This is a genomic window from Rhodococcus sp. UYP9 (genome assembly GCF_040547235.1).
Lineage (GTDB): Bacteria > Actinomycetota > Actinomycetes > Mycobacteriales > Mycobacteriaceae > Rhodococcoides.
Map to the genome: position 1 here is coordinate 230,687 of NZ_JBEPPH010000004.1, position 56,883 is coordinate 287,569.

55 protein-coding genes and 2 tRNA genes (2 of these 57 only partly in view) are annotated in these 56,883 nt (G+C 62.1%); 31 read left to right on the plus strand and 26 right to left on the minus strand.

The annotated features are described in order from the left end of the window. Both ABIB36_RS13835 and ABIB36_RS13840 read left to right on the plus strand, forming a co-directional pair. On the plus strand, positions 1–342 hold the end of the coding sequence (locus ABIB36_RS13835) for an isoprenyl transferase (RefSeq protein WP_084344776.1). It extends 477 nt beyond the left edge of the window; 342 of the gene's 819 nt are visible here — the last part of the coding sequence; its start codon lies off the left edge, out of view; its stop codon occupies positions 340–342. Beyond that, complete coding sequence (locus tag ABIB36_RS13840) at positions 335–730, plus strand: hypothetical protein (RefSeq protein WP_084344778.1); 396 nt, start codon at positions 335–337, stop codon at positions 728–730. Before ABIB36_RS13835 ends, ABIB36_RS13840 begins: the two co-directional genes overlap by 8 nt. Before the next feature lie 22 nt (positions 731–752). Here ABIB36_RS13840 and ABIB36_RS13845 read toward each other — a convergent pair whose 3' ends face one another. Both ABIB36_RS13845 and ABIB36_RS13850 read right to left on the minus strand, forming a co-directional pair. Beyond that, positions 753–1,193 carry a Fur family transcriptional regulator gene (locus ABIB36_RS13845; protein WP_084344780.1) on the minus strand — a complete coding sequence of 147 codons (441 nt, stop codon included), beginning with the start codon at positions 1,191–1,193 and terminating at the stop codon, positions 753–755. 8 nt (positions 1,194–1,201) lie between these two features. Next, on the minus strand, positions 1,202–1,597 hold the full coding sequence (locus ABIB36_RS13850) for an ArsR/SmtB family transcription factor (RefSeq protein WP_084344782.1): 396 nt from the start codon (positions 1,595–1,597) through the stop codon (positions 1,202–1,204). Between the two features lie 218 nt (positions 1,598–1,815). Between ABIB36_RS13850 and ABIB36_RS13855 the strand changes: the two genes are divergently transcribed. Beyond that, positions 1,816–3,201, plus strand: coding sequence for a glycine--tRNA ligase (locus tag ABIB36_RS13855; RefSeq protein WP_186628254.1), 1,386 nt, complete (start codon positions 1,816–1,818; stop codon positions 3,199–3,201). Between the two features lie 87 nt (positions 3,202–3,288). Here the strand turns inward: ABIB36_RS13855 and ABIB36_RS13860 are convergent, their stop codons facing one another. After that, positions 3,289–5,307: a TPM domain-containing protein gene (locus ABIB36_RS13860; RefSeq protein ID WP_354561868.1), complete on the minus strand. Its 2,019-nt coding sequence runs from the start codon at positions 5,305–5,307 to the stop codon at positions 3,289–3,291. Positions 5,308–5,409: 102 nt separating this feature from the next. On the opposite strand from ABIB36_RS13860, the gene ABIB36_RS13865 reads away from it, so the two are divergent. The 7 genes from ABIB36_RS13865 (at position 5,410) to dnaG (ending at position 12,921) form a co-directional block, all read left to right on the plus strand. After that, on the plus strand, positions 5,410–6,321 hold the full coding sequence (locus ABIB36_RS13865; RefSeq protein ID WP_354561870.1) for an ABC transporter ATP-binding protein: 912 nt from the start codon (positions 5,410–5,412) through the stop codon (positions 6,319–6,321). Continuing rightward, positions 6,318–7,106 carry an ABC transporter permease gene (locus ABIB36_RS13870; RefSeq protein ID WP_354561872.1) on the plus strand — a complete coding sequence of 263 codons (789 nt, stop codon included), beginning with the start codon at positions 6,318–6,320 and terminating at the stop codon, positions 7,104–7,106. Before ABIB36_RS13865 ends, ABIB36_RS13870 begins: the two co-directional genes overlap by 4 nt. A 43-nt stretch (positions 7,107–7,149) precedes the next feature. Next, positions 7,150–8,271 carry a sensor histidine kinase gene (locus ABIB36_RS13875; RefSeq protein WP_354561874.1) on the plus strand — a complete coding sequence of 374 codons (1,122 nt, stop codon included), beginning with the start codon at positions 7,150–7,152 and terminating at the stop codon, positions 8,269–8,271. Further along, positions 8,268–8,876 (plus strand): response regulator, encoded by a 609-nt coding sequence (locus ABIB36_RS13880; RefSeq protein ID WP_354561877.1) that lies wholly within the window; start codon positions 8,268–8,270, stop codon positions 8,874–8,876. The genes ABIB36_RS13875 and ABIB36_RS13880 overlap by 4 nt, the downstream gene beginning before the upstream one ends. A 65-nt stretch (positions 8,877–8,941) precedes the next feature. After that, a complete protein-coding gene (locus tag ABIB36_RS13885; RefSeq protein ID WP_354561879.1) occupies positions 8,942–9,673 on the plus strand; it encodes a YdcF family protein in 732 nt (243 codons plus the stop codon). Continuing rightward, positions 9,670–10,947 (plus strand): deoxyguanosinetriphosphate triphosphohydrolase, encoded by a 1,278-nt coding sequence (locus ABIB36_RS13890; RefSeq protein ID WP_354561953.1) that lies wholly within the window; start codon positions 9,670–9,672, stop codon positions 10,945–10,947. Before ABIB36_RS13885 ends, ABIB36_RS13890 begins: the two co-directional genes overlap by 4 nt. A 42-nt stretch (positions 10,948–10,989) precedes the next feature. Continuing rightward, complete coding sequence (gene dnaG / locus ABIB36_RS13895; RefSeq protein ID WP_354561882.1) at positions 10,990–12,921, plus strand: DNA primase; 1,932 nt, start codon at positions 10,990–10,992, stop codon at positions 12,919–12,921. Here the strand turns inward: dnaG and ABIB36_RS13900 are convergent, their stop codons facing one another. After that, positions 12,922–13,170 carry a hypothetical protein gene (locus tag ABIB36_RS13900; protein ID WP_088944798.1) on the minus strand — a complete coding sequence of 83 codons (249 nt, stop codon included), beginning with the start codon at positions 13,168–13,170 and terminating at the stop codon, positions 12,922–12,924. A gap of 189 nt (positions 13,171–13,359) precedes the next feature. On the opposite strand from ABIB36_RS13900, the gene ABIB36_RS13905 reads away from it, so the two are divergent. The 3 genes from ABIB36_RS13905 to ABIB36_RS13915 all read left to right on the plus strand — a co-directional run bounded on the left by ABIB36_RS13905 (position 13,360) and on the right by ABIB36_RS13915 (position 16,861). Then, positions 13,360–13,432 (plus strand) — tRNA-Asn (locus tag ABIB36_RS13905). 393 nt (positions 13,433–13,825) lie between these two features. Continuing rightward, positions 13,826–15,001 carry a site-specific integrase gene (locus ABIB36_RS13910; protein ID WP_354561887.1) on the plus strand — a complete coding sequence of 392 codons (1,176 nt, stop codon included), beginning with the start codon at positions 13,826–13,828 and terminating at the stop codon, positions 14,999–15,001. A 141-nt stretch (positions 15,002–15,142) separates the two neighbouring features. Beyond that, positions 15,143–16,861 (plus strand): hypothetical protein, encoded by a 1,719-nt coding sequence (locus ABIB36_RS13915; protein ID WP_354561890.1) that lies wholly within the window; start codon positions 15,143–15,145, stop codon positions 16,859–16,861. Positions 16,862–17,102: 241 nt separating this feature from the next. Here the strand turns inward: ABIB36_RS13915 and ABIB36_RS13920 are convergent, their stop codons facing one another. Together ABIB36_RS13920 and ABIB36_RS13925 are read right to left on the minus strand one after the other, a co-directional pair. Beyond that, positions 17,103–17,300 carry a hypothetical protein gene (locus ABIB36_RS13920; RefSeq protein ID WP_354561892.1) on the minus strand — a complete coding sequence of 66 codons (198 nt, stop codon included), beginning with the start codon at positions 17,298–17,300 and terminating at the stop codon, positions 17,103–17,105. A gap of 546 nt (positions 17,301–17,846) precedes the next feature. Next, positions 17,847–18,041 (minus strand): hypothetical protein, encoded by a 195-nt coding sequence (locus ABIB36_RS13925; protein ID WP_354561895.1) that lies wholly within the window; start codon positions 18,039–18,041, stop codon positions 17,847–17,849. Between the two features lie 84 nt (positions 18,042–18,125). Between ABIB36_RS13925 and ABIB36_RS13930 the strand changes: the two genes are divergently transcribed. Both ABIB36_RS13930 and ABIB36_RS13935 read left to right on the plus strand, forming a co-directional pair. Further along, positions 18,126–19,763: a tetratricopeptide repeat-containing protein gene (locus tag ABIB36_RS13930; RefSeq protein WP_354561897.1), complete on the plus strand. Its 1,638-nt coding sequence runs from the start codon at positions 18,126–18,128 to the stop codon at positions 19,761–19,763. Between the two features lie 426 nt (positions 19,764–20,189). After that, positions 20,190–20,684 carry a hypothetical protein gene (locus ABIB36_RS13935; protein ID WP_354561899.1) on the plus strand — a complete coding sequence of 165 codons (495 nt, stop codon included), beginning with the start codon at positions 20,190–20,192 and terminating at the stop codon, positions 20,682–20,684. A gap of 78 nt (positions 20,685–20,762) precedes the next feature. Here the strand turns inward: ABIB36_RS13935 and ABIB36_RS13940 are convergent, their stop codons facing one another. From ABIB36_RS13940 to ABIB36_RS13960, 5 genes are all read right to left on the minus strand, one after another. Then, entirely contained in the window at positions 20,763–22,049 is a 1,287-nt protein-coding gene (locus tag ABIB36_RS13940) for a competence/damage-inducible protein A (protein WP_354561901.1), read from the minus strand. Positions 22,050–22,143: 94 nt separating this feature from the next. Further along, positions 22,144–23,205, minus strand: coding sequence for an ABC transporter permease (locus ABIB36_RS13945; protein ID WP_084346727.1), 1,062 nt, complete (start codon positions 23,203–23,205; stop codon positions 22,144–22,146). Beyond that, on the minus strand, positions 23,202–24,254 hold the full coding sequence (locus ABIB36_RS13950) for an ABC-2 membrane transporter-related protein (RefSeq protein WP_084346726.1): 1,053 nt from the start codon (positions 24,252–24,254) through the stop codon (positions 23,202–23,204). The genes ABIB36_RS13945 and ABIB36_RS13950 overlap by 4 nt, the downstream gene beginning before the upstream one ends. Next, positions 24,251–25,108 (minus strand): ABC transporter ATP-binding protein, encoded by an 858-nt coding sequence (locus tag ABIB36_RS13955; protein WP_084346725.1) that lies wholly within the window; start codon positions 25,106–25,108, stop codon positions 24,251–24,253. The genes ABIB36_RS13950 and ABIB36_RS13955 overlap by 4 nt, the downstream gene beginning before the upstream one ends. Then, entirely contained in the window at positions 25,108–25,503 is a 396-nt protein-coding gene (locus tag ABIB36_RS13960) for a GntR family transcriptional regulator (RefSeq protein ID WP_084346724.1), read from the minus strand. The genes ABIB36_RS13955 and ABIB36_RS13960 overlap by 1 nt, the downstream gene beginning before the upstream one ends. A gap of 129 nt (positions 25,504–25,632) precedes the next feature. On the opposite strand from ABIB36_RS13960, the gene ABIB36_RS13965 reads away from it, so the two are divergent. Together ABIB36_RS13965 and ABIB36_RS13970 are read left to right on the plus strand one after the other, a co-directional pair. Next, positions 25,633–26,091 carry an ArsR/SmtB family transcription factor gene (locus ABIB36_RS13965; protein ID WP_084346800.1) on the plus strand — a complete coding sequence of 153 codons (459 nt, stop codon included), beginning with the start codon at positions 25,633–25,635 and terminating at the stop codon, positions 26,089–26,091. Between the two features lie 29 nt (positions 26,092–26,120). Then, complete coding sequence (locus ABIB36_RS13970; RefSeq protein ID WP_084346799.1) at positions 26,121–27,158, plus strand: cation diffusion facilitator family transporter; 1,038 nt, start codon at positions 26,121–26,123, stop codon at positions 27,156–27,158. A gap of 186 nt (positions 27,159–27,344) precedes the next feature. Here the strand turns inward: ABIB36_RS13970 and ABIB36_RS13975 are convergent, their stop codons facing one another. From ABIB36_RS13975 to ABIB36_RS13995, 5 genes are all read right to left on the minus strand, one after another. Then, positions 27,345–28,496, minus strand: a complete 1,152-nt coding sequence (locus ABIB36_RS13975) for an MFS transporter (RefSeq protein WP_256895593.1) — start codon at positions 28,494–28,496, stop codon at positions 27,345–27,347. Continuing rightward, on the minus strand, positions 28,493–29,071 hold the full coding sequence (locus ABIB36_RS13980; RefSeq protein ID WP_136171933.1) for a Chromate resistance protein ChrB: 579 nt from the start codon (positions 29,069–29,071) through the stop codon (positions 28,493–28,495). Before ABIB36_RS13980 ends, ABIB36_RS13975 begins: the two co-directional genes overlap by 4 nt. Positions 29,072–29,370: 299 nt before the next feature. Beyond that, on the minus strand, positions 29,371–29,706 hold the full coding sequence (locus ABIB36_RS13985) for a heavy-metal-associated domain-containing protein (protein ID WP_084346722.1): 336 nt from the start codon (positions 29,704–29,706) through the stop codon (positions 29,371–29,373). Positions 29,707–29,844: 138 nt separating this feature from the next. Continuing rightward, positions 29,845–30,096: an SHOCT domain-containing protein gene (locus ABIB36_RS13990; protein WP_084346721.1), complete on the minus strand. Its 252-nt coding sequence runs from the start codon at positions 30,094–30,096 to the stop codon at positions 29,845–29,847. Between the two features lie 292 nt (positions 30,097–30,388). Continuing rightward, the gene (locus ABIB36_RS13995) at positions 30,389–31,069 is read right to left on the minus strand and encodes an SDR family NAD(P)-dependent oxidoreductase (protein ID WP_084346720.1); all 681 of its coding nucleotides are present in this window, start codon (positions 31,067–31,069) and stop codon (positions 30,389–30,391) included. A 134-nt stretch (positions 31,070–31,203) separates the two neighbouring features. On the opposite strand from ABIB36_RS13995, the gene ABIB36_RS14000 reads away from it, so the two are divergent. The 4 genes from ABIB36_RS14000 (at position 31,204) to ABIB36_RS14015 (ending at position 35,702) form a co-directional block, all read left to right on the plus strand. Then, the gene (locus ABIB36_RS14000; protein ID WP_084346797.1) at positions 31,204–31,863 is read left to right on the plus strand and encodes a response regulator transcription factor; all 660 of its coding nucleotides are present in this window, start codon (positions 31,204–31,206) and stop codon (positions 31,861–31,863) included. Position 31,864: 1 nt separating this feature from the next. Next, positions 31,865–33,256: a sensor histidine kinase gene (locus ABIB36_RS14005; protein WP_354561910.1), complete on the plus strand. Its 1,392-nt coding sequence runs from the start codon at positions 31,865–31,867 to the stop codon at positions 33,254–33,256. 114 nt (positions 33,257–33,370) lie between these two features. Further along, complete coding sequence (locus ABIB36_RS14010) at positions 33,371–34,735, plus strand: MFS transporter (protein WP_354561912.1); 1,365 nt, start codon at positions 33,371–33,373, stop codon at positions 34,733–34,735. Between the two features lie 25 nt (positions 34,736–34,760). Beyond that, the gene (locus tag ABIB36_RS14015) at positions 34,761–35,702 is read left to right on the plus strand and encodes a TAXI family TRAP transporter solute-binding subunit (protein ID WP_354561915.1); all 942 of its coding nucleotides are present in this window, start codon (positions 34,761–34,763) and stop codon (positions 35,700–35,702) included. 18 nt (positions 35,703–35,720) lie between these two features. Here the strand turns inward: ABIB36_RS14015 and ABIB36_RS14020 are convergent, their stop codons facing one another. Next, entirely contained in the window at positions 35,721–36,830 is a 1,110-nt protein-coding gene (locus ABIB36_RS14020; protein WP_354561957.1) for a methyltransferase, read from the minus strand. Between the two features lie 241 nt (positions 36,831–37,071). Here ABIB36_RS14020 and dapA point away from each other — a divergent pair, with 241 nt between their 5' ends. Continuing rightward, entirely contained in the window at positions 37,072–37,914 is an 843-nt protein-coding gene (dapA, locus tag ABIB36_RS14025) for a 4-hydroxy-tetrahydrodipicolinate synthase (protein ID WP_502944933.1), read from the plus strand. Positions 37,915–38,003: 89 nt separating this feature from the next. Next, positions 38,004–38,597: an isochorismatase family protein gene (locus ABIB36_RS14030; protein WP_354561920.1), complete on the plus strand. Its 594-nt coding sequence runs from the start codon at positions 38,004–38,006 to the stop codon at positions 38,595–38,597. Between the two features lie 17 nt (positions 38,598–38,614). Here ABIB36_RS14030 and ABIB36_RS14035 read toward each other — a convergent pair whose 3' ends face one another. Beyond that, positions 38,615–39,163: an isochorismatase family protein gene (locus ABIB36_RS14035; RefSeq protein WP_354561922.1), complete on the minus strand. Its 549-nt coding sequence runs from the start codon at positions 39,161–39,163 to the stop codon at positions 38,615–38,617. 14 nt (positions 39,164–39,177) lie between these two features. Continuing rightward, on the minus strand, positions 39,178–43,326 hold the full coding sequence (locus ABIB36_RS14040) for a bifunctional nitrate reductase/sulfite reductase flavoprotein subunit alpha (RefSeq protein WP_354561960.1): 4,149 nt from the start codon (positions 43,324–43,326) through the stop codon (positions 39,178–39,180). A 158-nt stretch (positions 43,327–43,484) separates the two neighbouring features. Between ABIB36_RS14040 and ABIB36_RS14045 the strand changes: the two genes are divergently transcribed. Both ABIB36_RS14045 and ABIB36_RS14050 read left to right on the plus strand, forming a co-directional pair. Then, positions 43,485–44,060, plus strand: a complete 576-nt coding sequence (locus tag ABIB36_RS14045) for a PadR family transcriptional regulator (protein WP_256895592.1) — start codon at positions 43,485–43,487, stop codon at positions 44,058–44,060. 20 nt (positions 44,061–44,080) lie between these two features. Continuing rightward, on the plus strand, positions 44,081–45,568 hold the full coding sequence (locus tag ABIB36_RS14050) for an MFS transporter (RefSeq protein ID WP_354561924.1): 1,488 nt from the start codon (positions 44,081–44,083) through the stop codon (positions 45,566–45,568). Positions 45,569–45,629: 61 nt separating this feature from the next. On the opposite strand, the gene ABIB36_RS14055 is transcribed toward ABIB36_RS14050, so the two are convergent. Together ABIB36_RS14055 and ABIB36_RS14060 are read right to left on the minus strand one after the other, a co-directional pair. Next, the gene (locus ABIB36_RS14055) at positions 45,630–46,355 is read right to left on the minus strand and encodes a GAF and ANTAR domain-containing protein (protein ID WP_084346714.1); all 726 of its coding nucleotides are present in this window, start codon (positions 46,353–46,355) and stop codon (positions 45,630–45,632) included. Between the two features lie 112 nt (positions 46,356–46,467). Continuing rightward, positions 46,468–46,920, minus strand: a complete 453-nt coding sequence (locus ABIB36_RS14060; RefSeq protein ID WP_084346713.1) for a cupin domain-containing protein — start codon at positions 46,918–46,920, stop codon at positions 46,468–46,470. A gap of 113 nt (positions 46,921–47,033) precedes the next feature. Between ABIB36_RS14060 and ABIB36_RS14065 the strand changes: the two genes are divergently transcribed. Beyond that, entirely contained in the window at positions 47,034–47,507 is a 474-nt protein-coding gene (locus tag ABIB36_RS14065; RefSeq protein ID WP_354561928.1) for a universal stress protein, read from the plus strand. A 101-nt stretch (positions 47,508–47,608) separates the two neighbouring features. Here the strand turns inward: ABIB36_RS14065 and ABIB36_RS14070 are convergent, their stop codons facing one another. The 3 genes from ABIB36_RS14070 to ABIB36_RS14080 all read right to left on the minus strand — a co-directional run bounded on the left by ABIB36_RS14070 (position 47,609) and on the right by ABIB36_RS14080 (position 50,534). Beyond that, positions 47,609–48,139: a DUF4760 domain-containing protein gene (locus tag ABIB36_RS14070; protein WP_143542105.1), complete on the minus strand. Its 531-nt coding sequence runs from the start codon at positions 48,137–48,139 to the stop codon at positions 47,609–47,611. A gap of 114 nt (positions 48,140–48,253) precedes the next feature. Then, a tRNA-Ile gene (locus ABIB36_RS14075) sits at positions 48,254–48,327 on the minus strand. A gap of 68 nt (positions 48,328–48,395) precedes the next feature. Further along, positions 48,396–50,534: a molybdopterin-dependent oxidoreductase gene (locus ABIB36_RS14080; protein WP_354561932.1), complete on the minus strand. Its 2,139-nt coding sequence runs from the start codon at positions 50,532–50,534 to the stop codon at positions 48,396–48,398. 217 nt (positions 50,535–50,751) lie between these two features. Here ABIB36_RS14080 and ABIB36_RS14085 point away from each other — a divergent pair, with 217 nt between their 5' ends. The 5 genes from ABIB36_RS14085 to ABIB36_RS14105 all read left to right on the plus strand — a co-directional run bounded on the left by ABIB36_RS14085 (position 50,752) and on the right by ABIB36_RS14105 (position 54,716). Beyond that, positions 50,752–51,093, plus strand: a complete 342-nt coding sequence (locus ABIB36_RS14085; protein ID WP_256895589.1) for a hemophore-related protein — start codon at positions 50,752–50,754, stop codon at positions 51,091–51,093. A 107-nt stretch (positions 51,094–51,200) separates the two neighbouring features. Next, positions 51,201–52,328, plus strand: a complete 1,128-nt coding sequence (locus ABIB36_RS14090) for an NDMA-dependent alcohol dehydrogenase (RefSeq protein WP_084346708.1) — start codon at positions 51,201–51,203, stop codon at positions 52,326–52,328. 368 nt (positions 52,329–52,696) lie between these two features. Continuing rightward, on the plus strand, positions 52,697–53,509 hold the full coding sequence (locus ABIB36_RS14095) for a serine hydrolase domain-containing protein (RefSeq protein WP_354561966.1): 813 nt from the start codon (positions 52,697–52,699) through the stop codon (positions 53,507–53,509). Positions 53,510–53,675: 166 nt separating this feature from the next. Beyond that, the gene (locus ABIB36_RS14100) at positions 53,676–54,188 is read left to right on the plus strand and encodes a DUF3145 domain-containing protein (protein ID WP_084346706.1); all 513 of its coding nucleotides are present in this window, start codon (positions 53,676–53,678) and stop codon (positions 54,186–54,188) included. A 90-nt stretch (positions 54,189–54,278) separates the two neighbouring features. Beyond that, entirely contained in the window at positions 54,279–54,716 is a 438-nt protein-coding gene (locus ABIB36_RS14105; protein ID WP_084346705.1) for a cold shock domain-containing protein, read from the plus strand. Positions 54,717–54,790: 74 nt separating this feature from the next. Here ABIB36_RS14105 and ABIB36_RS14110 read toward each other — a convergent pair whose 3' ends face one another. Together ABIB36_RS14110 and ABIB36_RS14115 are read right to left on the minus strand one after the other, a co-directional pair. Beyond that, the gene (locus ABIB36_RS14110) at positions 54,791–56,224 is read right to left on the minus strand and encodes an acyl-CoA carboxylase subunit beta (protein ID WP_084346704.1); all 1,434 of its coding nucleotides are present in this window, start codon (positions 56,222–56,224) and stop codon (positions 54,791–54,793) included. 113 nt (positions 56,225–56,337) lie between these two features. Continuing rightward, positions 56,338–56,883, minus strand: partial view of a KasA/KasB family beta-ketoacyl-ACP synthase gene (locus ABIB36_RS14115; protein ID WP_084346703.1) — the 3' end only. 705 nt of this gene lie beyond the right edge of the window; only the last 546 of its 1,251 coding nucleotides appear in the window; the start codon falls outside the window, past its right edge; the stop codon is at positions 56,338–56,340.

A 56,883-nucleotide genomic window follows, 5' to 3' on the forward strand; every position in this document is an offset into this window, starting at 1 on the left:
ATGACGCTGACGATGTGTGTCAACTATGGCGGACGGGCCGAAATCGCCGACGCAACAAAGGAAATAGCGCGGCTGGTGGCGCAGGGAAAACTCGATCCGGAGAAGATCACCGAAGCGACTGTCGCGAAGTATCTCGACGAGCCCGACATGCCCGACGTCGACCTTTTTCTGCGTCCGTCCGGTGAGCAACGCACATCCAACTTCCTGCTGTGGCAATCGGCCTACGCGGAGTTCGTATTTCAAAAGAAGCTGTTCCCGGACTTCGACCGCCGGGATCTGTGGGCGGCATGCGTCGAATTCGCTTCCAGAGACCGCAGATTCGGTGGAGTCAAGTATGAGTGAACAGTTGACCCTGCAATCCCGCGCCCAGATTGCGCTGGCCCAGTTCGCGACCGTCACAGTGGCGGAGGAGGGGTCGCTGGGGTTCGATTATGCCGGGGCCTTGTGCTCGTTGCGTTCGCTCGTGCTGTCGCCGGGTCTCGAAGTGCTTTCTCTGACAGCGGTTCTGGCGTGGGATCGCCCGGTGAAGGCCTCGCTGCACAAGAAGGTCGCAGACCGCAATGCCGAGTCGCAGTTCGGCTCGATCTCGGTCAATGTCAACGGAAAGATGGCCGACGTACTGCTGCGGTACACGTTCCCGGCCAGTGGACTCGACGACGAACCGCTGATGACGATGCTGGTTCTCGTGCTCGCAGGCGTCGAGAAGGCACGTGTAGGACTCTTGCCCTGACGCCTGCTCGCGGAGGGCCGAGCTAGGAGCCTGCTCGGCACTCGCTGCAGATACCGAAAATTTCGACCGTGTGGCTGACGTCGCTGAAGCCGTTGTCCTCGGCGACGTCCTGCGACCATTTCTCCACGTCTGCGCCCTCGACCTCGACGGTGTAGCCACAGAGGCGGCACACCAGATGGTGGTGATGCCCGGACGAGCATCGCCGGTACACCGATTCGCCGGTGTCGATGCGAAGAACGTCCACGGTGCCTGCGTCGGCGAGGGTCTGCAATGTGCGGTAGACGGTGGTGAGGCCGATGCCTTCTCCACGCTTGCGGAGTTCGTCGTGCAGATCCTGCGCGGATCGGAACTCCTCGATGCTGTCCAGAAGGTCGGAGATCGCGCTCCGTTGTTTGGTGGCCCGCACCCCGGCTACGACGGGCTTTCGGGGGCGGGCAGTATCGGTCGACGAACTGTCGGTCATGGGTGTTTTCAGCCTTCCTCGGCATGTGCGACGGCGTCGACGACGATGTGAGACAGATGGTCGTCGACGAGACGATAGAGAACTTCGCGGCCGTTGCGCTCACCGCGGACGACCCCGGCAGCCTTGAGAACGCGCAGGTGTTGGCTGATCAACGGCTGTGTGACGCCGAGGGCGCCGACCAGCTCGTGTACGCAGCGCTCCGATTCGCGTAGTTGAAGCACGATCGCTATACGTACCGGTGCCGCGAGAGCGCGCAGGATGTCGCCTGCGGCTGCGAGTGTTTCCTTGGGTGGGATGGGTGCCGGGGGAGCAGATGCGAACGGGTCGCGGGAATGGTCGTCGAGAGCCTGAGATGGGGGATCTTCGGCAGCACCACCGCTCCGGTGGGAGGGGTTCGTCTCCATCGTTGCCAAGAGGATCTCCCTACTTTTCGAACGTCGTTCTTCGGTGTCAGGCTCACGCACTTGGTGTTAATGCAAACCACTTCCATTTTGATATGCAGGAGTATGCATGTCAAACCAAATGGGGACCGTTCGGAGATACGCCGCCCGACCGATAGGCTGGCGCGAGGCCAAGCGCCTGCAACTACCCCCTCGAACACCGAAGATGGAGAGCTCCGCCAGTGGCACCCAAGTCCAAAGTCGACACCGTCGCCAACCTCGCCAAGCGTCGAGGTCTCGTATACCCCTGCGGCGAGATCTACGGCGGCACCAAGTCTGCCTGGGACTACGGCCCGCTGGGCGTCGAGCTCAAAGAGAACATCAAGAAGCAGTGGTGGCGGAACATGGTCACCAGCCGCGAAGACACCGTCGGCCTCGACTCATCGGTCATTCTGCCGCGTCAGGTCTGGGAAGCGTCGGGTCACGTCGAAACCTTCAGTGATCCGCTCGTCGAATCTCTGATCACCCACAAGCGTTACCGCGCCGATCATCTTCTCGAAGCGTACGAGGAGAAGCACGGGCATCCGCCGGAGAACGGCCTCGCCGATATCCGCGATCCCGAGACCGGAGACCCGGGCCAGTGGACCGAACCGCGCGCGTTCTCAGGCCTGCTCAAGACGTTCCTCGGACCGGTCGACAACGAGGAAGGGCTGCACTATCTGCGGCCCGAGACCGCTCAAGGCATCTTCGTGAACTTCGCCAACGTGCTGACGACGTCGCGCAAGAAGCCGCCGTTCGGCATCGGCCAGATCGGTAAGAGCTTCCGCAACGAAATCACCCCCGGAAACTTCATCTTCCGCACTCGCGAGTTCGAGCAGATGGAGATGGAATTCTTCGTCAAGCCCGGCGAGGACGAAGAGTGGCACGAGTACTGGATCGACTACCGCATGAAGTGGTACACCGACCTCGGTATCGACCCGGAGAACCTGCGCCTGTACGAGCATGCCAAGGAGAAGCTCTCGCACTACTCCAAGCGCACCGTCGACATCGAGTACCGCTTCGGCTTCCAGGGAAGCGCCTGGGGTGAGCTCGAGGGCGTTGCCAACCGCACCGACTACGACCTCTCGGTGCACTCGAAGGCATCCGGTCAGGACCTGAGCTACTACGAGCAGGCCACCGATACCCGCTACACGCCGTACGTCATCGAGCCTGCGGCCGGTCTGACTCGTTCGCTGATGGCATTCCTCGTCGACGCGTACTCCGAGGACGAGGCACCCAACGCCAAGGGCGGCGTCGACAAGCGCGTCGTACTCAAGCTCGACCGCCGCCTCGCGCCGGTCAAGGTTGCCGTCCTGCCGCTCTCGCGTAACGCCGATCTGACGCCGAAGGCGAAGGACCTGGCACAGCAATTGCGTCAGTACTGGAACGTGGAATTCGACGACGCCGGAGCCATCGGCCGTCGATACCGTCGTCAGGACGAGATCGGTACGCCGTTCTGCATCACCGTCGACTTCGACACCCTCGACGACCATGCCGTCACCATCCGCGAGCGCGACACGATGGCGCAGGAGCGGGTCGCTCTCGATCAGGTCGAGGGCTACCTCGCGCAGCGGTTGCTCGGAGCCTAGAACCCCGAAGTCGAGGTGACCGAACGTCGTGTTCGGTCACCTCGACACAGGTTCGAATTTCCTCACCGACCGGAGGCGCACACCCGCTCAGAACCGGCCACCGCCGCCACCGAAACCGCCGCCGCCGCCCCCGCCGAAGCCACCTCCACCGAAGCCACCTCCACCGAAGCCGCCGCCACCGCCGCGTAGGACGCTGTTGATGAGGATTCCGCCGAGGACCGCGCCGGCCATGTTCCCCCCGCCACCGCCGCCACGTGGGCGATTGCGATCCTCCCAGTCTCGGACGTCGGCCTGCGCGCTTCGAGATGCCTGCGTGGCCAACTGTGCTGCGGCCTGAGCATGCTGGAGCGCCTTCGCCGGGTCCGAGGACTCCAGCTGGCGAGCAGCCTCGAAATGCCGTTCCGCCTCGGCGAGGCGGGTTCGCGCTTCGGCTCCGACGCCGCCGCGCCTGGTCGATATGTAATCCTTCGCGGCGGTGATCTGCGACTGAGCCCCGCCGATGTCACGCGCGAGCCGGGCGCGCAGAAGCTCCTCCTGCTCCTTCACCTCGGTTGCGTCTTCGATCGTTGCGTCCAGTTGTTGATCGGCAGCAACGAGTTGGTTGTAGCTTCCGAGCGGATCCGACGCCTGCGACGCCTCGGCGTTGCGCAGTGCCTGTTCGGCCGCTGCGCGCGCCTTGTCCAAATCGGGCCCACCGTGCCGACTGAGCGTTGCGGCGTCGGCGATGTCTTTGCGCACCTCTTCGATGGCGGCCGGAAGTGTCGCTATCGCATTACGGATATCGCTCTGCGCGTGGTCGACTGCGTCGAGCAATGCCCGTGCGTGTTCGGCGGCTTTTTCTGCGGTTCGGACGGCAGAGACCAGTTCGCCTTGTTTGCCTGCGGGTCGTGCAGCTGCCTCTCGGCCGACGGCGATGTTCGCTTCGGCGAGTTCGATTGCCTCGCGAGCCATATCGACGTTGGCTTCGATAGATGCGAGCGCTGCCGGCGCAAATTCGGTGCGGAGTTGTTCGAGAATCTGCTGTGATTCGGGGATTCGGACAGTCAAGCCGACGACGGTCTGCGTGAGCGAATCCAACTTCGAACCGGCGTTGATGAGCAGGTCTCGCATCGATTCGAATTCCGCTACGCGAGAGTCGAGTTCGTGATCGGCTCGGCCGCACGAGGAGATGATGTGAATGAGCATGGAGCGTCGTTGATCCGGCGTTTCCGGAATGGCGTCGTCGAGACGCTGACGCATTTCGAACGCGGAAGCGAGTGCTTTCTTTGCTTCCGCGTATGCACTGATGAAGGGTGCTGCAGTTCGATCTCCGAACTCCGATCGCGCGATGGTCAACTCTTCCTCGCTTGCGCGCACGGCGTTGTCCGTCTCCACGAGCATCGAATGGGCGCGAGCATCGAGTACATCGAGCGGAAGCGCGCTGAGTGCCGCAGTATCGGTCGGATCGATGGTGTGCGCTGCTTCGATGCTCGCCTTGTGTAGCTTCTTGTTTCGCCGAGAGGAGTAGGCGACAGCTCCGCCACCGGCGACGAGTACCGCGCCCGCACCGATCAGCCACGGTGTACCGGACCCGTCCGAGCCGGAGGAGGTGTAGGCCTCGTCGAGGCTTCCTGCGGTGGAGATGGCCGCACCGGACCAATCTCGCTGTGCCAACGCCGGCTCGATCTGATCGACGCGGATCGACTCTTGCTCCGCCGCGGTGATCTCCGTCAAGGACTTGTCGACGCCGAGGTAGTACGCCCGGCCGTCCGTCGCCACTGCAAGAAGTACGTCGCGCTGCCCGAAATCGCTCGCGGTGTACGTCTGTTCTGCCCAGCTCTCGGAGGACAAGTTGTCGAAATCGGAGACGAAAGTAACCCAGAGCCGGATACGGCTGTTGTTGTAGAGATCGTCGATCGCGGCCTGAATATCTCCGGTGCTCTGCTCGTCGAGCACCTGCACTTCGTCGGTGATCTGCGTGTCGAGGCGCGACGGAGGCTCGGCCGAGGCGGTCCCCGCGGCGCCGAGCAAAGCGGTGAATCCCAGGACGGTGGTGAGTGCGCTGTATGCGAGAACTCTCCGGACCGCAACGAAAGCGGGCCGGTGCTCTGCCTGATCGACTGCCATAGGTACCGAACTTACCGGGAGGCCAATCCATGACACATGTCATGCCGAGAACATGACGCACGGAAGAGGCTCGACGCCCTCGACGCGAGCAGTGTTGTTCTCATGACAACGACACCTTCGGTGCATCTGGACCACCTGAGTAAATCTTTCGGAAATGTTCGAGCCGTCGCGGATGTGAGTCTGCGGATCGAACCGGGGGAAGTGGTGGCCTTCCTCGGCCCCAACGGGGCGGGGAAGACGACCACCATCGACATGATGCTCGGTCTGGTGCGACCGGACGCCGGGACGGTGAGCATCTTCGGTGAGACACCCGCAGACGCGATCAGCGCGGGGCGAGTCTCGGCCGTGATGCAGTCCGGCGGTCTGCTCAGAGACCTCACGGTGCGCGAAACGGTCCGGCTCACCGCTGCATTGTTTCCGCGGACACAACCGGTCGACGAGGTCATCGAACGCGCCGGAATCACCGCCATCGCCGACCGACGTGTCGCGAAGTGCTCGGGCGGTGAGCAGCAACGCCTGCGGTTCGCATTGGCACTTCTGCCCGAACCCGATCTGCTCGTCCTCGACGAGCCGACGACCGGAATGGATGTGGAGGGGCGGCGTGATTTCTGGAACGCCATTCGCACCGACGCGAGAAGCGGGCGCACCGTACTCTTCGCTACCCACTATCTCGACGAGGCCGATGCCTACGCAGATCGCATCGTGCTGCTTCGCCACGGGCGGATCGTCGCCGACGGCAGCGCCGCGGAGGTCAAGAACCTGGCATCGGGCCGCACCGTGTCTGCCACGGCCATCGACGTCGATCAGCGAGCACTCCTGGCACTTCCGGGGGTCGACCGGGTGGAAACGCGGGGAGATCGAGTGATCATCCACGGACAGGACTCCGACGCCGTCGCGCGCTACCTGCTCGGCATCGACGCCGTCGACCTCGAAATTGTTTCGCGGGGACTCGAAGATGCATTTCTCGCACTGACCACCGACCATCCATCAGATCTCGCAGGGAGTTCGATATGACTGCAGCACACACGACTTCGCGTCCGACCCTGAAGCTCGGTGGATTCAGCCCCACCTTCCTCGGCCTGGAGATCAAGAGATTGATTCGCAACCGTCGGACGGTGCTGTTCACCCTCGTCATGCCGCCGGTGTTCTTCGTCATCTTCGGGACTGCGTCGGATTACTCGTCGAACTACGCGTTCGCACACGGCAACGTCACCGCGTTCATCGCCATCAGCATGGCGGTCTACGGGGCAATGCTCGCCGCTACCAGCGGGGGCGCAATGGTTTCCGTCGAACGCGCACAGGGATGGAGTCGGCAACTTCGGTTGACCCCGTTGAAGCCGGTCGCCTATATCGTCACCAAGATGGCAGTGGCGATGACCATGGGACTGGCCTCGATCGTCGTGGTGTTCGCGGTGGCTTCCGTCTTCGGCGCCGATATGCCGATCTGGGTGTGGATCTCGACGGGCGTCATCGCATGGCTCGGTAGTTCGGTCTTCGCAGCCTTCGGATTGTTCATGGGATATCTTCTGCCGTCCGAGAACGTCATGCAGGTACTCGGCCCAGTTCTCGCCGTTCTCGCGTTCGCAGGCGGGCTGTTCGTGCCTTTGGCCGACAGCGGCTGGTTCCCTTTCGTCTCCAAGTTCACCCCGCTCTACGGGCTCGCCACAGTGGCACGCGCTCCCTTCACCGATCCCAGCGCCGCCACCCTCGCGGTCGCCGTCCTCAATCTCGTGGTGTGGGCAGGCGTATTCATCGTCGGTGCGGCTGTGCTGTTCCGACGCGATACCCAACGTGTCTGATTCTTCGCTCACTCGTGCTGCCGACACCGATAACGTAGGCAGCATGAGTGAGCGGATCGATCCACCGGCGCAGGAGGGTGGCGACCGCTTCTGGCGGTTCGGGCCGATCTTCGCTGCAGCATGGTTGATCTACCTGGCCTATCCGATCGGTGAGGTACTCGCCAAGCCCTCGTGGTTCGCGCGGGTCGCCGGTCTGACACTCGTGATCGGATTCGCGCTGCTCTTTCTCGGTACGTTCTGGGCATTTCGCCGAGGACACCGCCACGATCGGCCGATGTCCTCGGCGCTGGCATGGGGTTCGCTCACCGCGATGCTCGCGATCACGGCCCTGCTCTCGCTGATGCTGGGGACGACCGCATTCGGTCTGACCATCTACATCGCAGTTATCGCCGTGATGATCCTGCCTTCGGTGCAGTCCGTCACGCTCGTTGCTGCGATGCTCGCATCCGTCGAACTCCTTCCGCGATTCGTGCCGGACTGGGAACCGGACAGCTTCTTCGGATTCCAACTCATCGTCAGTGCCCTTGCCGCCTGGGGTATTACGCAGATCTTCCGGCGAAATCACGAACTCGCCGAAGCCCGACAACAATTGGCGGACCTCGCCGTCGTTGCCGAACGCGAACGCATGGGACGCGATGTCCACGACATCCTCGGACACTCACTCACCGTGATCACGGTCAAAGCCGAACTGGCCGGACGTCTGATCGACCTCGACCCTGCGCGAGCCGCCGTCGAGATCGCACAGGTCGAAGCACTTGCCCGGGAAGCGCTCGGCGACGTACGCAGCACGGTCAGCGGTGCTCGCCGCGTGGACATCGCGGTGGAGCTCGGTAATGCACGATCGGCGCTCGACGCCGCGGGGATCGGAGCGGACCTGCCTGCCGACGCCGACGACGTCCCTCTGCGCAACCGTGAACTGTTCGGCTGGGCATTGCGTGAGGGCGTCACCAACGTCATCAGGCACAGCGGTGCGCAACAATGTTCGGTCGCGCTCGATCCGACGTCGATCGTCGTGTCCGACGACGGCCGCGGGATGGCTACCGATGCGACCGCCGGGGGCAATGGTCTTCGTGGACTCGGTGAACGAGTGAAAGCTGCCAACGGCACACTCGTGCTCGGCAGCGGAGAATCCGGTGGCTTTCGCGTGGAAGTGATGTCGCAATGACAATTCGACTGTTGCTCGCCGACGATCAAGCGTTGGTGCGCGGAGCTCTGGCGGCCCTACTCGAGCTCGAATCCGACCTCGAGGTGGTGGCCGAAGTCGGCCACGGCGATCAGGTCGTTGCCGCGGCCTTGGAACACATGCCCGACGTCGCGCTCCTCGATGTGGAAATGCCGGGTATCGACGGGATCGCTGCCACCGCGGAACTACGCACCCACGTGCCCTCGTGTCGAGTGTTGATCGTCACAACCTTCGGCCGCCCCGGCTATCTGCGACGCGCCCTCGACGCAGGCGCCGACGGATTCGTGGTCAAGGACACCCCGGCCCGGCAGCTCGCCGACGCGGTCCGTCGCGTGAACATGGGCCTCCGAGTCGTCGATCCGACGCTGGCCACGGAGACACTGACCGCCGGGGTATCGCCGTTGACTTCGCGTGAGCAGCAGGTTCTCCGGGCAGCAGTAGCAGGTGGCACGGCTGGGCGGATGGCGGCGACGCTTCATCTGTCCGAGGGAACGGTACGCAATCATCTGTCCGCGGCCATCGGCAAGACCGGCACCACCACACGTGCCGAAGCGATTCGGATTGCCCTGGATCGCGGTTGGCTCTGATCACCGACGCCGAGTTCCCGCGCGCCCATACGACCGCGATCGCGCGCGACTGGCAAACTCGGGGAGTGAACTCGACTCTCGACCGCAATCCGTACGGCGAACCCGATGGGGATTCGTACGGTCGACCGCTGGATCCGAGCCCATCCGGCCCCGATCGGCTCGGATTTCTCGGCACGCTCGGCCGGTGGACGACGCGACTCATCCTGGGCGTCGTGCTGATGGGTCTCCTCGTCGTCGGCGGTACGGCCATTCGAGTCTGGCAAGTGGCGCGGATCGACGACAACTCCCCGGCAGAGGCGATCGTGGTTCTCGGTGCGGCCCAGTATTCGGGTACACCGTCGACTGTGTTCGAGGCACGCCTCGATCAGGCCGCCGCCCTGTACGAACAGGGCGTGGCACCCGAGATCGTCACCGTCGGCGGCAAGCAGGAAGGTGACCTGTTCACCGAGGCAGCGTCGGGGCGCAACTATCTGATCGAGCAAGGCGTGCCCGCGGACAAGATCACCGCCGTCGAGGAGGGTTCGGACACTCTCGAAAGCATCGAGGCGGTCAGCGACACCTTGCGCGAGCAGGGAAGATCGTCTGTGGTGCTGGTCAGCGACCCGTGGCATTCGTTGCGCACTCGCACAATGGCCAGGGATGCAGGCCTCGACGCATGGACGTCGCCGACCAGGACAGGCCCCGCGGTGTACACCAGGGAATCGCAGGCTCATGGAATTGCTCGCGAGACCGGGGCGCTGCTGTGGTATCAGCTCACCCACTTCACCGCCGACTTCTCCTACACGGCAGGGCAATAGCGGTGAGTGGCTACACCGATCACGACCTCGAACGGTTCGTCGCGGAACCGCGTAAAACGGCAGGGCTCGATGGCGCGCAGGAGAACGCATCCCACCGCAGCGCGTTCGCGCGCGACCGAGCACGCGTACTGCACAGTGCGGCGCTGCGGAGGTTGGCCGACAAGACTCAGGTCACCGGACCGCGTGACGGAGATACCCCGCGCACTCGATTGACACATTCGCTCGAGGTGGCGCAGATCGGGCGCAGCATTGCCGAAGGACTCGGCGCCGATCCGGACCTGGTGGACCTGGCAGGGCTCGCACACGACATCGGTCACCCGCCGTACGGGCACAACGGGGAGAGGGCACTCGACGAGGTCGCCGAGAATTGCGGCGGATTCGAGGGCAATGCGCAGAACCTACGAATCCTCACCGGCCTGGAACCGAAGACTCTCGACGCCGACGGCACCAGCGTCGGACTCAATCTCACCCGCGCATCCCTCGATGCCGCGATCAAATATCCGTGGCTGCGGCCCTCGCCCGGAGCAAAGTTCGGCGCGTACGAGGACGACGGCCGGATCCTCGATTGGGTTCGCGATGGGGCACCGAACCGACGCAAGTGCCTGGAGGCACAGTCCATGGACTGGGCCGATGACGTCGCGTACTCGGTCCACGACGTAGAAGACGGTGTGATCGGCGCCAGAATCGACCTCAGAGCACTCGGCGATCGTTCGGAGCAGCGCGCATTGGCCGAACTCGGAATCAGGGAATTCCGTGGTCTCGACGTAAACGAGCTGATCGAGGCTGCAGAGCGACTCTCACGCATGCCGGTTGTCGTGACGGCTGGTCGGTTCGACGGGACACTCGAAGCGTCGGTGGAGCTCAAGCACCTCACGAGCGAGCTGGTCGGGCGATTCGCGACCGCTGCGATCAACGGCACCCGCGACAAGTGGGGCACAGGTTCACTGTCGCGGTACGACGCCGATCTGGTCATCCCGGCGGTCGTCGCCTCCGAGGTGGCACTCCTGAAGACGATGGCGTTGCGGTACGTGATGTCCGATGCCGGACACAAGATGCGTCAGGAGCGGCAGCGGGAACGAATCCACCGCGTCGCGCAATGGTTGTTGCGCTCGGCGCCGGGGGAGTTGGACCCGATTTTCGTGCCGGCATGGAACCGCGCCGAGGACGACGCGCAGCGCACTCGGGTGGTCGTCGATCAGATTGCGTCGTACACCGAAAGTCGGCTCGAGCGGATCGACAAGCGCAGCCTGGGCGCTCAGGCCAGTTGGGGCTGATCTGATTCTTCGCAGCCGGTGCGCGGTACTAGACTGCCCGGTGTGGCCGGCCGAATTCCTGAACGAGACATAGCCGCCATCCGCGAACGCACTCGAATCGAGGACGTGGTCGGTGACTATGTCTCGCTCAAGCGCGCGGGCGGCGATTCCATGAAGGGGCTGTGCCCGTTCCACGACGAGAAGTCTCCGTCGTTCCACGTGCGCCCCAACCATGGGCACTATCACTGCTTCGGCTGCGGCGAGGGCGGTGACGCCTACTCGTTCCTGCAGAAGATCGAGCACATTTCGTTCGTGGAAGCCGTCGAGCAGCTCGCAGACCGGCTGAACTACTCCATCACCTACGAAGGTGGCGGGCCGTCGGTTCAGCGGGATCGCGGCACACGCGCGCGGCTGATCGCGGCCAACGCTGCCGCTCAGGAGTTCTACGCTGCACGGCTCCGCGAGCCCGACGCGCAGGCGGCGCAGGACTACCTCACCGAACGCGACTTCGACGGGCAAGCCGCACTCACCTATGGGTGTGGATACGCCCCCGACGGCTGGGACACCCTCACCAAGCATCTGCTGAGCAAAGGTTTCGAGGCCAAAGAAATCATCGATGCCGGGCTGGCCACGGCGGGCAAGCGCGGCACCCCGATCGACCGATTCCGTCGCCGCCTGGTGTGGCCGATCCGCAGTCAAAGCGGCGACGTCATCGGCTTCGGCGCGCGAAAACTCTTCGACGACGACACCATGCCCGGCAAGTACATCAACACCCCGGAAACCATGCTGTACAAGAAGTCTCAGGTGCTGTTCGGTCTGGACATGGCACGCAAAGACATCGCCAAGTCGCACCAAGCCGTCATCGTCGAGGGCTACACCGACGTCATGGCCATGCACCTGGCCGGTGTCAAGACCGCTGTCGCATCGTGCGGCACTGCATTCGGTGAAGACCACCTGGCAATGCTGCGTCGACTCATGATGGACGACAGCTACTTTCGTGGCGAGGTCATCTACACCTTCGACGGCGACGCGGCAGGAAAAGCAGCCGCGATGAAAGCATTCGAAGGTGACCAGAAGATCGCCGGGCAAACATTCGTCGCCATCGCCCCCGACGGGATGGATCCCTGCGAGTTACGCCAGAAATCCGGTGATCCTGCAGTGCGCGATCTGGTGGCGCGTCGGACACCGATGTTTGCGTTCGTCGTCAAATCGCTGCTGAGCGAACATGATCTGGACACCCCCGAGGGCCGCGTCGAAGCTCTGAAGCGGACGGTTCCCGTTGTCGCCCGAATCAAGGACGGCTCGTTGCGTGACGAGTACGCCCGCCAGCTCGCCGGGTGGACCGGCTGGGACGACACTGCGATGGTGCTCGCCAGAGTGCGCGACGAAGCCAAGAGGATCGCTCGGGGCGGCGGAGATGCCAACAGCAAGCGTGTGCCGTTCGAGAAGCGTCAGGAGCCGAAGCCGGAAACACCGGCCGGCCCACCGCGACCGCAACCGCGAGATCCCGCGCTGTGGCCGCAGCGCGAAGCCCTCAAGTCGGCGCTGCAGAACCCGTCGATCGCCGGGTCCGTGTTCGATTCTTTGCCCCCGGAGACATTCACACATCCCGCCTACGCGGCCGTCAGTGCGGCCGTCACAGCCGCGGGCGGCACCGCTGCGGGGCTCGGCGGAGGAGAATGGGTCGACGCCGTCGCCAAACGCGCCGAGGGACCTGTCATTCAGTCACTCGTCATGGAGTTGGCCGTCGAACACATACCCGTCGCCGACATCGCGCTGACCCGCTACACCAACGGTGTGATGGCGCGCTTGCAAGAAGTATGGGTCGGTGAGCAGGTCGCCGAACTCAAATCCAAGATGCAGCGCATGTCCCCGCAAGAGAACCCGGACGAGTACTACGCGCTGCTCGGCGACGTCATCGCCCTCGAACAGTACCGGCGAAGCCTGCTCGAGCAGGCCATCGGCAACGTGGAGGACGATTCAGCCGCCGGCTAGCTACTTCCTGCGGAGCTGATCCTGCGGAATGTACAGCTGCGACTCGTCGTCGATCGTCTTCATGGGCTCGAGCTTCGGCTGCGTATTCAACGAGTCCGACAGCTTCTGCCTGCTCACATCGAGAACCTTCTTCGTAGCCGGACTGCCGGCGACGGCCGCAGCAGTCTTACGGATCTGCTCGTAGCGACCACGACCAGCCTTGGCTCCGAGTACGTACGCCGCTCCAGCAGCCAGAACCAAACGGATCATCAAAGTCCTCCCAGAGTGTTGCTGGTCATCAGTGTTTGGCGGTCATCGAGGTAGGCGCCACTCCACCTACCTCTACGCGCGTCCCACCATCCTGCCTGACTCGGCTCCACCAGGGCGATTTGGTACTCCCATGGGGGTGTGCGCTATGGTTTCTCTCGGCGCACACGAGAGTGTGATGCCACGAAGTAATCCCCTGTAGCTCAATTGGCAGAGCTTCCGACTGTTAATCGGACGGTTGCTGGTTCGAGTCCAGCCGGGGGAGCAGTGATAGGCCCTCTGACCTGCGCTTTTGGCCGCACGGTCGGAGGGCCTTTCTTTGTCCTAGGTCTCGTTGTCACGGATTGTCACAATTTGTCACGAACGCTTGGTGCTTCCCGTTACGTCGGTGGGTGTGGATGGGACCACCGACGTTTGGAGCGTAGGTTCGGCTAGTCGGACGGTCGAAGTCCACGAACGTATTTCGGCGCTGAAGTGCCTATCGGACAACCTTCATCTGATGCCGAGCTACGGCGCCAGTGCGGCGGTGCAGCACGACTCGCGGTGTCTCGCTTCGATGGCGACATAAATTGCATTTTCCGCATCGTCTACTCGAAACTGCCAGCTCAGCACAGTTTCACGCTGCCGATGTGTCAGTGGCCTGCGCTAGGCTGCGTGTATGGACTTTCGACCAGCCCGGACACCTGCGGTGGGCACTGCCCCGGGCATCCTCGGAAACGGTCTGTCGGTGGCTGTCGAGCCGGAGATCCCGCCGGCCGTCGCGAAGCGGATCGCGAGCGCCGTTCAGTCTTCCCGTTCCGAAGGAACGCGCAAGACCTACTCCACCGCATGGAGACGCTTCTCCACGTGGTGCGAGACGAACGGTCACGTGACGTTGCCGGCACATCCGGTCACCGTCGCCGCGTACCTCGTCGACGCCGCTGACACTTGCACCGAGCAAGGGGAGCGGGCTTACGCCGTGGCCACCTTCGGCACCTGGATTGCGGCGATTAATTATCAGCACCGGATCACCGGGCATCTGTCACCGTCTGCACACGAACTCGTGACCGCCACGTTGTCCGGGATCCGGCGGGAGTATGCCGCCGCGGGGGACCGTCCCCGCAACCCGCGAGACCCGTTGCTGGTGGATGACATCAAACTTCTCGTACGGACTGCGCGCGAGCAGTGCCGAGGGTGGGCTGACGAGGTGCTGGAGCGACGCGATTCGGCGATTCTGTTGCTCGGGTTTGCCGGTGCCTTCCGCCGCAGTGAACTCTCCGACCTAGTCTGCGGGGACGTCAGCGTGCACCGGCATGACGGGTTGCATATCCGGCTACGGAAGTCGAAGACTGATCAGGAGGGTAGGGGAGCGGTGAAAGCACTGCCGTACACCGAATTCCACCAGACCTGCCCACCCTGCGCGTATGTCCGCTGGGCCCAGGTCATCGCAGCATTCGACGCTCGCGGCCGCCCCTCTGTTATCCGGCTGCTGAGCAAGGGTGAACCGTTCGAGGCACATGTGTGCCGCGGGGGAGTCCCGCGCACCGCCGCCCTAGCACCGATGTTTCGCGCTATCGCGAAGAACGGAAACCTTGGAGTCACTCCGTTGTCCGGAGCTGCGATTCACCAGACCATCCGCCGCCGTGCTGGCCACGCAGGCTTCGATCCCACCGCGCTGACCAAACTGGGTGGGCATTCCCTGCGTGCTGGTTTCGTCACCCAAGGAACTCGCAACGGTGCCGACGGGTCCGCTATCGCCCGGCAGACGGGCCACGCGAGCCTCGACTCGGTCGAGGTGTACCGCCGCGAGCATGCGCCCCTCGTTGGAAATGCTGTCACCGACATTGGTCTCTGAGCAACCCCGCCATCGTTACCGACAGTGTTCCGACATCCAGGACGCGAGCTGCGGCTCCGCATTTGGTCGCTCGGCTTTAGCCATTACGAAGTGTCAAACGCCCGTACCGCAGATCGAACTTCCGCAGGAGAGGCGTTAATCGTGCAGGTCGACTGGGCCACGCTTGGCCGCAACAAGTTCGAGTCCACAGTCGAACTGTTGATTCGCCGCCAGTGGGACGGACACGCCAACGTAATCGTTCCTGATGGGCGCGGTGGCGACGACGGCATCGACATCGACGTCGAGAAATCGAACGCCCACAAGCGTATTTATCAACTCAAGTACTACCCGGATGGGTTCTCTGGCGACCGCAAGACCACCCGCCAGAAACAGATCCGCAAGTCGTACATCACAGCGGCCAAGTACCAACCAGACGAGTGGCTACTCGTCGTGCCAACCAAACTGACTCCTGGTGAGCGTATGTTCGTTGAAGGCCTGGCTGAACTACGAGGACCGAAAATCTCAATCGTAGATCAGGTCGAGCTCGACATCTTGATGATCAACCTCCCCGACGTTTACAACTACCTCGAACGCGATCAAATGCGTGCGAATGCAGTCTTGTTCGGCCAAGAAGCCGCAAATCTGTTTGGCGGCGTGAAAGATGTCGTGGATCGGGTGCGGTCATTGGGTCAGCTCGCGGACACGATGGACCCGCACTGGGCTCTTGATTTCGTGAGGTACGGCGACAGCGTGACGTATTCACTGCGCCCGAAGACCTCTGATGCTCACATCAAAAGCCCGGTCAAACTTACAGTCGACGGGGTATTAGGTCCCCAACATTCCGAGCTCGCGAAGGCCATGAGAGGGACATTTGGTTTCGGTGCCTCCGACCCAGTTCTGTTGCCTGCCGAAGTCGTCCAACGTCTTACAATCAGCGGACCGGCGTTCATTGCCGGAGCGCATCAGAACATCGACATGCAGTTCAACCCCATCAGCCGCAACCCTCATGTGGGCGCGACCGCGCAAATCTCATTCGAAACACCCGACGGCGATCACCTCGGACAGTTTGAAGGCGAGGTCACGCACATCGGCCAAGGACCCGAAGGTGGTGCGCTAGAGCTCGCCTTCTACAACAAACACCTGGAGATGCGTGTTCTCTTTCCGCTGCAAGAATTTTCAGAAGAACCCATCAACGTGCGGATCGGTTACAACCTGCAGAAGATTGCAGTGCGTGACGCGATCGAGGTTCTTGAGATCAGCACGCTTCTACGCTCCCACGCCCTTCTGCTGAAGGTGCACCTCGAAGATCAGCACCTGATGACAGTCCATCAAGGGAACGCTGAGAACATACCTCCACTGGATCCCGACGTTGCGATCATCAGATCAATCGCGGAAGACCTAAGTGTTGTCCAGGCTCACTGCAAACAGTCGTTCCAACTGCCGCTCACCGTGACCCAGAGGGAGAGGATCGATCTGCGCATCGCTCGACTGCTGATCGAAGGTCACGCAGTAGAAACGCCAGATGCCTCATCGATCACTGCCACTCTTTCGGGAGAGGACTCACCTGAACTTCGAGCAATCATGATCGACGGCGGTAGCCTACGTTTCGAGGGCCCCGACTACGTCGTTAAGATTGGAAAGAAGACGATGACAGTCGGGCCGGCGTACATTGGCGACCCAGAGTCGTATGTCGAACACGCGGATGTTGCGCTACACCGCCTCGATAACGGGACCGCAGAGGGTTACCAAGTCAAGTTTCTACCTGGTACAACAACTTACTTTCGGTCGGTACTTGTTGAATCCGCAGAACCTCGCCACTTCGCTGACCCACCAACACCTTGGCGAATTTCCGGGATCGAACAACCTACGAAACAGTCGTGACTCATTGTCTCGACTGGGGTCCTCCACGAGCCAGTAGGCAATATGAACGCGCCTACTCGCTTCAGAACATCGCTGTGCAGACATCCTGAGAGTCCGCGAGACGAAGTCTCAACTCCTGATTTACATAAGAGATCGGTGAACAATGACTCCTGGCGGCGGCACGATCGCAGCATTTGGCCTCAAGTACCAGTACATGGCTACCGTGGAGCACTTTCTGCAACACCTGCGGGACAACATAGCGCTAATTCCACAAACCACGTTGGTTGTCGAACCTGTTGTGGTGGACTCTCATGGGCAAGACGACGACATCGTCGACTTCGGCTTCCTCACAGACGGCATGCCGACACATCACATCCAGGTGAAGTCTTCGATCGACCCGTCCAACCATCCGCTTCAACCAGCGTCCGCCCGAGCGGTACTCGAACGTCTCATCACTCACGATGCGACCACCTCTGCCCTTTACACCAACAAACCGCTCTCGCCCACCCTTCTTAGTGACGTTGAAGTCGACGCACGGGCCATAGCCCGGTTTGGCACCGTCTCGTACGTTTGGCCGAACGGCCCAGGTGGACAACACAGTACACAGCGGGATCGGCCTCGAATCACGGTTGACGGGCGGTCTCATCACCTAGTTCGAGATTCAATCGCGGATCTAGTTGGCGGATTTCGCAAGGAACGCGGGCGGAACCACACCGCAACAACTTGCAGTCTCTTGGTTCCGATTCTTCTTGATCGGGTATTCAGTGCTGCGGCGGGAACCGACGCGAGCCGTCTGGAGGCATTGGACTTTTTGGAGCTCGTTGCGATGCCCGACTCTCGCATCGCGCAGGTTGCGGGAGGGTTCGACTGGGGCCTCCCCGTCGCAGGCATACCGAACTACGTCTCGACATTTCCACGGTTGGACTACCTCAGCAAAATCAAGGACTCGTTCCCTGCCGAGGCAGCCGTTGCCCCACCTAGAGTCGCTCTGGTAGGTCATACGGGCTCAGGAAAGTCTGTAATCGCCTCGGACTACTGCCATCTCGATGCAATCAACTACCAATTCATGTGTTGGATCGATTGCCGAGACGCAGACTTTATCGACGCGCAGGTTGTCAACCATGTCGAACAGCTGACGAAAGGCGCCCTCAGCCCCGAACAAGACGCCGTTGCCGTTTTCACCGGGATTCTCGGTCGCCACAGCGGCCCATGGCTCTTGATACTCGACGGCGTTGTGCAACGATCCGACATAGATCGAGTCATTCCGACACGAGGCCACGGGGTAGTGCTCGTCACGAGCACCAACCGCCTGAACTGGTGGCCAGACACTGCAGTCATTGAAGTTGGCGAGTTCACCACCGAGGAGGCGGTCGGCTGCTTTGCCTCGTACGCCGGTCTAGACCGCGAGCAGGAAGAAGAACACCACACAGTACTGACGGAAATCGTTTACATGCTCGGGCATGTGCCACTGGCTGTGAGCATGGCAGGCGTATACTTTCGCAACGCGGACGGGACTCCAAGCGAGCTAGCCACCCATTACTTCGAAGACCTAGAGGCGCTCGACGACATCCTTTCGATCCCAGCGGGGTTCAACAAAACTGCGTTCAAGGCAATCCAGCATGCAGTCGCGTCCCTCGGGAAGCACGACGCAAGCGGGCACGGCCTTACGGCCCGGGCAGTACTGGAGTTGGGTTCGTTAATAGCCCCCGAACAAATTCCGCTCAATCTCATGGTGCCACTCGCAGCTGAACCTGAACACTCGCTAGACGTCGCTGAGGTTCCACACCCCGAGGTGGTCGAGCCCAAGCTGCGGCGGGGTGTCATTGCCGCCCTCAGAAGTCAATCGATTGCTCGCCGTATCGTCTCTGAAACTGCCGGCCCGACCAGCGAAACCATCAACCTCCATCCGCTTGTCCATCAGATCCTGCGGATGTCCCGGCTGGCCGCATTGCCACCGGGCCAGCTCGAGAGCGACGCATTCCTACTGATGCACTTTCTACGCGGCTGGCTCGGCGCATCGAGATCGAACGGCGACTATTTCGCAACCGAACTGCTTCGAATGCACTCAGAAACTCTATTAGCTGTAATCAAACAGCACGAACCGCTCGCGTCCTACTCCGATCAGAGTCGCCGCTGCTACCTGTACACAAAGGCGCTGCTCGAAGGAGAGCTGAGCACCTGTCACGCCAGCCGTCGACGATTCGACCTCTCACTGAGGTTAGGGCAAGCTGCTGGTTCGACGATGACGGCCCTGTCCGAAGAACCCACTGCCCGCGCACTGACAGCCATAGTCGCGGTCAATATGATCACCGATCTTTCTTTCGCCAAAGCGCCCGCAGCAGTCCTTGCAGCAATCACCGCTGCTACATTGCCTGCGATCACCGTAGGCGTTGCGGATGATAAAGAGTCCATCCGAGAAGCTTCATATACCGCCGCCGGAGAACTAAGAACGATGCTGAACCGCACGCCCGAGTATCAGGTGGCCCCGGAACTCGAAGACGTTCGATCTCGCATCGATGCCCTGGTCGAAAGCGATCCACACCCGGATGCGCGTCCATCAACGGTCAACAACAGAATCAACGAGCTCTACTCAGCAGGGGACTACGAAGCGCTCGAACGTTTGCTCCCCCCACTACGGCAGAACGCATCGCCAGATGATTCGGTGGGGCTGGATGCACTGCATATCGTCGTACGGTTGCATCTCGGAACTCTTGACGAAGTGCAGAGTGGTCTCGAAGAGCTCGTCGCCATCGACCCGCACGCTGGCTATCTCAGCAACTCTCTCGTCGAGGCTCTGACAAAAGTAGGGCGCGAGGTAGAGCAATGTGCACAGAACAATCCTGCCGACAGACGACGACTGCTTCTGATGCGGGCCGCCATCGAAACGAGATTGGTGCAGCTCATCGGCTCCGCCCAGCCCTGAGCGGTCGATCTTGTGCACAGCCACTGCCGAGAGCATCGGCGAGTCAGGATTCCTTGACGGTGCGGTAACTGTCGTTCACGCAGCGTCCGCGTCGACCGAGGCCGTCAGTTGTTCGAATGACTCTAGCCGACCACATACCTACCGTTTGAATTGCGTTTACAGGAGAACTCCGCGTAAGCGACCAGTTCCGTCCATCGTTCCTGTTCGAGTCGTGCGGCGGGCTAAAGAATGTAGCTGCTCAAAAGAACGGTTGCAGCACAAGCGAAATGAACTGAGACCCGTTGTCCATCTGCGTTACGTTCGTCCTGTCAAGAGGTAGGGCGAGCGGTTCCATTGGGTCGGGAGTTATGCGCGTCGATGTCGCCGGGGGTGTTGCTGATCCGCGGGGTCGAGGTTCTGTCGGTGGTGCTGACTAGATTGTCCGCCATGGCAGACTCCACCGACAGCGGCACTGGACCAGACGAGACGATGACGGCTATCGCCGTAGCGATGCGGACCGCGGGAGTGGCCGAGCGGCGCGAAAGGCTGCAGGCGCTGTGGGAGCGCGTCGGTGCCGGCGGAGATCCATTGCATCGATGCACGATCAGCCACTATTTGGCCGACGTGTGCGACGATGCGGCGGAGGCGCTGACCTGGGATATCCGTGCGTTGGACGCTGCGGACACGTTGACCGACGACCGCGTCAAGGCACACCATGCGTCGTTGAACGTCGCCGGGTTCTATCCCTCTCTGCACCTCAGTTTGGCCGACAACTATCGCCGGCTCAGTTCGTTGGCCGCTGCTGCGCGGCACTTGGACGAAGCGAATCGTCGGCTGCGAGCGCTTTCCGACGACGGCTACGGGCGGATCGTCAGGGATGGTATCGACCATGTCACTGTTGCCTTGGCCGCTGGCTCGACCGAACGGTTACCGAGTCACTGAATGCGTTGAGCATCACAGTGATTCGCATAGTTCGTAGCCTACGTTTCCGCTCACCGCGCCGCGCGTGAACGATGGCGGTCAATTCACAGGCGCCAACGCGTCGGCGAGCATGTGAATCGCCGCTGTCGTGGAAAGCGCACGCACGCTTGCGCGGTCACCGGGGAGCCGGAGTGTGCGGGTCATGGTCGGTCGGTCGGCGGAGGCAATTGCGAAGCAGACAGTGCCGACCGGTTTGAGGTCGGTGCCGCCGCCCGGTCCCGCGACGCCACTGGTCGATACCGCGATGTCGACGCCGAGTCTGCTCCGTGCGCCCTCCGCCATCTGAGCCGCCACTTCTTCACTGACAGCGCCGTGTTCTTCGATCATCTCGGCGGGGACGTCGAGGAGACCGGTCTTCGCCTCGTTGGCGTAGGACACGACCGCGCCGACGACGTAGGCCGAGGAACCCGCGCGATCGGTGAGACGGGCGGCGATCATGCCACCGGTGCACGATTCTGCGGTGGCAATTCGATGGCCGGCCAGCCGGTTCGCGACGATGTCGTCGATGGTGGATCCGTCGATCGAAAAGACTTGCGCGCCATGATGTTTGTCGATGAGACCAGCAAGATCCGCGTATGCGGCTGCGGCAGGCTCTGCATAGCGGGTCACCATCTCGAGCTCGCCGAGCTGCAGGCAAGTGGTGATCTCGAGATCGCCGAATCCCGTGATCTGGCGCTCCGCCGTCCGTAGCGTTGCAGCGAGGTCGGCTTCGGACAGCCCGTACGCACGAATGGTGTTCTGACGGATTTGAGTGCTTCGGGCCAGGACCTCGACGACCGGCGCGGTATCGAGTGCCTCTGGCCACATCGCCTGCAGTTCGCGAGGTGGGCCAGGCAATATCAGGACAGCGGGCAGTGCCCCGGAGTCTCCGGCAGGTATCGCTACACCGGGGGCGGTTCCGGTCGGTGGAATGGAATACGCACCGTGCGGAACCATTGCCTGCTTGCGAATACCTGCCAGCAACGGCTCTGAGTCGGTTGCAGAACTCAACCGGCTTCGCCATCGCTGCACGATTGCGTGGATGCGCTGTTCGAGTTCGTCGTCGAGGTGCAATTCGCGGTCGTACAGAGCGGCAACGGTCTCCACGGTGAGATCGTCAGCGGTCGGGCCCAAGCCTCCGGTGGTGACGATCAAGTCGACACGCTGATCCGCGAGAAACTGCAGTTGCGCCGTCAGGTCCTCGGGGCGGTCACCGCAGATCGTGATGTGTGCAACGTCCACTCCCATCTCCAAGAGTTGCTGAGCTACCCACGGGCCGTTCCTGTCGGTGACCCGTCCGGCCAGAACTTCGTTTCCTGTAACCACTACACCCGCGCGCACCGTCATTCCTCGACCATACTGGCGACCGTCATATCTACGCGGATAGCCGCCTCCGGTGTAACGACGACCGATGTCCTCAGTAGGACCGGTCGCCTCGAGTTCAGCTGAGACGGCGGACCTGTAACAGTCCGATAGCACCTATGGCGACGCTGAAGGTAAGCATCAGCCCAGTTTCAATGGCTTGGAACCGCCAGAAGTCGTCCTCGGTGTAGTAGCGAATGTCGAAGCCATCGACGCCTTGGTCCTTTAGACACGCATCGAATCGATCGGCACGGTTCGTTCTGTCGAGTCGCGCCCGCTCCGCGCGCTGTTCGTCCGACTCATCGGCACGCTTTTCTCCGGATCCATCCTGGTACTGCGGCCGACAGCGTGTGGTTTCGGGCCTTACAGTTGCACCACTCGCATCGACGTAGCCGGCGTCGATGACCCAGGTTCCGTCCGTGGTGTAGTACGGGTTCGGAGGGTATTCGGATTCGCGGTACAGACCGTCTATCGCCTCGCTTCGGACCGTGGGTGTTCCGTAGTGCTCACGTGCGATCCACGTGAAAGCGACAGGGACGAAAAGGAATACGAACAGCGTGGCGAGCATGGCCATGATCCCGCTACGGAACACGAGTGCCAGAGTGCTACCGATGAGCAATACGACGAGTGTGTACGCGCCGAGAACGACACCGGCGGTTTCGAAGTGCGGAAAATCGAACAACGAGAACTTGACGGACGGCTTGCCACTCGTGCTCATTGAATCTCGTGATGGACCCGCGGCCCAGTGCAATGCCAACCCGAGACACAACATTGCACCCGAGATCGGCAAGAAGACCACAACAATGCGTGCGAAGTACCACTGAACCCTGCTTGTCGATTGCGTCAGCGACAATACGTGCATTTGGGAATCCACTTCACGGGCGAACGTGGGGACACCGACGAACATGCCGAACAGTAACGGCAGCAGCACCGCGAACAGCGTCGACAACGTCAACGCTGTTTCTGGCCTGCACGGCCCTACATCGTTCCAGCGCGAACAAATGCCCCCGAAGGACCATGTCCAATTCGGATAGTTCGGAATGTATATCCCCGCCGTCAACGCTGCCACGATCAGGATCACGATGAATGTCAGCGAGACCAGCAGAGGCGCCCGGTTCAAACGCCATGCCGACCAGATCACGGTCGCAACCGTCGAACCGCCAGCGTCGAACCTCCGGCAAGGAGGGCCGAAAGAAGAAGACACAGGGCAGTTTCGGTGAACTGGAACCGCCACAACATCCGGTCCTCGAACAGCAAGTGCTCGTAGTGGTCGGCGCCCAGCTCGGTCAGACATGCGACGCGCGCCTCTGAACGGACGGTCAAGAACGCGTCCACTCGGTCGTTGTAGTCCGCGGTGGTCTCGTCCTCGCGCGGATCAGGCCAGATGTCGTCCTCGCTCGAACACGCGTCGTACGGCAGATCGATGCGCCTCCCTGCGACGTCGGCGTAATAGGAGTCGACCATCCAGCTCGCACGCTGCACATCGGATGGGGCCACCTCGTACGCGACGCTTCGACCGGATTCGCTCATCTCGAGGGTGAGGCGGTCCACCTCGGGCGTCGCGTAGTGCTCTCGAACCAGACTCGGAAAAGCAATGATGACAGCGACGGTCGCAACCATAGTGACAACCATTGCGCCGATAGTGTTGCGTAGCAAAAGCGCTGCCGTGCTACCGATGACCAATCCGAGTGCGGTGTAACCGGCGGGAACGACGCCTATGGTACCGAAGGTAGGGAATTCCAGGCGCGAATAGAACGCGTCGACGAAGCTGGACCCGAATGGACTTGTCCCGAACCGGGACCACAGCACCACATAACCCAGAACCACCATCGCCAAGACGATCGGCGTGAATACGACGAGCACGCGCGTCCAATACCACCGCATGCGCCCGACTGCCTGGGTCAAACCCAGTACGTGAGTTCGGCGTTCGATGTCGCGTGAGAAAGCCGTCACGCCCACGAACACACCGAGGACGACGGGCAGGGCAATGGTTGCCAAGCTTGCAAGAGTAAGCGAGGACTCCGTCAGGCACGTCGTGGTCGACAGACCGAAGCATCGGAACAACACATAATTCGACCCGAGGCGGTCCGCAAGGAAAGTTAATACCGCGATGGCAGTCGCCAGCAACAGCGGTGCCAAGACTCCCAGCAGGATAGTCCCGCGGAACTGCCTCCACGTCACCCAGATCACGACGCACTCCTGACTGTGAGGTGTGCAAGCACGACGTCGTCGAGTGAGGCGTCGTCGACCTGCCACCCAGGTGCCGCGGAGGGCCGAGGGCCTCGCACTACGAACGCAGTGCCGTCGGAACCTTTGACCTCGGCAATTACCGAGCCGAGATTCGCGACGGCTGCAGGATCACCTGACCCGACCAGCACGTAATGGTCGTCGGTGACATCGTCGATTGCTCCGGCAAGTCGAATTCGGTTGTCGCGCAGCAGTAATAGTTGGTCTGCGACGTCGACGAGTTCGGAGAGAACATGCGAGGACAGGATGATGGTGGTGCCGTGCTCGGCGGCGTCACGCATCAAGGTCCGCGCGACGTCGCGTCGGGCAACGGGGTCGAGGTCTGCGAGGGGTTCGTCGAGCAGAAGCACTTCTGGTCGACGTCCGAGAGCGAGCGCGAGTGCGACGCGCGTTCGATGTCCTGGCGATAGAGATTTAACCTGCGCAGACAGCGGGACTTCAGCTGCCTCGACCAGTTCGGAGGCGTAGTCCTGGTCCCAGGAAGGATTGGTACTTCGTCCGAAGCGGAGAATTTCTTTGACCGTGAACCGCGGATACAGTGGCTTGTGTTGAGCGAGGTAGGACAATCCGGGAGTGATCCCGCGTTGCCCGACGCGCTGACCCAGCACGGTGACGTCTCCTCGGTCAGGGGCGAGCAGCCCGACTGCGAGCGACATGATCGTCGACTTACCGGCTCCGTTCGGCCCCACAAGTGCTGTGACGGTGCCACGTTCGACCGAGAACGTGCAGTCGTTCAGGACAGTTGTGCGGCGAAACGATTTGTCGACGCCCGCCATGGACAGAACCGTGTCGGTCATTACTGCTCTCCTTCATTTTGGTAGCGGGAGTCGAGCGCAGAGGCAACCAGAGCTTCGAAGTCGGCTCTGTCCAAGCCAGCCGAGATGCCACGGTCCAACCATCGGTTCAGCTCTCGTTGCAGAGCGGTCTTCTCGGCCATGCCAGGTTTTGCGAGAGTGGCAACGACGAAGGTCCCGACCCCGGGGTGCGGCTCGACCAACCCCTCGCGTTCGAGCTCCCGGTAAGCCTTCAGAACGGTATTGGGATTGATCGTGAGTGCGCCGACTACGTCCTTTGCGGTGGGGAGTTGATCTCCGACGGCCAGCTCGCCACGGCGAAGTGCTTGTTTGGTCTGCAGGACGAGTTGCACATACGTGGGGATACCGGAACGCCGGTCGATCCGGTAGACGATCATGAGCCTCACATTCCACTAGTCTGTTAGTGGAATAAGTATGGCACACGCTGTCGAACCGGAATATGTACTTCGGCAACGAGTACCTGCATCTCGAAACGGCCCACGCGGCGCGTGCGCTACTATCTGCGTATGAATGCAGATAGTCCAGGATGTAGACGCCGCTTACTCGATGACGAGGTCGGACTTGTTGTCGAGGTGTTCCGCATGCTGGCCGACGCGACACGGGTCCAGATCTTGTGGGCGCTGGTCGATCGAGAGTTGTCGGTCAACGACCTTGCCGATCGCGTCGGAAAACCGGCCCCTTCCGTGTCGCAGCATCTGTCGAAACTACGGATGGCGCGTCTGGTCCGCACACGGCGCGAGGGCACGCAGGTGATCTATCGCCTCGAGAACGAGCATGTCCAGCAGCTGGTCACCGATGCTGTGTTCAATGCCGAACATGCCGGCCCCGGCATCCCCGGACACCACCGCGCAACGGCAGGCTTGCGCGAGCTGCACCCACACAATGCGGTCGAACCAGCCGCCAGTTCAGCATCTTCGCTCAATCATGCGGTCGTCGAACGTCATTCAGTGGAGGAGGGGCGATGACACATACTCCCAGGGGCGACGAAGTCCAGATGAACGGCGAGGAGCCCAGCCACGGGCACGGGCACGGGCATGGGCATTGGCATGGGCACGGTCATGCCCGTGCGGGGAAGGTTCATTCGGTAATGCTTGAGATCTTCGCACCACACAGCCACGATGCCGCCGACAGTATCGACGACGTCCTCGAATCCAGCCGAATCGGCATCCGTGCCGTCAAAATCAGTTTGATTGCGCTGGGAGTGACCGCTATTGCGCAGGTCATCATCGTCGCGGTATCTGGATCGGTAGCATTGCTCGCCGATACCATCCACAACTTTTCCGACGCGTTGACGGCGATCCCGCTGTGGATTGCCTTCGCCCTGGGACGCAGAGCGGCGACGCGGCGCTATACCTATGGTTACGGACGCGCCGAAGACCTCGCCGGCTTGTTCGTTGTCGCGATGATTGCGTTGTCCGCTCTGATCGCCGGCATCGAAGCCGTGCGTCGCCTGATCGATCCGGTCCCCATCGAACACCTCGGCTGGGTGGCCACTGCCGGTATCGTCGGGTTCGTCGGCAACGAACTCGTCGCGCTCTACCGAATCCGGGTCGGTCGCCAAATCGGCTCTGCCGCACTGGTTGCCGATGGGTTGCACGCTCGTACTGATGGTTTTACCTCGCTGGCAGTGGTGATCGGTGCCGGCGGTGTGGCGCTGGGATTTCCCCTGGCCGACCCGATCGTGGGTCTGGTCATTACCGCCGCAATTCTCGCTGTACTGCGCTCGGCAGCGCGCGATGTTTTTCGGCGGCTCATGGATGGTGTCGAGCCGGACTTCGTCGAGGCAGCTGAGACAGCGTTGACGCAGGAGAGCGGTGTCCTTGCTGTGCGCAGCGTCAAGATGCGGTGGATAGGGCATCGATTGCACGCTGACGCCGAACTCGATATCGACCCTTCCACCAGTCTCGTCGACGCGCATCGGCTAGCCCACCGCGCAGAGCACACCCTGACCCACACCGTTCCGAAGCTCACGACTGCTCTTATTCATGCGTACCCCGCCCACGAGTCCGAGACGCCTGGCAGACACCTGTGAGAAGCATGTAGCTCCGTTCCCGCAGAGCAGGCAAGTCGCGATTCTTGCTGCAGGAGTGGAGAGTCGATCGTCGGTGGACTGCCGCCTCCAGGTCGCAGTATGCGTACCGTGCTCGCTGGTTCCGTTCAGTTTCGCGCGGTGCTCCGCGGAGTTCCGTTGCTAGTGTTTGGGATCGGATATGGATACTCACCGCCGTGCGGTTGCAACGCCGATGAGCAGCACCAGGGCAGCGAGCGCGCCGAAACCTGCGGTGAGCGTCGCGGCGGCCGCTACCCCGGCGACGAGGAGTGGGCCGCCGGCGTCGCCGAGTTCACGGCCGAGTTCAGCGGCACCCATGGTCTGGCCCATGCGTTCTTCGGGGGTCGAGGCAGCGAGCGAGGCGAACGCTAGGGGAGTGATGATGCCGGTACCGATTCCAATGGCGATGCCGGCACCTAGGAGACCGGCCAGTCCGGGAAGCATCGCGGCGGCAAGGCCTAGAGCAGTCAGACCCAGCCCGGCGGCCATACCTGCCGTAGCGGAGATCGTGCCGCTATCGAGGGCGCGGCCGGCGCGTGGTTGCGTCAATGCAGCGCATAACGCCAGCACTGACACCGCTGCTCCTGTCTCGATGGACCCCAGGCCGGCGGCTGCGCCAGAGACCGGGAGGAATCCGACTCCGACAGACAAAGCTGCGGTTGCAGCAGCGAGCGCAATGGTGGGCCGCAGGAAGTGTGAGTCGCTCAGACGGCGGGCGAGATCGACCACTGTTTGGCGTTGACGAGGAAGTGCAGGCACTGCCGACACGACTGCTCGAGCCCAGATTGCAACAACGCCTGCGAGGACGGTGGTCACAGCGAACAGTAGTGTTAGATCGCCGATCCACACTATTACGCCGCCCAGTAGTGGGCCGGCGGTGTAGCCGAGGCTCTTGTAGAAGCCGTAGGTTCCGAAACCTTTTCCGCGCTTGGCTTTCGGGTTCAGGCGCGCTACCAGGGAGCTTGCTGCGGGGGAGAATGCCGACGCTGCGGCACCTTGCCCCAGGCGCGCGAGCCATAACCAGTTCGTGTCGGCGACGAGGACGAACAGGAGTGAGGCTGCGGCGAACCCGATCAAACCGCCGAGGAGGACGGGTTTTGCTCCGACCTTGTCGGCGAGTGTCCCGAAGACTGGCTTCAGGAGTACTTCGGCGCCGTCGTAGAGGGCCAGGAGTAGGCCGAGGTAGAGAAGAGAGTCGGCGAGATTGTCGAGGTCGAACACGAGGTTCGCTGCGACGGCATGGGCGCCGAATGCCGTGGTGAAACCTGCCGCGTACAGGGGCCACATGCGCCAGCGTTCCACGGCGGTTTCATTGTTCATGCGTGGTGGTTGTTGTCGATGGATTCGGGATCGTGCAGGGCGGCGATCACGCGTTCGGAGTAGTCCTCGAATCGCTGCCCACATTCTTGTAATTCTTCTGTGGCGCGTTCGGAGTTGTTCGCGCCAAATACATCCCGTGCTTTCAGATCACGATGCCAGCGGCGTAGTCGGTCGAGGCTCTGATCCTCTTCTTCGAGTTCGGCCAAGGTGAACTTGCGGATCCTGATTTCCTTGTCGAGTTCAGCTTTGTATTTGGCGCAGTCGGAGAGGAATTCGGTCCAGTCATCCTCGCGTGCAGCGGTGAACATCGCTTCGAACCGGGAACCGTCCTCGGTGGTGGCACCGCTCGCGTGGAGGAAGATGATCTCACCTCCGGCACGTTTTACCAGGGCGCGGGCGCGGTCGATTCCGGTGGAGAACGCAGGCACATTCGGTACGGCCCAGGTGCCTTGGCCGATCGACAATGCGCCGATCTTGCGAAGTTCGCGCCATACCGCAACACGGTGTCGTGATGGTTCGGCCGGGATCTGGGTCAAGATTATTCGCCAGTGGGTAGAGGCTTCTTCGTCGTACACCAGGTAAATGTATCAGCGGCTACATTTGAAAGGAGTGCTCCGGTTACTTTTTACTCTTTCTCTAACGGATGGCGATCGATGATGGCAACTGTGAGGTGGCTGAGCACGCTGTGATCGAACTGGTGGTCCCGCGCCACGTCGGCGGGGAACCACCAGAGTCGAGCGATCTCCGTGGGCGGTCGACTGCGCTCGCATTGGGCAGTGCATATTTCGCGCCGACGCCGGCCGAGGAAAGACTTCAGAACGCCCCAGACTCAGAACGCCTCATATGTGCCTTCATGTCTGGGTTCCCGGCTCGATCAGTCGGAGGTCAAATGGTAGTCACCGGCCTCGTCGAGCGCGGCGGCAACTTGGCTCCGGCTGAGAAGCGACGCGGAGTCGATCGATACCGTCGAAACACCGCCGGCGACGAGTACGACGGTGACATGGCGGACACCCTCGATAGCTTCGACTTCGGTGGTGACTGCCCGCGCGCAGTGCCCACAGGTGAGCCCGGTGACGGCAAACTGCTGACCGGTTGGGCTCGGAGGAACTTTAGTAGCCGTCGAGGGATGCGATGAACCGCAACCACAACCGCAGCCGTTGTTCGGTGAGAGGTCGGTCAAAGTGAGATCCGAGTTGGAGGTGGTGTTCATTGGTCTCCGATCGCGTGCGCGCATACCCATGGGGGGTACCTAATCAGCCGACTATACCCCCCATGGGTATGTAGGTGTCAATGTTGCGAGCAGCCACAACTGGCAGGGCAGCACCAATTTCGGGTGCGTTGGACTTGTTTACTGTTGGCGCAGAGTGGTGAGTCGTGCGCGGTAGTCGTCCGCGTCGATCTCACCACGGGCGTACCGCTCAGCCAGCAACTGCTCAGCGGTGTACAGCACGGGGGGATGCGTCGGCTGGGATCCACGAGCCCCCTGCGATCGGAGTAGCAGAAGCACTCCGGTTATCAGTACACCCCAGAACACCACCATCCCGATGATCATCAACGCATAACTCCACCCACTGGGATCGTTGCCATGCCAATACATCATTTTGTCTGCTCCTCGGACTGTCGGTGGATCGACCAACGGCTGACCTGAATGCCACCGGTGTGCCAACTCGGAAGTCGGTAGTTTTCAGTATCGGTGCACGTCAGGGCGTAAAAATAGGGCCCTTCGTCCTATTTCTCAGAACGTTTGGGCATCGGCCGAGCTATCTGTTGGAGGATTCGATAACTGATTGTGTGGCTCGGTTGGTAGTCGAGACCGAGCGGCGCGGGCCTCATTCCGCAGAGATCTGCACTGCACTCGACACGCCGAACCCGGCGGTTCCCCCGGCGTCGACTCAGCTGAAATCGGTGCTGGCCACTTCGCGGTCGGTACCGACGATCGCCGCGAGGACACGGTCGGCGACCACCTCGGGGCTCAGGCCTGTGGGCATTTTCGGCGCGTTACCTGCGATCGCGCGACCGGCCAGGCCGGTCTCAGTGTGCGGTGGCCGGACGTCGACCACGCGAATCTTGCTACGTCGCGCCTCTTTCGCTGCCGCGATGAACAACGTCGATGCCGCAGCCTTCACAGCGGAGTAGGTCGCCATACCGGCGACCGGTTGCTCGGCCAGCACTGCGCTGATCCCGACGATCACCCCGCCCTCTTCCACGACGTGCAGCGCTGCCCGTAGTAGCCGCAGCGGGGCAAGGAAGTCGATGAGCACCAGGTCGTCCACGGTGTCGTCGTCGATCTCGGCAATCGGACCGAATGCAGCGACGCCGGCCGAGATGACCACGCCGTCGATGCGACCATGGTGGTCTTTCGCCTCCGCAATCACTGACCGCGCCGCATCGGGTTCACGCAAGTCTGCCGTGACTTTGTGCGCGCTCTCGATCCCGAGCGCGTCGAGTCCCTCGCCGGACCGCCCGCTGATGGTGAGCGACGCACCCTGTTGGGCGAGCAGTTTCGCGATGCGAGAACCCAGTGCGCCGGTGGCACCGATGACGACGAACACCTTGCCGGACAGATCAGTCATCACTCCATAGTGCACTTCGCCGGAAGGTCAACGCCGAAGAACTGCGTGCTCCGAACGTGATCTGGCGAGTGCATCTTCACCACGTCGAGGAGGCGCAGTTCAAACCCTTGCCACGCTGGCCTATGTTGGCGTGGATGCGTATAGCGGTGGTGGAGGACGACGACGGGGTCGGTGACGCGCTGTTCGACGCGCTGACCGAGGTGGGACATGCGCCTGTCCGCATGCGCCGCGGCGCCGATTTGTTGCTGAGGTACCACGACATGGATGTCGTACTGCTCGATCTCGGTCTGCCGGATATGGACGGCCTGGAGGTTCTCCGCAAGCTTCGGACGTTGAGTTCGGTCCCGGTGGTGGTGCTGACTGCGCGCGACGACGAACGCTCGGTGGTCCGGGCCCTTCGCGGCGGGGCGGACGATTATGTGGTCAAACCCGCTCGGTTGGGGGAGCTGCACGCGCGACTCGAGGTGGCGGCGCGGCGTCGAATCGCGTCGAGCGAACCTGCCATCGGCGGTCTGGTTCTCGGCGACATCGTCGTCGATCTCATCGGCCGCAGTGCGCAAGTCGACGGACGCGACATTGCGCTGACGACCAAGGAGTTCGAACTCCTCGCTCATCTCGTGACGCGACGCGGTGAAGCGGTCAGCCGGGAACAGCTGATGGACGCCATCTGGGGTGACGCCTACGTCGCGATCTCACGGACACTCGACGTGCACATGACGGCGTTGCGTTCCAAGCTCGCGCGACCCGGCACCATCGTCACCATCCGCGGCTTCGGCTACCGCTGGGACACGTGAGATGCGGCGCCGTGTCCTGGTGGTGCTGATGATCTACTCCACCGTCGTCGTCCTCGCACTATCGGTGCCCCTTGGGTTGCTGGTCGGCCGCGAACGCGCCCAACGATTCGGCGAGAACCGGGCCGCTGCAGCAACCTTTTTCGCCGAACTCAGTTCACGAGAAGGCGAATCCGGTGTACCTCGACTCCGAGAGTCCGTGCAGCGATACAACAGTCTGTACGACGAGGGGATCGTCATCGTCGATCGGACCGGATCGCCGCGTGCGCTGGCAGGGCTGGACATCGAGCGAGCCGACGTGCAGCAGGCGATAGCAGGAGCGCTGCGGAACCAACGTGGGCACCTCCCGTCGAGTGTGACGCCATGGTCGCAGTCCTCGGTGTTGATCGCGGCCCCGGTCGGCGGGGGCACGCAGGTCGACGGCGCCGTGGTGATCGCTGCGTCCACTGATGCCGTCCGCAGGGACGTCGCGGTGGTATGGCTGGTCATCGCTGTTGGGGCCCTGCTGATTCTTGCTACCGTCGCGGTGATCGCTGCTGCCCTGTCGCGCTGGGTCGTTCGTCCACTGACCGCACTGTCCTCGCGTGTCCGTTCGTTCGGCGACAAGTTCCACGATCAGCTGCCGAGTGCTGGTTCCCACATGTCGAAGCCCGCGGAGTACGTGGGGCCGCCGGAAGTTCGAGAACTGTCCAGTGCGTTCGACGCCATGGCCGACGACGTCGAAGCAGCGACGGCTGCGCAGCGCCGACTGGTGGCGGACACCGCCCACGCCCTTCGTAACCCTTTGGCGGCACTGAGAATCCGCATGGATGTGCTGGGCATGAAGGTGCCCGATTCGGCAGCCGACGCACATCTCAAGACCACACTCGAAGTCGACCGTCTGACTACCGTCGTCGAAGATCTACTCGTTCTCGCCGCCGCCGAGACGCCTTTCACGAAGCAGACAACCGGGTGCGACGTAGGAGCGGCGATCGCCGCTCGTGTCGAATTCTGGTCGAGCACAATGACAATGGCGGGGATCGGTGTGCACGTAGAAAGCCCCGAGGAGAACACCCTTGCCGCGATATCGGAGGACGACCTGATTCGAATTCTCGACGCCTTACTCAGCAACGCGACGAAATATGCAGACGCCGGTGCAGACGTCGAAATCGGCCACCGAACAAGCGAAGGCCACGTCACCGTATGGGTGTCCGACAGCGGGCCGGGTGTGCCCGCCGACGAACTCCCGAAAATCGTCGATCGGTTCTATCGGGCATCGAGCGCCCACGGTGAAGGCACCGGTCTCGGCTTGTCGATCGTCCACGCGCTGACCGAGCGGGCCGGCGGAACTATCGAAGTGAGTGCGCGTCGACCCTCGGGTTTGAAAATTAAGCTCACTTTCCTAAGGGAGTGTTAGGAAAGTCGGAACAGCTTGGTTTTGGGCTGTGCCTGCGGTCACAGTATGGGGACTCCGGTTGCCGCTTCGCTCCATGGCAATCCGCCCAACAGCACTCTGTGGAAGGACCAGCCCATGGCCAACGAGGCCACCTCGATCGCCGATCCGTCGCGCCCGACCCCGACTGTCTCCTCTCCCGCTGCCACCCGTCGCGCCGTCTACAACACGTTGCGGGGATCGTCGGGCAATCTCGTCGAGTGGTACGACGTGTACGTCTACACCGTCTTTGCGACGTACTTCGAGAATCAGTTCTTCGATTCGGCGGACAAGAACTCGACCCTCTACGTGTACGCGATCTTCGCGGTCACCTTCCTGATGCGACCGGTCGGCTCGTGGTTCTTCGGCCGCTACGCGGACAGGAACGGTCGACGCGCTGCACTCACGTTCAGTGTCTCGTTGATGGCCGCGTGCTCGCTGGTCATCTCACTCACCCCGGGACGGGAGAGCATCGGAGTATGGGCGGCGATCATCCTCATTCTGAGCCGTCTGGTCCAGGGCTTCGCCACCGGCGGTGAGTACGGTGCGTCGGCGACCTACATGTCCGAGGCAGCCACCCGTGAGCGTCGTGGCTTCTTCTCCTCGTTCCAGTACGTGACGCTGGTCGGCGGGCATGTTCTCGCGCAGGTGACCCTGTTGATCATGCAGGTGTTTCTCGATCGCGGGCAGATGGAGGAATTCGGCTGGCGCATCGCGTTTTTCATCGGCGGTGTCGCGGCCGTGGTCGTCTTCTGGCTGCGGCGCAGCATGGACGAATCGCTGACGAAGGATCAGCTCGCCGCCGTTCGCAGCGGAGTTGATCGAGCCTCCGGTTCGATGAGGGAGCTTCTCAGCAACCATTGGCGCGCACTTCTCGTCTGCTTCTTGGTGACGGCCGGTGGCACCATCGCGTTCTACACCTACAGCGTCAACGCGCCCTCGATGATCAGGACCGCATACGAGGACCGGGGGATGACCGGAACGTGGATCAACCTATTCGGCCTGGTCTTCCTCATGCTTCTGCAGCCCATCGGCGGGATGATCAGCGACAAGGTGGGTCGCAAACCGCTCCTGATCTTCTTCGGAATCGGCGGCGTGCTGTACACCTACTTCCTCATCACGTATCTTCCGACGGCGACGTCCGTCTTCGCATCGGTCACCCTGGTGTGCGTGGGTTACGTCATCTTGACCGGCTACACCTCGATCAACGCGATCGTCAAGGCCGAGTTGTTCCCCTCCCACGTGCGCGCACTCGGCGTCGGTCTCGGCTACGCGCTCGCGAACTCTGCGTTCGGCGGCACCGCCCCGCTGATCTACCAGGCGGCGAAGAACAGCGGACAGGTCACCTGGTTCATCGTCTACGTGACGGTGGTGATCGCAGTATCGCTACTGGTCTACATCTTCGTTCTGCGGAACAAGTCCGAGACCGTTCTCGACCGTGAGCAGGGTCGAGCGTTCGAGTGATCTGCCACGCCTTACAGTGACGAACATGGTCCCGCCCGCAGCGTTGCTCTCCCGCAGAGCCGCGCTGCGGGCGGGACTGCTGGCTGTGAGCGCCGCCGCGGTGGGCACTGCCTGCGCGTCGGATCCGCCACCGCAACTCCGTCTCGCATCAGGTGAGATCGGCGGCTTCTTCTGGGAGTTCTCGGGCCTGCTCGCCGACGCGGCCACCGCGACGGCTACGGCGGAGGTCGTTCCGCTGACCACGGCGGGCTCCCTCGACAACCTGAAGGCCTTGGACTCCCGACGTGCCGAGCTGGCACTTACGTTAGCCGACGCCGCCTACAGCCATCCGAGTCGAGATTTGGTGGCGGTGGGATGCGTGTACGAGAACTACTTCCAGGTCGCCGTGCGTGCCGACTCGGGCATCGAGACGGTGAGTGATCTGCGGGGACGGCCGGTGAGTGTCGGCGCCCCGGGATCCGGTGCCACCCTGGTGTCCCAGCGCATCTTCGACGCTACGGGCCTGTCCGGGCCGGGTGCGGTCCGCGAAGTCCAGATGTCGATGAGTTCGGCGGCACATGCGTTGTCCGACAACGAGATCGACGCCGTGATGTGGGCTGGGGGATTGCCGACCCCGGCGTTCGCGGACCCGCCGATGGCGATCCGGTTACTCGATCTGGGCGCCGTGGTCGCGGACTTGAGGCGCGAGTTCGGGACCGCGTACGAATCGGTCCTGGTACCGGCGGACGTGTACGGCGAACATCCGGAAGTGACGACCGTCGGAATCCCGAACCTGCTGCTGGCCCATCCGGACGTGCCGGACCGGACTGTGGCGGAATTGGTGAGCCTGCTGCTCGATCAGTCGTCGTCGCTGGTTCCCCGACAGGCGATCGGTAGCCAATTCCTCGACTCCCGGTCGCTCGTCATGACCGGCGCTATCCCTCTTCATCCCGGGGCCGAAGCGGAGTACCGCAGGCGGCACGGGTGAGATGACCGGGTCGGTCGGTCAGCGTGCAGCCAGTCGCCACAGGGACGTCGTCTCGCGTGACCGCGCGGCGTGAAAGAGATCGTCGGTGTCGCGCGCACGAGAATGCGTCGGCGCGGTGTCCGTTCTGCCGAGTACTTCCAAGCCGGCGCGGTCGATAGCCGAGAGGAGATCCTCGCGGGTCGCGAGACCGAGGAGTTCGGCCAGATCGGAGATCACCAGCCAGGCCTCGCCGCCGGGTTCGAGATGCTTGGGCAGCCGATCGAGGAAAGCCCGCAGCATGCGGCTTCCCGGGTCGTAGATCGCGTGCTCGATACCAGAGGTCGGTTTCGTGGGAATCCACGGCGGATTGCACACCACCAGGGATGCACGTCCGGCAGGAAAGATGTCCGTGAGCCGCACGTCGACGCTTTCGGCGAAACCCAGTCGCTCGAGATTGGAGGTGGCACACGCAACCGCCCGGGGATCACGATCCGTCGCGACGATGTCGGCGACACCGCGTCGCGCCAGAATAGCAGCCAAAACACCTGTGCCGGTACCGATGTCGAAGGCCGTGGTCGTTCCGTCGGGTAGGGGAGTGTTCGCCACGAGCTGCACGTATTCGCCACGCAGCGGCGAGAAGACGCCGAAGTGTGGCTCGATGCTGGTGTCCAGCGCAGGAATGTGAACACCTTTGCGTCGCCATTCGTGCGCACCGATGAGACTGAGCAGTTCTCGAAGCGAGAGCAATGACGGTACGGAAGCCTCGCCGTAAACCTCACGGGCGGCGAGTGCGACGTCGGGTGCTCTGCCGTAATTCAGAACAAAATTCGAATCGAGTTCGACCAGCAGCATTCCGAGAGTGCGCGCTCGCCGCGCCTGATCCTGTCGATGAAGATGAAAGTCCTGTGCCGGAGTGGACGACGGCCGTCGTGCCCGGGGCTCGGCACGCCGGGTGATCGCCTTCAGCAATTGGCGTGCATTGTTGAAATCGCCACGCCACAGTAGGGACTCACCGATCGACGCCCGTTTGTACGCGACATCGGCGGTGATGTCGTCGCCGACGATTTCGATGGCCTTCGGCGGCGGAGCGTTGTTCTCCGAACGCCACCGCGCCGAGCGCTCCTGCCCGTTCTCGGTCCACACGACCATCGGGCTTTCGAGCGGCCGCGTTGTGGCTGCGACGTTGAGCTGGTTCACAGGGCCCCTTCGGTTGAAATTCAAGTCAACCACAGCGGCCTGGTTCGGCCGGCCCAGCGGCGCCGCGAACACGGGGGACATGGCCGAAGCCCGGGCGTCGGCGCGTTCGTCTACCATTCCCGTCGTAGATCGAACTCTGGACGGAAGGCGTCACGCTGTGATCACCGGAAGCATCGTTGCAATTGTCACGCCTATGACCGATAGCGGCGAGATCGACCATGCATCGTTCGCTGAGCTAGTCGAGCGCCAGGTCAGTGGCGGAACCTCGGCGATCGTTGCAGCCGGCACCACCGGCGAATCGTCGACGCTCTCGGTGGCCGAGCACACCGAGATCATTCGAGAAACCATCAACGTGGTTGCCGGGCGGATTCCGGTCATTGCGGGAACCGGCGCGAATTCGACGTCCGAGGCGATTCACCTCACTCGGGCTGCCAAGGCCGCCGGAGCCGATGGTGCGCTGCTGGTTACTCCGTACTACAACAAGCCCCCGCAAGAAGGTCTGTACCGGCACTTCCGTGCGGTCGCAGAAGCCGTCGACATCCCTCAGTACCTGTACAACGTCCCCTCGCGTACCGGGTGCGACATGCTGCCCTCGACTGTCTCCAGGCTCTCGGAGATCCCGAACATCGTCGGCCTGAAAGAGGCCGCAGGCGACCTGGATCGCGTCCGCGAATTGGTTGCTCTCGAACTCGGAGAATTCGCTTTGTATTCGGGTGACGACGGTACGGCCAGAGCCAGCATGTTGGCCGGTTTCCACGGCAACATCTCGGTGACCGCGAACGTTGCACCGGAGGCAATGGCTCGGATGTGTGCAGCTGCGCTGGCCGGTGACTCCGAAGGTGCGTCGGAAATCGATGCGAAGCTCGTCGGCCTGCACACGGCCCTGTTCGCCGAACCGAACCCCATTCCCGTGAAGTGGGCGCTGGCGGAGATGGGATTGATGCCCGGAGGCATCAGGCTTCCTCTGGTTCCGCTCGACGAGTGGCATTACGAGGACGTCCGGGCAGCGCTTCGTACTGCGGGTTTGCTGGGCTGACGCTCGATCGGTGCGGGTTGCAACGGGGAAGCAACCTGCGCCGACTTAGGTTCGGTGTCCGAGTTCCGAGCATCCAGGAGGATGTAAGAATGACCGACAACGCGACACTTCGCCAACTGACCGGAATGCCCGACGCGCCGTCTGCGCTCGCCGATTCGGCCTTGATCATGATCGATCTTCAAAACACCTATACCCAGGGTGTCTTGGAACTCGTCGGGGTTCGACCTGCATTGGATGCCGCTGCCGACCTACTCGACCGGGCTCGCAGCGCTGGTACCCCGATCTTCCACATCATGCACGACGCCGGGGTCGGAAGTCCGTACGACATCAGCGCCGACATCGGTCAGATCGTCGAGCGAGTCGCTCCCCGCGGCGATGAATCGGTGATCGTGAAGAACTACCCGAACTCGTTCGTGAGTACCGACCTCGACGAGAGATTGCGTGCGCTCGGGGTGGAAAATCTGCTGCTCGCCGGATTCATGACACATATGTGCGTCAACTCCACCGCCCGGGGAGCGTTCAGCCTGGGCTACAGTCCGACAGTCGTCGCCAGCACCACAGCCACCCGGTCGTTGCCCGGTGCAGGCGGCGTCGACGCCGGCGCACTCCAGGCCGCGAGCCTGGCGTCGATCGCAGATCTGTTCGGCGTCGTCGCCCCCGACGTGGCAGCAATCCCGGACTGACGATCAGCCAGGTCGCGTCAGAACACGACGGATTCGGTGTCGATCGTCCCTGCTTCCCGTCCCGGTGCGGTCTGGAAACTCCAGTACAGGTTGGTGTGCGAGACGACCTCTGCCGGGGGAGGGGCTCCCCACTCGGTGAGGTCTTCCGTCGTGTGCGCATCGCTGACGAGAATGGTGTCGTAACCGCGTGTAAGGGCGCCATGCAGGCTGCTCCGAATGCACTGGTCCGTTTGCGCGCCTGCCACGATCAATCGTCCGACCGCAGCCTCGGCCAGAATAGACTCGAGCTCGGTGTCTTCGAACGCGTCGCCGTAGGTCTTGTGGACCAGCGGTTCCGACGCATTCCGCACGAGTTCGGGGACGTACTCCCATCCAGCACTGCCCCGGGGGAGCTGATCGGAGGAGTGTTGCACCCAGACGACCCGAACGTCCTGCGCGCGTGCCCTGTCCACCAATCTGACGATGTTGGTGATAATCGGCTCGGATCCGATCGAACTGGCCATGACATCGATCTGCACGTCGACGACGAGCAGTGCGGTATTTGGGCGGCCGGGCAGCGTGGTCACGAGGACGATGGTAGTCAGTACACGTCCCGCACGTAACGCTTTTCTGCCGCCAACGCTTTGACGTAAGCCTCTGCGCTGGCGGGCGCGAGCCGACCATGTTGAGCAACAATGCCTTTCAAGGCACTGTCGACGTCTTTTGCCATTCGTGAAGCATCGCCGCACACGTAGAAGTGCGCACCACGCTGGAGCCACTCCCATAGCTGAGCACCATGTTCGCTCATACGATCCTGCACGTAGACCTTCGCGCTCTGATCACGTGAGAAAGCCAGATCGAGCCGGGTCAGCGACCCGTCGTCGAGCATCGTGGTCAGTTCCTCGCGATAGTAGAAGTCCGTGGAGGCATGCTGTTCGCCGAAGAACAACCAGTTCGGTCCGGTGTGTCCGCGTGCTCGACGCTCGTGCAGGAAGGCGCGGAACGGGGCGACACCGGTGCCGGGCCCGACCATGATCATCGGCGCGGCCGGGTCCTCCGGTGGTTTGAAGTGCGCCGACTTCTGCACGAAAATGCCGACCTCTTCACCTTCGGCGTGATCGGCCAGATACGTCGAGCAGACACCGCGTCGAGGGACGCCATGGATGTTGTAACGCACTGTGGACACTGTCAGCTGCACTTCCCGCGGATTCTCCTTGGGACTCGAAGAGATCGAATAGAGCCGCGGCTGAAGCGGTTTGAGGACACTGAGCCATTCGTCGATTCCCGCCCGCACCGGAAGATGCGTCAGGACGTCGACCGACTGACGGCCCCAGATCCAATCCTGCAGGTCCTTCTTGCTCTCCGGCATCAACAAGCGTTCCAGGTCGTCGTCGCGCGTGCGGGAGTGGATGAACTTCAATAGATCCGGGGAAATTTTTGCGATCTCCAACCGCTCACGTAGGGCGTTGCGAAGAGGCATCGCATCGTGCCCGGCGATATTTACGACGCTATCGCCGTCGAGCTCCGTCAATTCGAGCCACTCGTCCACCAGTGCGACGCTGTTGCGCGGCCACACACCGAGCGCATCGCCTGCCTCGTAGCTCAACGTGCCGTCGGGGAGGTGGAATCCGAACTGGCGGACATCCTTTCGCGACCCGGTCACCGTCAGAACAGTGTTGCGCACCAGAGCCGTTGTCAGCGGTGCCTTCTTCCCGTAAGTCGGGATGAGCGCAGCGGTAGCCAACGTGCTTCCAGTGGAGGCGGCGGGTTGCATCGGCGGCGGTGTGCCCAGTCTGGATACCACGCGGTCCAGCCATACCGACGCCGCTTCCTCGAATTCCGGCTCGCAATCGACGCGTCCCACCAGACGCTGCGCGCCCAGTTCAGCGAATCGACTGTCGAGACGTCGACCATTTCCGCAAAAGTCCTCGTAGCTCGAATCACCCAGGGCGAGAACAGCGAATCTGTTTCCGGACAGATCGGGAGCGCTGTCGCCGGACAGTCCGTCGAGGAAGGACGTGCCGTTGTCGGGGGCGTCGCCGTCGCCGGTAGTGCTGCTGATCAGGAGCACATCGCGGTACCGCACCAGCTCGGTTGGTGCGAAGTTCTCCATGACGTGCTCTTCGACGAGAAGACCCGTCGACCGGAGATGCTCGACGCAGCTCGACGCGAATTCTTCTGCCGTCCCCGTCTGGGAAGCCCACAGTACGAGTACCGGTGGTTCGTCATTGCCTTTGTTATCCCCGGCCGAATCGACGAGAACGGGTGTCTGCGGCGCCGCAGTGGTGGCGCTGCGTGAGAACAAGCCGGCGAGCATGCCGCCGAGCCAGGCGTGAGTCTCTGCGGACAATGGCGTCGTCGTCGGCAGAGTGGGAACTCCTGCGGCACTCCGCCCGGCGTCCGTGCGTAATCCGGCCAACAGGCCCGCCACATAGCGTTGCTCGATCAGCGGAAGGGGCAGCGAGGGCCCGGAGACATCGCCCACGAGGTCTGCAAAGGCGTCGATCGGCGACAAGGCATTTCCTCCGTGCTCAGGGGCGTTATACGACTGCGATTGCGCTGCAAGAAACTTCGTCAGAGTGACCGCACAGATCTTGAATTCGGGCTGCTGTGAGTACGGATCGACCGCGTCGTTGGTCACCGCGTTTATCGACAGGTATTCACCGAACGAATCGTTCCAGTGGAACGGTGCGAAGCAGTCGCCTGGCCTGACCCGATCGCTGACGAGCGCGGGCAGTACCGCCCGCCCGCGGCGCGACGCGACCTCGATCCGGTCACCCGACTCGCACCCTAGGCGCTCGGCGTCGCGCGGATGGATCTCGACGAAAGGACCCGGGTTGAGCTTGTTGAGCTTCGCCACTTTCCCGGTCTTGGTCATCGTGTGCCATTGATGTTGCAGGCGGCCGGTATTGAGCAGGAAGGGATAGTCGTCGTCCGGCATTTCAGCTGGTGACATCGATGGCCGGGCGAAAAACTGCGCCCGACCTGATGGCGTGGGAAAGGACAAGCGCGGGGTACTGCCGTCGTCGAGCGTGCGCAGAGGTTGGCTGACGCCGTCGTTGAGGTATCTGATCGGGTGGCGATCCTCGTCGTCGTCCGGTGGGCACGGCCACTGCAGCGGCGTCGTACGGAGTCGCTCATAGGTGACCCCGCGTAAGTCGTATCCGGTCCTGATGTTGGAGAACTCTTTGATCTCCTCGAATATCTCCTCTGCGCACGAATAGGTGAACGCATCGGAGTAGCCGAGCTCGCACGCCATCAACGCGATGATCTGCCAATCCGGCAGAGCTTGGCCGGGAGCGTCCACGGCCTTCTGGAAAAGAGTGAGATTCCGTTCGGAATTGATCATGACGCCCTCGGACTCTGTCCACAGGGCCGCCGGGAGGATGACGTCGGCATAGCCATTGGTCTCCGTGTCGGCGAATGCATCCTGGGTGATCACCAATTCGGCCCGCTCGAGGCCTGCGATGACCGTCTTTCGATTAGCTACCGACGCAACAGGATTGGTGCAGATGATCCAACATGCCTTGATATCCCCGTCGGCCATCCGGGAGAACATGTCGATGGTGCCCGCACCGACATCGGTACGTAGCGTGCCGGATGGGAGGTTCCACCTGTCCTCCACGAAGGCTCGATCCTCGTCGATCAGCACTGTCCGCTGGCCGGGAAGACCCGGTCCCATATAACCCATTTCGCGGCCACCCATGGCGTTCGGTTGGCCGGTGAGCGAAAACGGTCCGCTGCCACGTTTGCAGATCGCCCCGGTCGCCAAGTGCAGATTGACCAGCGCATTGGTGTTCCACGTCCCGTGCGTCGACTGATTGAGTCCCATTGTCCAGCAGCTCATCCAGTTCTCTGCCTCGCCGATCCACCGTGCGACCGTGTACAGATCGGCCTCGGGGATACCCGTCCTGGTACTCACGCGAGACGGTGTGTAGTCGGCCAGAAAGTCCTCCATGACGTCCCAGCCATCGGTGAACTCGGCGATGAATCTGTCGTCGGTCAGCCCCTCCGCCAGCAGGATATGCAGCACTCCGTTGAGCAGGTCCAAGTCCGTCCCCGGCGCGAGCTTCAGGTGAAGATCGGCTTTGTCGGCAGTCGCATTCCGCCGAGGGTCGACGACGATCAACTTCGCGCCGCGCTTGACGCGGTCCATCATCCTCAGAAACAAAATCGGGTGACAGTCGGCCATGTTGGCCCCGGTCACCAAAAAGACATCGGCATGATCGAAATCCTCGTACGACCCGGGCGGCCCGTCTGCGCCGAGCGAGAGCTTGTAACCGGTGCCCGCGCTCGCCATGCAGAGGCGAGAGTTCGATTCGATCTGATTGGTTCCGATGAAACCCTTGACCAACTTGTTGGACAGATACTGCGCCTCGATGGACATCTGTCCCGAGACATACAGCGCAAAAGCGTCGGGACCGTGCTCGTCGATCAGTGCGCGCAGCTTCCGCGCCGTTCGCTCGATCGTTTTTCTCGTGTCCGCCGGTTGCGGATCATCGCCGCGATTGGCCCGTACACGCGCGGCGTCGAGGCGTCCGGGCGCAGCGAGCATGTCCGACGTCGTCGAGCCCTTGGTGCAAAGGCGCCCGAAATTGGCAGGATGGGACTTGTCACCGACCGAGGTGGTGATGGTCGAGGGGTGATTCTGGCGTTGTTCGATCTGAAGTTTCATCCCGCAACCCACGCCGCAGTACGCGCATACCGTCTTGACGGTGTGCGTGACTATCGAGATATCACTTGGGGACATATCGAGGGGCGTTGGCAACACGACTCCCACGATGCGCACCGGACGATTCACGTCGATGACGCATCAGTTAGCCCGACGTGACGTTGTCCTCACAGTGGCACCGCAGTGACGGTGAAGCGGATTTTGACACGAATAAGTACTCGTGCAAGAGTACTCGCGTGTCTTCGATCCGATTGTTCATTCTCGGCTCGTTCGCGCAACGAGGCGAGATGCATGGTCATCAACTTCGTCTCTTGGCCGAAGAAGAACATGTGCAGATGTGGACAGATATTTCGGTGGGAGGCCTCTACGGTGCGCTGAAGAGACTTCATGCCGAGGGTCTGATCGCGGATGTGCGGACCGAGCAGGACGGGAACTTCCCGGCCCGGCAGGTGTATGCGATCACCGAGCGTGGGCGCGAGCAGTTGCGAGCTTTGCAAAGCGAGGGCCTGTCCAACTTCGTGCTTCGCCCCGACCCGTTCGATTTGGCTCTGACCAGGCTCGACCCCGACCGGCTCGACCACCTACCCGAGGTGATTGCGGAACGGGTCCGACTGTTGAACGACCTCCTTCGGACCACCGTCGATGCGAACGAGCAAGCGCATCCGTATCTGACATTGGCCGAAACCTACGCGCTCGAGCATCGCGAACATCGTCTGCGGGCAGAGATCGACTGGCACGAAGGGTTCGTTGCTGCATTACCGGGCATTCTCGCCGACGAACGACACAGAATTCACCCCCCACTTCCCACCTGAACACAGAACAGCGAGACAAGATGACCGACAACAGCTCACGGGTATCGGCGCCTCCCGTCGAAGTGCCACGTCGCGCATGGCAGGCACTGGTTGTACTGCTGCTCGGGATGTTCATGGCTTTGCTGGACACGACCATCGTCAACGTTGCGCTTCCGACGATCAGCACGAGCCTCGACGCCTCCGAGGCAACGCTTGCGTGGATTATCTCCGGATACGCCCTTGCTTTCGGGCTGGCGCTGATACCGGCAGGAAAGATCGGCGACCGGATCGGCCACAAGTGGGTCTTCTTCACCGGACTGGCACTGTTCACCGTCGCCAGCTTTGCCTGCGGCCTCGCACAGAACGACCTTCAATTGGTCATCTCGCGAATCGTGCAGGGACTCGCAGGCGGAATCTTCGTCCCCTCCGTAACGGCCTTCATCCAACTCCTGTTCCCAGCTCAGGTGCGTGGCAAAGCTTTCGCGATCATGGGCGCAGTGATCGGTGTCTCGACGGCCTTGGGGCCGATTGCAGGCGGTCTCATCATCGAAGCCTTCGGCGATGAAAACGGTTGGCGTGGCGTGTTCTGGGTGAACATACCGATCGGAATCGTCGGACTCGTTGCTGCTGCACTGTTGCTTCCAGGGCGCCCGGAGAACCGAACGGCCACGGCGAAGACTGGGATCGACTGGATCGGGCTCATCCTCATCACGGCAGGTCTGGTCGCACTGTTGGTCCCGCTCATCGAAGGACAGGACCAGGGTTGGCCGGTCTGGACCTATGTCTCGATCGTGTCGGGTGTAGTTCTCATCGCCGTATTCGCCGCGTGGGAAGTGTTCTACACCAAGCGTCGTGACAACCCCTTGGTGCCGCCGAAGCTGTTCGCTCACCCCGCCTTCACCGGTGGGACAATTCTCGCGCTCGTCTACTTCGCGTCGTTCACCAGTATCTTCTTCACCATCTCGCTGCTGTGGCAGAGCGGGCTCGGAAACTCCGCACTGTCTTCCGGCATCGTGATGCTTCCGTTCGCTATCGGCAGCATCATCGCCGCGTCCCAGAGCAACCGGCTCACACAGAGGCTTGGTCGTACAGTTCTGTTGATCGGCACCTCGTTCGTCGCGATCAGCCTGATCTGGATGTGGCTCGTCCTGGCCACCACCGATGCCGCCGATCTCACCAACTGGAAACTGTTGCTGCCCATGCTGATCGGCGGTCTGGGTAACGGAGCGTTCATCGCCCCGAATGCTCAGTTCATCGTGGCAACCGTGGACCGAGCAGATGCAGGCGCCGCGAGTGGCGTCATCGCTACGATGCAGCGGATCGGTAGCGCCGTCGGTATCGCGGTCATCGGCAGCGTTCTGTTCGGCAATCTGAACATCACCGGACCGGAGACCGTAGCCAGCGGATTCATGCACGGGGCATCGATTGCGATGTCTGTCAGCGCGGCATTCGGAGTCGTGGCACTGCTGCTGGTGTTCGCGCTGCCCAAGCGCGTCGACGCTCCGGGACCCATGGTTCCGAGCGAGTAGCCCGCCGGGGTTGTGTGCAGTCCGCGGAGACCGGCTGCACACAACCCGAGTGGTCGGTCACTCAGGGCTGCAAGCTCCGGGTGTGCGACTCGACTACCGATCGCGCCAACGCAGCGATCTTGACGTTCATATCCTGAGATGTCTTGCGCAGCATCTCGAAAGCCTGATCGTCGGTGACCTCGTGCATGGCCATCAACAAGCCGATGGCCTTGCCGATCTCCCTGTTGCTCTCTAGGCCGAGACGCAGAGTGTCGGCCTGTTCGCCTTTGAGGATGGCGGCAACCGTAACGGCCGCGAACGCTGCGACCACGATTGCCCGGTCAGCGGTGTCGCTGTCGAATCGGCCGGCGGTGTCGCTGAACAGATTGAGTGCGCCTACCTTCTTGCTGTCGAGCATCAATCGAAAACCCATTGCGCCACGCACGGGCGTCCGCGCAAGGACACCACGGGCAAGGGCCGGCCACTTCCCGGGAGTGTTGAAGTCCGATTCGATCTGGGCTGCCTCGCTGGTGATCGCGTCGAGGCAGGGCCCTTCGCCGGTAGCGCGCTCGATGTCATCGACGACCCGTGCGATCTGATCCGAAGCCGCCACCGTCACCGGCTTGCCCCGTCCGGTCAGCATCAGGCTGGCATGATCGCACCCGGGTACCAGCAGCGTCGCCGCAACGCAGATGGCCGTGTAGACCTCGTCCGCTGCCCGACCGCGATACACGATGTCCGCAAGTGCGGCGAAGACCGTCGCGGGGTCGGCCGTGGCCGATTTGTCGAGAATCGAGTCGTCGTTCATCAAGACTCCGTTCGAAAAAAGGAATGCTTTCCGTGCGCTGCCCGTTTCTCGAGGAGCCACATCCGACCTACAAGAGTACCGACCGCACAGCTCCGATCCAGCGTCAGGTGGCTCAGGCACACGGCGGAGCAGGCGCATCCTCTGCGAACGGCTTACCGGGAGGCTCGATGTACGCCGCGTACAGAACGACCGGAACAGTCCCGGCATTGATGCCCTCATGTACGTGGTTGCCCCCGACATCCTCTGCGACGACGTTGCCTGCCGGGGTCGACACCTCGCTGCAATCCGTCAGGGTCCTGGTCAGGACACCAGATTCGACATACGCGTACACCGGGCCGTCATGAAAATGCCATCCAGTGGAGCCACCGGGCGCGATCGTGATCTTGCGTGCAGTGAAGTCGGTTCCGGCAAGGTCGACACTGCCGGGAATGAGCGGAAACGATACGTGCGCCAGCGTCTCGGCCGTGACGCCCGACGGCGGAGTGGCATCGGCGAGCGCAGGAGACAGCGTCGCAGCAGCGATGCAGCAGAACCCGACTGTGGCCGAGCGGACGATCTTGGACATGAAAACGAACCTCTCGTCGGTGGGCCGCTAGCGGAAGTCCAGACTAGAACCCGGCAATGGGGTCTGGGGTGGGTATCAGCGAGTTACGTAGTGCTGCTGAGTAACCTGCAGACGTGGATGAGTCAGCGGAAACTCGCGACAACCAAGCGCACACCTTCGAATACGGTGTCGACGGGCCGAAAGCGATTCTCGTCGGAATCGACGGGTCGGATTCCGCATGGAGAGCAGCGGCATACGCCGCGGGGCTGGCGAGACGCCAAGACTCCCTGCTGGTTCTCGCCTACGTCCAGCAGTTGTTCACCACCGGATGGGGTCAAACTGGCATCCCGCTCGTCGAGACGGGCAAACAGATCGCCGAAGAACTTCTCGCCTACATCAAAGAATCGACCACGCGGATGGAATCGATTCGATGGGAGTTCCGTACCGCACAGGGGGATCCCTACAGCGGCCTCGTCGCAATCGCCGACGAACTACGGGTCGACGCCATCGTCGTCGGGGCATCCGAACATGCAGGCCACCGGATATTCGGGTCCGTCGCGGTGCGGCTGGTGAAAAGCGGACGCTGGCCCGTCACCGTGGTTCCGTAGATCGCCACGAAGAACTGAAGAGCTGCGATGAACGCAAACTACGCACCTTGCGAAGTCGTCGAACCAGAACGTCTCCGGACCCGCGGTGCGATTGAGCAGTCTTACGGCCCTAGTATGACGTGATACCAGCGTCTTTGGGGATGAATCCTAGCAGCGTCGAGTGTCCTCGACTCATGAATTCTCTCGTAAAGGTACTCGAAGTAGTTCTGCCAAATCCCAGGGTCGCTGCAGCCGGCCTTGACTCGTCCGCGGCGTTCGGCCTTCACAATGGGAAGAAGTCGTGGCCAGGCGTCGAGCACTGAACCCCCGAGGTATCCAGCGACTGGTCGAATATCGACTACGCGGTAAGCGACGAGAACCCCGAGATTGTCGTAGAACCAGGCAAGATCGCGCACCAGGAGCATCTTTTCCTCCGGCATCCCCTTCAAGCCACTCTTGTAGTCATAAGACTTGAACTCTTCTGAGTGAATGAACTCGCGCGCATCTGCAAGTCGTTTGCCACGATGTTCTGTGAACAGGTCGACCAGGACCTTGGTAGACGTCGACAGTTGCGACATCCTCAAATTGCGAATGCCCATAAGCGCCGAGACCGAGAGCGCGACCAGGGAGACCACAAATGCCGCGATAACCATCCCGAATAGGTACCACAAGTGCGCGTAAGCCGGAAAACGACCCCACTGCGGCCCGGACGGCACCGCAGTCCTGACGACTACCTTGCGAGCCGACCCCTGGCCTGTCCTTATCGGTGGGGCGGGCGGGGCTCGAACCCGCGACCAATGGATTATGAGTCCACGGCTCTAACCGACTGAGCTACCGCCCCATCTCGCACCGAGCGAGCCGTGACGAATGCTACTTCAAAGCATCGCCGACGTGTGCCCGCGGGGTCGGTCATGTCGGCGAGATGGTGACGGGCACGCCATTGAGGATCGCGTTGGCCGAGACCGCGTCGACCCGGTGTGGGTCGGTGATGTCGTTGACGCTCGCTCCTACGACCGTCGTCGCCACGGATAATTCGACGCCGGGGCGTTGGTGTCCGAACCCGTGCGGCATGCTCACCACTCCGGGCATCATGCGGTCGGTCGCGAGTACTTCGATCTGCACCGATCCGGCGGTCGAGGCCACCGACACCACGGAGCCGTCTTCGATGTTGCGCTCGAGCAGATCATCGGGGTGCGCCAAGAGTTGATGGCGCGGTTTGCCCTTCGTCAACCTCGCAGAGTTGTGCATCCAGGAATTGTTGCTGCGTAGATGCCGTCGACCGATCATCAGAAGTTGATCTCCGCTGGGCACCGCCGCCGATGTCATGAGATCGCGCAGAGCCGGAAGTTCCGCGATGATGATGTCCTGCAACAGATTTATTCGCTTGTTCCGGGTCTGCAGCTTTCCGGGAAACCCGGGGCGGAGCGGGCCGAGATCGGTGCCGTGCGGAGACTTCTTCAGCTTCGCCACCGAGAGGCCGGCGCGATGACTGCGGAGCAGTAGATCGATCGTTCGTCGTGGCGACAGGCGTAGCCGAACTTCCGCGACAAGCGATTTCGGTGTCAGGCGCGTACGAAGGCGGTCGAGCGTGGACGACCCGGCGAGGCGTGCCCGATAGCGAATACCGAGATTACGGAAGATCTCCCAATCCGATTTCGCACCAGGCTTTTTCGCCAGGATTGCCGGCATGAACTTCGCCGTGTTGCGGACAGCGAAGGACTGAAAGATCAGGTCGTAGTGATCACGTTCGAGCGACATCGTGGGCGGAAGAATCACATCCGCGTGCCGTGATGTCTCGTTGATGTAGAAGTCGAAGGACACCAAAAAATCCAAGTCGGCGAAGGCCTGGTTCAACCTGGTGCCGCCCGGCATGGACAACACCGGATTGCCGGAGAACACCGCCATGGCCCTGATCTGACCGTCGCCGGGGGTCGTCATTTCGTCGACCAATGTCGAGCACGGAAATTCGCCCGCGAACTCGGGCAAGTCTCGAACACGACTGCGCCACTTGTCGAAATGCCCTCGGCCGACGATCTTTTTCCGGATGAGATCCACCGCAGGGTCCGTGAGCAGTGCACCGCCGACCCGGTCGAGATTGCCTGTCACGATGTTGAGTACTTGAATCGCCCACTGACAGAGACTGCCGAACTGCTGTGTCGAGACACCCATTCGGCCGTAGGCGACCGCGGATCGCGCAGTGGCGAACTGTGTCGCCAGCGACACGATGTCGGCAGCCGCGATGCCCACGACGGACGCGACCGCGTCGGGAGTGAAATCCCGGACCAGATTCGCCACCTCCTCGGTGCCGTCGACATAGTCCGCGACCCGGGTTGTCCCTTCCGCTATGACGACGTTGATCAACGCGAGGAGCAGGAGCCCATCGGTACCGGGCCGAATGAAGTGGTGGACGTCCGCGATGTCCGCAGTTTCGGTCTTGCGGGGGTCGACCACCACGAGAGTGCCGCCGCGCGCCTGCAGATCGTGGGCGCGACGTGCGAAGTCAGGCACCGTCATCATGCTGCCGTTCGAGGCCATCGGGTTGCCACCGAGGATGAGAAAGAAGTCGGTGTTGTCGATATCTGGAATCGGTAGGGCCAGTTGGTGGCCGTACAGCAGGTGATTCACGAGCTGATGGGGGAGTTGGTCGAGTGAAGTGGCCGAGTATCGATTGCGGGTGCGCAGCATCGACGTGAATGGAATTCCGTGCGTCATCGAACCGAGGCTGTGGACGTTCGGATTCCCCTGATAGACACCGACAGCGTTGGACCCGTACTGCTCACGCGTGGCCACCAGGCCCTCGACCACCAGGCCGTACGCTTCGCTCCATTCGATCTCCACCCAGTCGGCGCCCTCGCGTCGAACAGGCTTGATCAACCGGTCGGGATCGGCGTGTAGATCGATCAAGGACAGTGCCTTCGGACAGATGTGCCCGCGAGAGAGCGGATCGTCCTTGTCGCCTCGAATCGAGGTGACCGTATTTTCCTCGACCGTGAATTCGAGTCCGCACATCGCTTCACACAGATTGCACGAGCCGTAAGCGATCGTCATCGGGTCTCCTGTCCCTAGTAGCTCGACCCTATCGACGAGAGTCGTCCCTCTCACGGCCGAACCGACCGATAACCCGCCGAGATAGGTGTTTTCGGGCGTTCTACCAGTATGTCCTCCAGTGCGACAGGAAGCCTGGACTGCCGATATCGTTGCTGGCGAACACTTGTCGATCCCACCACAACGCTCACCTCGATTGGGGAAATTCATGATCTCTCGCTTGTCCACAACCAAGGTCGCAACCGTGCTCGGCGCTACTGCTGTCGGAGCTCTGCTCTTCGGCGGCGTCGCCACGGCCACACCCGCCGAGACCGTGGTCAACACACCGTGCTCGTTCTCGCAGATCGTTGCCGCCACGTACGCACAGGACGAAGAAGAGGGAGCAGCACTCGCCGCATCACCGATGGCGGGAAGTTTCGCGGCGTTCCTGGCCGCACCGGTGTGGCAGCGCCAAGCAATTCTTGCATCGCAGCCAGTCATCGTCGACAGGGTCAACGCATTCTTCGGAGGACCCGGTTCCGGTCTCGCTCGCACGGTCTTTGCTTCCTGCGTCGATTACTGACCAAAAATCTAGAACGTGTTCCAATTTGCCGTTCGTATGACTATCGTCGAACTCAACATCAAGCGGCCCGAACAACGGGTCTATCGGCGTGTGAAAGGCGAATCGCGATGAAAACCAAAGGCGCTGTGCTGTGGGGCCTCAACGAGCCATGGTCGGTAGAAGAAATCGAGATCGGAGACCCAAGGGCCGGCGAGGTTCAGATCCGCATGGAAGCTGCGGGGATGTGCCACTCCGATCACCACATCGTGACCGGTGCGACGCCAATGCCGTCGTTCCCGGTAATGGGTGGACACGAGGGGTCCGGTGTCGTCATCAAGACCGGCCCCGAGGTGAAGACATTGAAGGAAGGAGACCACGTCGTGCTCTCCTTCATCCCCTCATGTGGACATTGTCCGGCGTGCGCCAACGGGCACCAGAACCTCTGTGACCTCGGAATGGGCCTGCTCAGCGGAATGGCCATCAGCGACGGCACCTACCGCATCCAGGCTCGCGGGCAGAACGTCATCCCGATGTGCTTGCTCGGAACCTTCTCTCCGTACATGACCGTGCACGAGACCCAGGCCATCAAAATCGACGAACACATCCCGTTCGAGGTCGCATCTTTGGTCGGTTGCGGGGTACCGACGGGTTGGGGATCGGCGGTGAACGTCGCCAAGGTGACTCCAGGAGACACCGTCGCGATCATCGGTGTCGGTGGCGTGGGTATGAGCGCCCTCCAGGGTGCCGTGCAATCCGGTGCATCCAAGATCATTGCGATCGATCCCGTCCAGTACAAACGAGATCAGGCACTCAAATTCGGCGCCACCCACGTATATGCCACGGCAGCCGAAGCTTTGATGCCGATGATGGAGCTGACCTGGGGGCTGATGGCTGACAAGACCATCATCACCGTCGGTGAGATCACCGGCGAAGATATCGAGGCTGCACTGTTGCTGACGGCCAAAGCGGGCCGCTGTGTCGTCACTGCAATGGGACGCATGGAGGACATGGACGTCAAGCTGAACTTGTTCTTGTTCACGATGCTCCAGAAGGACCTGCAGGGCGCGATCTTCGGCGGTGGCAATCCTCGTCACGACATCCCATTATTGTTGAAGATGTACAAGAGTGGCCAGCTCAACCTCGACGATATGGTCACCAAAACCTACGCGCTGGACGACATCAACACCGGTTACCAGGACATGCTCGAAGGGAAGAACATTCGCGGCGTCATCAAGTTCACCGACGCCGACCGGTAGTTACCGGATCGCTTGAATGACACATCCATACGATCAGATGAATTGACGGGACCATTCAAGCGCTTGGCCTTGGCAGACGAGTCGGGGGGGGGGGGGGCCCCCCCCCCCCCCCCCCCCCCCCCCCCCCCGCCCGCCCCCCCCCCCCCCCCCCGCCAAGGGGCCCCCCGCACACAAAGACCCCAAACAACACCACGCCGCCCGGGGCACCATGACCCCCCCCCCCGCCCGTTTTGGCCGGTTTGTTTGCACGCACCACCCCACCCTATATTTTTATTGCCGGCCCCCCCCCCCGGGGGGGGGGGGGGGGGGGGGGGGGGGGGGGCCCCCCCCCCCCCCCGACTCGTCTGTCTACAACTAGGCTCATCCGCGTGCACTCCTTGGATTTGATCGCTGGTTGGCCCGTCGACAATGCATCCGCAGCAGTGGTGTCGACGGAAGGTGCGAGCGAGCAGTACGGCGATATCGATCGCGTGTACGAGCTGGCGTCCGTCACCAAACTGCTGGTGGCCTACGCGGCACTCGTCGCAATCGAAGAAGAAGCAATCGATCTCGATCAGCAAGCGGGACCTGAGGGCTCGACAGTCCGTCATCTTCTCGCGCACAGTTCGGGCCTCGCCTTCGGTGAGAACAAGGTACAAACAGCCCCCGGGACCAAGCGCATCTACTCGAGCGTCGGTTTCGAAGTGCTCGCCGCGCTGATCGAGTCCGAATCCGGAATCGCGTTCGACGACTACCTCGCCGAGGCCGTGTTCGCGCCGCTCGGCATGACCGCCTCGACGCTCGATGGACCGGCCGGTCACGGTGCGCGCTCGACAGTGCGCGATCTGTCGGCATTCGCATCAGAACTCTTGTCGCCGACCCTGCTGTCCGAGTCGACCTTCGCGGCCGCAGTCAGCGTGCAATTCGACGGCCTCAATGGCATTCTGCCCGGCTACGGATCTCAACGGCCGAACGATTGGGGCCTGGGATTCGAACTCCGCGACGGTAAAGAACCACATTGGACCGGGCAACGGAATTCGACTCGAACGTTCGGTCATTTCGGGCAGTCCGGAACGTTCCTCTGGGTTGACCCCGATGTCTCACTGGCCACGGTCGTTCTCACGGATCTGGCATTCGGCGAGTGGGCCAAACCTTTGTGGACAGAACTGTCCGATGAAGTTCTCGACAATAATCCCAGGTAGAACCATCGGCGCCGGCCAGATCATCACTGGAATCACTAGTGCACTGGCGCAACAGGGGTAACTCGGGGCACACTAGTGCATGTACGCAGGAGAAAGCTTCACATACCAGTTCGTGTAAGAGGTCGTTGGGGAAGACGTCCCTCGTCGAAGCTGGAGGAGTAATCGAATGCGTGCATTGAATCAGTTCGCAGATGCCACGTCGGGTGTGGTGTACATACACGCCTCACCCGCCGCGTTGTGCCCGCACGTCGAATGGGCACTATCCGACGCGCTGAACTGCCGTGCGAACCTCAAGTGGTCCGCGCAGCCGGCCAGCGGCGGTCAGCTTCGTGCTGCCACTGATTGGGTCGGTCCCGTGGGTACGGGAGCTGCGCTAGCAGGCATTCTTCGGACGTGGCAGATGCTGAGGTTCGAGGTCACCGAGGACGCCAGCGATGGCGTCGACGGCGAACGCTTTGCCCACGTGCCAGGTCTCGGACTCTGGCGTGGCTCCACGAGCGCGAACGGCGATGTGATCCTCGGCGAGATGCGACTCAAGTCGATGATCGAGGGAAATTCGGGAAACCTTACGGCCGAGATCGAACACGCCCTGGGCAGCGCCTGGGATCACGCGCTCGAACCGTACCGGACCGGTGGAGCGGGGGCCGAGGTCACCTGGCTCAGCCGCAACGCGGGATGACCGGATCTCCCAGTGAATTCATCCTTCGGTAGGGTCGGAACTGTGCCAGGCTAGGCATGCGGGTTCGACGGTTTCTCGAGGGGTGGTTCTATGTTGTCGACAGGTAAAGTAATTCGCTTCGACGAGTTCAAGGGTTATGGGTTCGTTGCGCCCGACGAGGGCGGTGAGGATGTCTTCATCCATGTCAACGACCTCGACTTCGACAAAAGACTTCTCGCCCCTGGGGTTCGGGTCGAGTATGTCGCCGAGCACGGCGATCGAGGCCTCAAAGCAGGCCAGGTCCAGATAGTCGACTCCGCGGCGCCGGTGCAACATCGACCAGCGCACCCAGTTGCACACGTAGCGACAGCATCGACCGGGCACGAGTACGACGACGTCGTATGCGACGTCCTCGCGCGTTCCGACTTCTCGACCGAATTGACCGAAGCTCTCCTACAGGCGAACCGCGGTCTCACCGCCGAGCAAGTGCTCGACGTGCGCGAGGCCGTCATTCGGATCGCCGCGTCACACAAGTGGCTCGAAGGCTGACTCTCTGTAGCCGGAAAAGCAGTGCCCCGGTGTCCGAGACACCAGCGCACTGCTTTTCTTTCCGCTCCAAGCGGTTACAGCGGGATGTTCTTGTGGTTGCCACGCGCTGCAGGCGCAGCGGCCAATGCCTTTGCGATGGTCGAACGCGTGAGGGCAGGCTCGATGACCGCGTCGACGACGCCGATGGCCACGGCCCGGTCGACGCCACCGGCGATGGTTTCGTGCTCCACTGTCAGTCGGTCGTGTAGCGCCTCGCGCTCTTCTTCCGGCGCAACTGCCAACGCCTTCTTGTGCAGAATCCCAACCGCAGCCTTGGCGCCCATGACAGCGACCTCGGAACCAGGCCAGGCGTAGACCGCGGTAGCGCCGAGGGCCCGCGCGTTCATCGCGATGTACGCACCGCCGTAGATCTTGCGAGTCACCAGGGTGACTCGCGGAACCTTGGCTTCGGCGAATGCGTGCAGGAGCTTTGCGCCACGACGGACGACGCCCTCCCACTCCATGCTGACGCCCGGCAAGTAGCCGGGAACGTCGACGACAACCACGAGCGGGATGCCGAACGCGTCGCACAGGCGGACGAATCGTGCTGCCTTCTCGGCGCTTTCGGAGTTGAGGCACCCGCCGAGGCGAATCGGATTGTTGGCGATCACGCCGACGGTCCGGCCACTGAGTCGACCGAGACCGATGACGATGCTACGAGCCCAGCCGCCCTGGAATTCCTCGAACGTCGACTCGCCCTCGACATTGTCGAGAAGCTCGTCGATGACGGGATGTACGTCGTAGGCGCGCCGATTCGACTCGGGCAGTAGTGCTTTGAGGTCGGTGTCACCATGTTCAGCGGCGGCGATGTCGAATGCGCCCTGCTCGCTGAACATGGAGACCAGTCGACGTGCGCGCGTGAGGGCGTCGAGCTCGTCGTCCGCGACGATGTGGCAGACGCCGGACTTCTTGTGGTGCGTATCCGGTCCGCCGAGAGACACCATGTCCACTTGCTCGCCCGTCACACTGCGTACGACATCGGGACCGGTGACGAATACACGTCCTTCGGGAGCCATGATGACGACGTCGGTGAGGGCTGGGCCGTACGCGGCGCCGCCGGCAGCGAAACCGAGGACGACGGAGATCTGGGGGACAACCCCGGAGGCGCGAACCATGGCCTCGAATACGAGGCCGACTGCATGCAGAGCTTCGACGCCCTCAGCGAGTCGGGCTCCGCCGGAATGCCAAATTCCCACGATGGGAGCATTTCGTTCGAGTGCGATGTCGATGGCCGAGACAATGTGCTTGCACCCATCGACACCCATTGCGCCACCCATGACGGTGGCGTCGGAGCAGTACGCGACGCTGTGAACGCCGTCGATGTCACCGGAAGCTGCGAGTAGACCGGATTTGTCACGGTCGTGGAGCGGAACCATTGTCCCCGCGTCGAAGAGCTTCTCGAGCCGCGCGACCGGATCGCGGGGATCGGTCGCGTGGTGGGACCGAGTAGCGGGGGACAAGATGGTCATCGCGTTCTCCTTCTTGATGCCCGGGGCGGGCGATCCCCGGGAGAGGTCGAGTAGGACCCCTCCCGGGGTTCGAGTGTGAGCTCGATCGTCACGAGTGAACTACTCGGACAGGATCAAGCTCGACCGAAGGCGAGCGCGACGTTGTGCCCACCGAATCCGAACGAGTTGTTGATCGCGTAGTCGATCTGTCCGACGCGGGGCTCGCCCTTGACGACATCGAGATCGATCTTCGGATCCTGATTATCCAAATTCAGTGTGGGAGGAATGATTCCCTCGCGCACTGCCAGCACCGTCAGCACCGACTCGAGTGCGCCGACGGCGCCGATCGAGTGTCCCAGTGCGGACTTCGGTGCATAAACCGCTGCATGGTTACCGACCGCCTTGTTGATTGCAAGCGCTTCGGCGGTGTCACCGATCGGTGTTGCCGTCGCGTGTGCATTCACGTGCGTGATGTCGGACTTCTGCAGTCCTGCTGTTTCGATCGCCCGGGTCATCGCCCGAGCCGCTCCGGTTCCTTCGGGATCGGGTGCCACGAGGTGGAATCCGTCCGAGGTGATACCGGCGCCGAGAAGACGTGCATGGATCGTGGCTCCACGCGCTTTGGCGTGCTCTTCGGTCTCGATGACCATGAGCGCACCGGCCTCGCCGAACACGAACCC

What these genes read in the sequence shown, in the direction of transcription:
- ABIB36_RS13840 (WP_084344778.1), top strand. Translation starts at nt 335, where the DNA reads ATGAGTGAACAGTTGACCCTGCAATCCCGCGCCCAGATTGCGCTGGCC.
- ABIB36_RS13845 (WP_084344780.1), bottom strand. Translation starts at nt 1,193, where the DNA reads ATGACCGACAGTTCGTCGACCGATACTGCCCGCCCCCGAAAGCCCGTC.
- ABIB36_RS13850 (WP_084344782.1), bottom strand. Translation starts at nt 1,597, where the DNA reads ATGGAGACGAACCCCTCCCACCGGAGCGGTGGTGCTGCCGAAGATCCC.
- ABIB36_RS13860 (WP_354561868.1), bottom strand. Translation starts at nt 5,307, where the DNA reads ATGGCAGTCGATCAGGCAGAGCACCGGCCCGCTTTCGTTGCGGTCCGG.
- ABIB36_RS13865 (WP_354561870.1), top strand. Translation starts at nt 5,410, where the DNA reads ATGACAACGACACCTTCGGTGCATCTGGACCACCTGAGTAAATCTTTC.
- ABIB36_RS13870 (WP_354561872.1), top strand. Translation starts at nt 6,318, where the DNA reads ATGACTGCAGCACACACGACTTCGCGTCCGACCCTGAAGCTCGGTGGA.
- ABIB36_RS13875 (WP_354561874.1), top strand. Translation starts at nt 7,150, where the DNA reads ATGAGTGAGCGGATCGATCCACCGGCGCAGGAGGGTGGCGACCGCTTC.
- ABIB36_RS13880 (WP_354561877.1), top strand. Translation starts at nt 8,268, where the DNA reads ATGACAATTCGACTGTTGCTCGCCGACGATCAAGCGTTGGTGCGCGGA.
- ABIB36_RS13900 (WP_088944798.1), bottom strand. Translation starts at nt 13,170, where the DNA reads ATGATCCGTTTGGTTCTGGCTGCTGGAGCGGCGTACGTACTCGGAGCC.
- ABIB36_RS13910 (WP_354561887.1), top strand. Translation starts at nt 13,826, where the DNA reads ATGGACTTTCGACCAGCCCGGACACCTGCGGTGGGCACTGCCCCGGGC.
- ABIB36_RS13935 (WP_354561899.1), top strand. Translation starts at nt 20,190, where the DNA reads ATGGCAGACTCCACCGACAGCGGCACTGGACCAGACGAGACGATGACG.
- ABIB36_RS13940 (WP_354561901.1), bottom strand. Translation starts at nt 22,049, where the DNA reads ATGACGGTGCGCGCGGGTGTAGTGGTTACAGGAAACGAAGTTCTGGCC.
- ABIB36_RS13955 (WP_084346725.1), bottom strand. Translation starts at nt 25,108, where the DNA reads ATGACCGACACGGTTCTGTCCATGGCGGGCGTCGACAAATCGTTTCGC.
- ABIB36_RS13960 (WP_084346724.1), bottom strand. Translation starts at nt 25,503, where the DNA reads ATGATCGTCTACCGGATCGACCGGCGTTCCGGTATCCCCACGTATGTG.
- ABIB36_RS13965 (WP_084346800.1), top strand. Translation starts at nt 25,633, where the DNA reads ATGAATGCAGATAGTCCAGGATGTAGACGCCGCTTACTCGATGACGAG.
- ABIB36_RS13970 (WP_084346799.1), top strand. Translation starts at nt 26,121, where the DNA reads ATGAACGGCGAGGAGCCCAGCCACGGGCACGGGCACGGGCATGGGCAT.
- ABIB36_RS13975 (WP_256895593.1), bottom strand. Translation starts at nt 28,496, where the DNA reads ATGAACAATGAAACCGCCGTGGAACGCTGGCGCATGTGGCCCCTGTAC.
- ABIB36_RS13985 (WP_084346722.1), bottom strand. Translation starts at nt 29,706, where the DNA reads ATGAACACCACCTCCAACTCGGATCTCACTTTGACCGACCTCTCACCG.
- ABIB36_RS13990 (WP_084346721.1), bottom strand. Translation starts at nt 30,096, where the DNA reads ATGATGTATTGGCATGGCAACGATCCCAGTGGGTGGAGTTATGCGTTG.
- ABIB36_RS13995 (WP_084346720.1), bottom strand. Translation starts at nt 31,069, where the DNA reads ATGACTGATCTGTCCGGCAAGGTGTTCGTCGTCATCGGTGCCACCGGC.
- ABIB36_RS14000 (WP_084346797.1), top strand. Translation starts at nt 31,204, where the DNA reads ATGCGTATAGCGGTGGTGGAGGACGACGACGGGGTCGGTGACGCGCTG.
- ABIB36_RS14005 (WP_354561910.1), top strand. Translation starts at nt 31,865, where the DNA reads ATGCGGCGCCGTGTCCTGGTGGTGCTGATGATCTACTCCACCGTCGTC.
- ABIB36_RS14010 (WP_354561912.1), top strand. Translation starts at nt 33,371, where the DNA reads ATGGCCAACGAGGCCACCTCGATCGCCGATCCGTCGCGCCCGACCCCG.
- ABIB36_RS14015 (WP_354561915.1), top strand. Translation starts at nt 34,761, where the DNA reads ATGGTCCCGCCCGCAGCGTTGCTCTCCCGCAGAGCCGCGCTGCGGGCG.
- ABIB36_RS14020 (WP_354561957.1), bottom strand. Translation starts at nt 36,830, where the DNA reads ATGGTCGTGTGGACCGAGAACGGGCAGGAGCGCTCGGCGCGGTGGCGT.
- dapA (WP_502944933.1), top strand. Translation starts at nt 37,072, where the DNA reads ATGACCGATAGCGGCGAGATCGACCATGCATCGTTCGCTGAGCTAGTC.
- ABIB36_RS14030 (WP_354561920.1), top strand. Translation starts at nt 38,004, where the DNA reads ATGACCGACAACGCGACACTTCGCCAACTGACCGGAATGCCCGACGCG.
- ABIB36_RS14040 (WP_354561960.1), bottom strand. Translation starts at nt 43,326, where the DNA reads ATGTCCCCAAGTGATATCTCGATAGTCACGCACACCGTCAAGACGGTA.
- ABIB36_RS14050 (WP_354561924.1), top strand. Translation starts at nt 44,081, where the DNA reads ATGACCGACAACAGCTCACGGGTATCGGCGCCTCCCGTCGAAGTGCCA.
- ABIB36_RS14055 (WP_084346714.1), bottom strand. Translation starts at nt 46,355, where the DNA reads ATGAACGACGACTCGATTCTCGACAAATCGGCCACGGCCGACCCCGCG.
- ABIB36_RS14060 (WP_084346713.1), bottom strand. Translation starts at nt 46,920, where the DNA reads ATGTCCAAGATCGTCCGCTCGGCCACAGTCGGGTTCTGCTGCATCGCT.
- ABIB36_RS14070 (WP_143542105.1), bottom strand. Translation starts at nt 48,139, where the DNA reads ATGGTTATCGCGGCATTTGTGGTCTCCCTGGTCGCGCTCTCGGTCTCG.
- ABIB36_RS14080 (WP_354561932.1), bottom strand. Translation starts at nt 50,534, where the DNA reads ATGACGATCGCTTACGGCTCGTGCAATCTGTGTGAAGCGATGTGCGGA.
- ABIB36_RS14090 (WP_084346708.1), top strand. Translation starts at nt 51,201, where the DNA reads ATGAAAACCAAAGGCGCTGTGCTGTGGGGCCTCAACGAGCCATGGTCG.
- ABIB36_RS14100 (WP_084346706.1), top strand. Translation starts at nt 53,676, where the DNA reads ATGCGTGCATTGAATCAGTTCGCAGATGCCACGTCGGGTGTGGTGTAC.
- ABIB36_RS14105 (WP_084346705.1), top strand. Translation starts at nt 54,279, where the DNA reads ATGTTGTCGACAGGTAAAGTAATTCGCTTCGACGAGTTCAAGGGTTAT.
- ABIB36_RS14110 (WP_084346704.1), bottom strand. Translation starts at nt 56,224, where the DNA reads ATGACCATCTTGTCCCCCGCTACTCGGTCCCACCACGCGACCGATCCC.